This window comes from Pseudoalteromonas sp. P1-25 (assembly GCF_001401805.1).
In the GTDB taxonomy this organism is placed as follows: domain Bacteria; phylum Pseudomonadota; class Gammaproteobacteria; order Enterobacterales; family Alteromonadaceae; genus Pseudoalteromonas.
This window is the reverse complement of record NZ_LKDW01000009.1, coordinates 1-57671: the sequence shown is the minus strand read 5'-3', so window position 1 is coordinate 57671 and position 57671 is coordinate 1. Positions and strand designations below refer to the sequence as shown.

General features: G+C 42.0%; 53 protein-coding genes (1 of these 53 running past the window's edge). 46 read left to right on the top strand and 7 right to left on the bottom strand.

The annotated features are described in order from the left end of the window. Window positions 1-332, top strand: partial view of a Dam family site-specific DNA-(adenine-N6)-methyltransferase gene (locus AN393_RS07890; protein ID WP_055014599.1) — the final stretch only. 535 nt of this gene lie to the left of the window's left edge; 332 of the gene's 867 nt are visible here — the last part of the coding sequence; its start codon lies off the left edge, out of view; it ends in the stop codon at window positions 330-332. On the opposite strand, the gene AN393_RS20045 is transcribed toward AN393_RS07890, so the two are convergent. Then, complete coding sequence (locus AN393_RS20045) at window positions 280-465, bottom strand: DUF2970 domain-containing protein (RefSeq protein ID WP_024032525.1); 186 nt, start codon at window positions 463-465, stop codon at window positions 280-282. The genes AN393_RS07890 and AN393_RS20045 overlap by 53 nt on opposite strands. A gap of 3 nt (window positions 466-468) precedes the next feature. Further along, window positions 469-765: a hypothetical protein gene (locus AN393_RS07885; RefSeq protein WP_055014600.1), complete on the bottom strand. Its 297-nt coding sequence runs from the start codon at window positions 763-765 to the stop codon at window positions 469-471. Window positions 766-978: 213 nt separating this feature from the next. Between AN393_RS07885 and rpe the strand changes: the two genes are divergently transcribed. From rpe to trpS, 3 genes are read left to right on the top strand one after another with little or no spacing between them, the layout of a single operon-like run. Beyond that, window positions 979-1662, top strand: a complete 684-nt coding sequence (rpe, locus tag AN393_RS07880; protein ID WP_055017773.1) for a ribulose-phosphate 3-epimerase — start codon at window positions 979-981, stop codon at window positions 1660-1662. After that, on the top strand, window positions 1662-2327 hold the full coding sequence (locus AN393_RS07875; protein WP_055014602.1) for a phosphoglycolate phosphatase: 666 nt from the start codon (window positions 1662-1664) through the stop codon (window positions 2325-2327). Before rpe ends, AN393_RS07875 begins: the two co-directional genes overlap by 1 nt. 36 nt (window positions 2328-2363) lie before the next feature. After that, entirely contained in the window at window positions 2364-3368 is a 1005-nt protein-coding gene (trpS, locus tag AN393_RS07870) for a tryptophan--tRNA ligase (protein WP_029771853.1), read from the top strand. A gap of 85 nt (window positions 3369-3453) precedes the next feature. On the opposite strand, the gene uvrA is transcribed toward trpS, so the two are convergent. Then, entirely contained in the window at window positions 3454-6273 is a 2820-nt protein-coding gene (uvrA, locus tag AN393_RS07865) for an excinuclease ABC subunit UvrA (RefSeq protein WP_055017801.1), read from the bottom strand. 163 nt (window positions 6274-6436) lie between these two features. Between uvrA and AN393_RS07860 the strand changes: the two genes are divergently transcribed. The 6 genes from AN393_RS07860 (at window position 6437) to AN393_RS07835 (ending at window position 12945) form a co-directional block, all read left to right on the top strand. Further along, entirely contained in the window at window positions 6437-7804 is a 1368-nt protein-coding gene (locus AN393_RS07860; protein ID WP_055014603.1) for an MFS transporter, read from the top strand. A gap of 20 nt (window positions 7805-7824) precedes the next feature. Continuing rightward, complete coding sequence (ssb, locus tag AN393_RS07855; protein ID WP_055014604.1) at window positions 7825-8523, top strand: single-stranded DNA-binding protein; 699 nt, start codon at window positions 7825-7827, stop codon at window positions 8521-8523. Window positions 8524-8952: 429 nt separating this feature from the next. Continuing rightward, entirely contained in the window at window positions 8953-9675 is a 723-nt protein-coding gene (gene arsH, locus AN393_RS07850; RefSeq protein ID WP_055014605.1) for an arsenical resistance protein ArsH, read from the top strand. A gap of 9 nt (window positions 9676-9684) precedes the next feature. Further along, window positions 9685-10701: an ACR3 family arsenite efflux transporter gene (gene arsB, locus AN393_RS07845; RefSeq protein WP_055017772.1), complete on the top strand. Its 1017-nt coding sequence runs from the start codon at window positions 9685-9687 to the stop codon at window positions 10699-10701. 9 nt (window positions 10702-10710) lie between these two features. Beyond that, window positions 10711-11133: an arsenate reductase (glutaredoxin) gene (gene arsC, locus AN393_RS07840; protein ID WP_055017771.1), complete on the top strand. Its 423-nt coding sequence runs from the start codon at window positions 10711-10713 to the stop codon at window positions 11131-11133. Window positions 11134-11271: 138 nt separating this feature from the next. Then, a complete protein-coding gene (locus AN393_RS07835; RefSeq protein WP_055017800.1) occupies window positions 11272-12945 on the top strand; it encodes an EAL domain-containing protein in 1674 nt (557 codons plus the stop codon). A 9-nt stretch (window positions 12946-12954) separates the two neighbouring features. Here AN393_RS07835 and AN393_RS07830 read toward each other — a convergent pair whose 3' ends face one another. Next, entirely contained in the window at window positions 12955-13863 is a 909-nt protein-coding gene (locus AN393_RS07830) for a 1-aminocyclopropane-1-carboxylate deaminase/D-cysteine desulfhydrase (RefSeq protein ID WP_055017770.1), read from the bottom strand. A gap of 77 nt (window positions 13864-13940) precedes the next feature. Here AN393_RS07830 and AN393_RS07825 point away from each other — a divergent pair, with 77 nt between their 5' ends. From AN393_RS07825 to tldD, 25 genes are all read left to right on the top strand, one after another. Continuing rightward, complete coding sequence (locus AN393_RS07825; protein WP_055014609.1) at window positions 13941-14873, top strand: hypothetical protein; 933 nt, start codon at window positions 13941-13943, stop codon at window positions 14871-14873. Then, a complete protein-coding gene (locus AN393_RS07820) occupies window positions 14870-15469 on the top strand; it encodes a PilN domain-containing protein (RefSeq protein WP_055014610.1) in 600 nt (199 codons plus the stop codon). The genes AN393_RS07825 and AN393_RS07820 overlap by 4 nt, the downstream gene beginning before the upstream one ends. After that, complete coding sequence (locus tag AN393_RS07815; protein ID WP_055014611.1) at window positions 15466-16146, top strand: hypothetical protein; 681 nt, start codon at window positions 15466-15468, stop codon at window positions 16144-16146. The genes AN393_RS07820 and AN393_RS07815 overlap by 4 nt, the downstream gene beginning before the upstream one ends. Further along, complete coding sequence (locus AN393_RS07810; protein WP_055014612.1) at window positions 16124-16450, top strand: hypothetical protein; 327 nt, start codon at window positions 16124-16126, stop codon at window positions 16448-16450. The genes AN393_RS07815 and AN393_RS07810 overlap by 23 nt, the downstream gene beginning before the upstream one ends. After that, the gene (mshL, locus tag AN393_RS07805; RefSeq protein WP_055014613.1) at window positions 16434-18092 is read left to right on the top strand and encodes a pilus (MSHA type) biogenesis protein MshL; all 1659 of its coding nucleotides are present in this window, start codon (window positions 16434-16436) and stop codon (window positions 18090-18092) included. The genes AN393_RS07810 and mshL overlap by 17 nt, the downstream gene beginning before the upstream one ends. A 2-nt stretch (window positions 18093-18094) precedes the next feature. Continuing rightward, window positions 18095-18997: an ExeA family protein gene (locus AN393_RS07800; protein WP_055017769.1), complete on the top strand. Its 903-nt coding sequence runs from the start codon at window positions 18095-18097 to the stop codon at window positions 18995-18997. After that, a complete protein-coding gene (locus AN393_RS07795) occupies window positions 18994-20184 on the top strand; it encodes a M48 family metallopeptidase (protein ID WP_055017768.1) in 1191 nt (396 codons plus the stop codon). Before AN393_RS07800 ends, AN393_RS07795 begins: the two co-directional genes overlap by 4 nt. Next, a complete protein-coding gene (locus AN393_RS07790) occupies window positions 20181-21908 on the top strand; it encodes a GspE/PulE family protein (RefSeq protein WP_055014616.1) in 1728 nt (575 codons plus the stop codon). The genes AN393_RS07795 and AN393_RS07790 overlap by 4 nt, the downstream gene beginning before the upstream one ends. Continuing rightward, window positions 21895-23112: a type II secretion system F family protein gene (locus tag AN393_RS07785; RefSeq protein WP_055014617.1), complete on the top strand. Its 1218-nt coding sequence runs from the start codon at window positions 21895-21897 to the stop codon at window positions 23110-23112. Before AN393_RS07790 ends, AN393_RS07785 begins: the two co-directional genes overlap by 14 nt. Before the next feature lie 5 nt (window positions 23113-23117). Next, entirely contained in the window at window positions 23118-23702 is a 585-nt protein-coding gene (locus AN393_RS07780; RefSeq protein ID WP_055017767.1) for a prepilin-type N-terminal cleavage/methylation domain-containing protein, read from the top strand. Window positions 23703-23721: 19 nt separating this feature from the next. Continuing rightward, on the top strand, window positions 23722-24249 hold the full coding sequence (locus AN393_RS07775) for a prepilin-type N-terminal cleavage/methylation domain-containing protein (RefSeq protein WP_055017766.1): 528 nt from the start codon (window positions 23722-23724) through the stop codon (window positions 24247-24249). A 9-nt stretch (window positions 24250-24258) separates the two neighbouring features. Then, window positions 24259-24750: a Tfp pilus assembly protein FimT/FimU gene (locus tag AN393_RS07770; protein ID WP_055017765.1), complete on the top strand. Its 492-nt coding sequence runs from the start codon at window positions 24259-24261 to the stop codon at window positions 24748-24750. Continuing rightward, the gene (locus AN393_RS07765; protein ID WP_055014621.1) at window positions 24737-25279 is read left to right on the top strand and encodes a type II secretion system protein; all 543 of its coding nucleotides are present in this window, start codon (window positions 24737-24739) and stop codon (window positions 25277-25279) included. Before AN393_RS07770 ends, AN393_RS07765 begins: the two co-directional genes overlap by 14 nt. After that, entirely contained in the window at window positions 25279-26118 is an 840-nt protein-coding gene (locus tag AN393_RS07760) for a type II secretion system protein (RefSeq protein WP_055014622.1), read from the top strand. Before AN393_RS07765 ends, AN393_RS07760 begins: the two co-directional genes overlap by 1 nt. After that, window positions 26108-26593: a hypothetical protein gene (locus AN393_RS07755; protein ID WP_055017764.1), complete on the top strand. Its 486-nt coding sequence runs from the start codon at window positions 26108-26110 to the stop codon at window positions 26591-26593. The genes AN393_RS07760 and AN393_RS07755 overlap by 11 nt, the downstream gene beginning before the upstream one ends. 56 nt (window positions 26594-26649) lie before the next feature. Further along, complete coding sequence (locus AN393_RS07750; protein ID WP_235576191.1) at window positions 26650-30333, top strand: H-type lectin domain-containing protein; 3684 nt, start codon at window positions 26650-26652, stop codon at window positions 30331-30333. Window positions 30334-30509: 176 nt separating this feature from the next. Beyond that, window positions 30510-32549, top strand: a complete 2040-nt coding sequence (locus tag AN393_RS07745; protein ID WP_055017762.1) for a formylglycine-generating enzyme family protein — start codon at window positions 30510-30512, stop codon at window positions 32547-32549. Window positions 32550-32685: 136 nt separating this feature from the next. Continuing rightward, window positions 32686-33729, top strand: a complete 1044-nt coding sequence (locus AN393_RS07740) for a rod shape-determining protein (RefSeq protein ID WP_002958401.1) — start codon at window positions 32686-32688, stop codon at window positions 33727-33729. After that, window positions 33729-34571: a rod shape-determining protein MreC gene (gene mreC / locus AN393_RS07735; RefSeq protein ID WP_024032490.1), complete on the top strand. Its 843-nt coding sequence runs from the start codon at window positions 33729-33731 to the stop codon at window positions 34569-34571. Before AN393_RS07740 ends, mreC begins: the two co-directional genes overlap by 1 nt. Continuing rightward, complete coding sequence (gene mreD, locus AN393_RS07730; protein ID WP_004585757.1) at window positions 34564-35043, top strand: rod shape-determining protein MreD; 480 nt, start codon at window positions 34564-34566, stop codon at window positions 35041-35043. The genes mreC and mreD overlap by 8 nt, the downstream gene beginning before the upstream one ends. After that, window positions 35043-35612 carry a nucleoside triphosphate pyrophosphatase gene (locus AN393_RS07725; RefSeq protein WP_055014626.1) on the top strand — a complete coding sequence of 190 codons (570 nt, stop codon included), beginning with the start codon at window positions 35043-35045 and terminating at the stop codon, window positions 35610-35612. The genes mreD and AN393_RS07725 overlap by 1 nt, the downstream gene beginning before the upstream one ends. A 1-nt stretch (window position 35613) precedes the next feature. Beyond that, window positions 35614-37086: a ribonuclease G gene (gene rng / locus AN393_RS07720; protein ID WP_055014627.1), complete on the top strand. Its 1473-nt coding sequence runs from the start codon at window positions 35614-35616 to the stop codon at window positions 37084-37086. Beyond that, on the top strand, window positions 37086-40943 hold the full coding sequence (locus AN393_RS07715; protein ID WP_055017761.1) for a YhdP family protein: 3858 nt from the start codon (window positions 37086-37088) through the stop codon (window positions 40941-40943). The genes rng and AN393_RS07715 overlap by 1 nt, the downstream gene beginning before the upstream one ends. Then, window positions 40940-41767 (top strand): carbon-nitrogen hydrolase family protein, encoded by an 828-nt coding sequence (locus tag AN393_RS07710; RefSeq protein WP_055017760.1) that lies wholly within the window; start codon window positions 40940-40942, stop codon window positions 41765-41767. The genes AN393_RS07715 and AN393_RS07710 overlap by 4 nt, the downstream gene beginning before the upstream one ends. Next, on the top strand, window positions 41764-43203 hold the full coding sequence (gene tldD, locus AN393_RS07705) for a metalloprotease TldD (protein WP_055014630.1): 1440 nt from the start codon (window positions 41764-41766) through the stop codon (window positions 43201-43203). Before AN393_RS07710 ends, tldD begins: the two co-directional genes overlap by 4 nt. 50 nt (window positions 43204-43253) lie before the next feature. Here tldD and AN393_RS07700 read toward each other — a convergent pair whose 3' ends face one another. The 3 genes from AN393_RS07700 to gorA all read right to left on the bottom strand — a co-directional run bounded on the left by AN393_RS07700 (window position 43254) and on the right by gorA (window position 46606). Further along, window positions 43254-44090, bottom strand: a complete 837-nt coding sequence (locus tag AN393_RS07700) for a mechanosensitive ion channel family protein (protein WP_055017759.1) — start codon at window positions 44088-44090, stop codon at window positions 43254-43256. A 257-nt stretch (window positions 44091-44347) separates the two neighbouring features. Then, window positions 44348-44977 carry a hypothetical protein gene (locus tag AN393_RS07695; RefSeq protein ID WP_055017799.1) on the bottom strand — a complete coding sequence of 210 codons (630 nt, stop codon included), beginning with the start codon at window positions 44975-44977 and terminating at the stop codon, window positions 44348-44350. 267 nt (window positions 44978-45244) lie between these two features. Beyond that, entirely contained in the window at window positions 45245-46606 is a 1362-nt protein-coding gene (gene gorA / locus AN393_RS07690; RefSeq protein WP_055017758.1) for a glutathione-disulfide reductase, read from the bottom strand. Between the two features lie 225 nt (window positions 46607-46831). On the opposite strand from gorA, the gene prlC reads away from it, so the two are divergent. The 11 genes from prlC to fdx all read left to right on the top strand — a co-directional run bounded on the left by prlC (window position 46832) and on the right by fdx (window position 57405). Next, window positions 46832-48883, top strand: coding sequence for an oligopeptidase A (gene prlC, locus AN393_RS07685; RefSeq protein WP_055017757.1), 2052 nt, complete (start codon window positions 46832-46834; stop codon window positions 48881-48883). A 131-nt stretch (window positions 48884-49014) separates the two neighbouring features. Then, window positions 49015-50196, top strand: coding sequence for a PleD family two-component system response regulator (locus AN393_RS07680; RefSeq protein WP_055014634.1), 1182 nt, complete (start codon window positions 49015-49017; stop codon window positions 50194-50196). 50 nt (window positions 50197-50246) lie between these two features. Beyond that, window positions 50247-51002, top strand: coding sequence for a class I SAM-dependent methyltransferase (locus AN393_RS07675; RefSeq protein WP_055014635.1), 756 nt, complete (start codon window positions 50247-50249; stop codon window positions 51000-51002). Between the two features lie 100 nt (window positions 51003-51102). Next, the gene (gene trmJ / locus AN393_RS07670; RefSeq protein WP_055016630.1) at window positions 51103-51831 is read left to right on the top strand and encodes a tRNA (cytosine(32)/uridine(32)-2'-O)-methyltransferase TrmJ; all 729 of its coding nucleotides are present in this window, start codon (window positions 51103-51105) and stop codon (window positions 51829-51831) included. Window positions 51832-52050: 219 nt separating this feature from the next. Continuing rightward, on the top strand, window positions 52051-52542 hold the full coding sequence (iscR, locus tag AN393_RS07665) for a Fe-S cluster assembly transcriptional regulator IscR (protein WP_055016629.1): 492 nt from the start codon (window positions 52051-52053) through the stop codon (window positions 52540-52542). Between the two features lie 24 nt (window positions 52543-52566). Further along, window positions 52567-53784, top strand: a complete 1218-nt coding sequence (locus AN393_RS07660) for an IscS subfamily cysteine desulfurase (RefSeq protein ID WP_055016628.1) — start codon at window positions 52567-52569, stop codon at window positions 53782-53784. Between the two features lie 42 nt (window positions 53785-53826). Continuing rightward, window positions 53827-54210 carry a Fe-S cluster assembly scaffold IscU gene (gene iscU / locus AN393_RS07655; protein WP_055016627.1) on the top strand — a complete coding sequence of 128 codons (384 nt, stop codon included), beginning with the start codon at window positions 53827-53829 and terminating at the stop codon, window positions 54208-54210. A 9-nt stretch (window positions 54211-54219) separates the two neighbouring features. Continuing rightward, window positions 54220-54543, top strand: coding sequence for an iron-sulfur cluster assembly protein IscA (gene iscA, locus AN393_RS07650; RefSeq protein ID WP_004585773.1), 324 nt, complete (start codon window positions 54220-54222; stop codon window positions 54541-54543). An 81-nt stretch (window positions 54544-54624) separates the two neighbouring features. Then, the gene (gene hscB / locus AN393_RS07645; protein WP_055016626.1) at window positions 54625-55152 is read left to right on the top strand and encodes a co-chaperone HscB; all 528 of its coding nucleotides are present in this window, start codon (window positions 54625-54627) and stop codon (window positions 55150-55152) included. Window positions 55153-55193: 41 nt separating this feature from the next. Further along, window positions 55194-57056 (top strand): Fe-S protein assembly chaperone HscA, encoded by a 1863-nt coding sequence (hscA, locus tag AN393_RS07640; protein ID WP_055017756.1) that lies wholly within the window; start codon window positions 55194-55196, stop codon window positions 57054-57056. A gap of 10 nt (window positions 57057-57066) precedes the next feature. Next, on the top strand, window positions 57067-57405 hold the full coding sequence (fdx, locus tag AN393_RS07635; RefSeq protein ID WP_055017755.1) for an ISC system 2Fe-2S type ferredoxin: 339 nt from the start codon (window positions 57067-57069) through the stop codon (window positions 57403-57405). Window positions 57406-57671: the final 266 nt, after the last annotated feature.

The following is a 57671-nucleotide window of genomic DNA, read 5'->3' as shown; positions in this document are numbered from 1 at the left end:
ATAACGCGGTTATTTATTGCGATCCGCCTTATGTGCCGCTAAGTAAAACAGCGTCGTTTACCTCTTATGCTAAAGGCGGGTTTAATTTAGACGATCAAGCAAACTTAGCAAACTTAGCCGAGCAAGCTGCGTTTGAAAACAATACCCCAGTGCTTATATCTAACCACGATACCGTGTGGACGCGAAAAATTTATAGCCAAGCTACGCTTGGTAAAATTCAGGTAAAACGTACTATCAGCCCTAAAGGTGGCTCACGCAATAAAGTTGACGAGTTAATGGCTATGTATTTAGCACCCAAGCAACCACTGCATAAATTGTCACTACAAAAATAACGAAAAACAGCACAGCTAAAGCAATAATAAAAAGAGGGGAGTGTTGTTGGAAGTCGGCTTGGCGTTTGTGCTCTGATTGCACACCAAAAAATGCTGCTAGCACACTTTGCAACGCGCTAATAAAGTGCAGCATTATTTAAAATAGAGGTTTTATTGAAGGCGTATTTTTAGCGTCTTCTGAGCTAGTTAATAGCTCTAGTAAATCTAAATAATGAAACTGCGCACTGCGACTATCGCCTGTGAGCCACGAAAACCACGACGAATCTTCTTCTACTTTCGTACACGTTAGGGCGCTTGGAGTGTTATTACTACTCGCCTGATGGTGACAGTTACTAACTAAGCTTAAATCTTGCTCAGAACTTGGCGCAAAACTAAATGCCCCAATAAATAACAATGCCGACGCAATTAAGATCCCTGTTTTAAAAGCACGCATAATATTAGCCTAAAAGTAAGTTACTCCTTTAATAATAACAAAAGCTGTATAAATAACAAACTAATATTTCCTTGTGATAGTTAAAGCTTTATATAAATAAATTCTTATGTATTTAAATTGCTATTTTAGTTATACCCAATTTGCCGTGTATTACTTGGGAAACTCCAGTATTTACGGTACATTAAGGCATATTTTATTGATTGACGGATTACTATGCTAAACCCTGAACAAAAATACTTAATAGCGCCTTCTATATTGTCAGCTGACTTTGCAAAATTAGGTGAAGATGTAGATAAGGTACTCGCTGCAGGTGCTGATGTAGTACATTTTGATGTCATGGATAATCACTACGTGCCTAATCTCACAATAGGCCCTATGGTGTGCAAAGCGCTTAGAAATTACGGGGTAACGGCCCCTATCGATGTACACCTAATGGTAAAGCCTGTAGATAGTATAATCCCTCAGTTCGCAGAGGCCGGTGCATCAATAATTACCTTTCACCCTGAGGCGAGTGAGCACATAGACCGCACCATACAACTTATTAAAGATCATGGTTGTAAGGCCGGTTTAGTATTTAATCCTGCCACTAGCCTGAGCTATCTCGATCACGTTATTGATAAGTTAGACACTATTTTACTAATGTCGGTAAATCCAGGTTTTGGCGGCCAAAGCTTTATCCCCCACACCCTTGAAAAACTAGCCCAAGCTAAGCAGCGCATCGTTGAGTCGGGTCGTGATATTCGCTTAGAAGTTGATGGCGGTATTAAGGTTGATAATATAGCCGCAGCAGCGCAAGCAGGTGCCGACATGTTTGTAGCAGGGTCTGCTATTTTTAATGAGCCTGATTATAAAGTGGTTATTGATCAAATGCGTGAGCAGTTAGGAAACGTAAAGTAATGAAATATGATGTAGCTTTGTTCGACCTTGACGGCACACTTGTTGATAGCGTTTACGATTTATACCTAGCAATAAATTTAACACTGAGTGATTTAGCATTCCCTATTGTTAGCCAAAGCTTGGTTGAAAGCTGGATAGGCAATGGTATTGAAACCCTAGTTAAGCGTGCACTCAGTGGTGATATGCAAATTAGCGAACATTTAGATGAAGCGCTTAGTGCAAAAGCCATTGCTTTATTCTATCAACATTATGAGCAGCTAGTGGGCGAATATAGCGTGTTATATCAACATGTAGAAACAGGGCTTAATGCGCTCAGTGGTATGCCTAAAGCCCTCGTTACCAACAAAGCGCGCATATTTACCGAAATACTACTTGATAAGCTTTCCCTTACGCGCCACTTTGAAGTAATCGTGTGTGGAGACGATATGGCTAAAAAGCCGTCGCCAGCGCCTTTGCTGTATGCATGTAAAAAGCTGAATGTTGAGCCGAGTAAGGCTATTATGATTGGCGATTCAAAAAGCGATATATTGGCAGCACATGCCGCTAAAATTGATGTCATAGCGGTGGATTATGGTTATAACCAAGGCGAAAACCTAAGCGACTTTAATCCACAGTACCTATGCGAGAACTTCTTAGATATAATACCAACACTAACACAGCGTTAAAATTTTTAATTAACTAAACAACACTAAAGGAAAATCATGAGTAAACCAGTAGTTTTAAGTGGCATTCAGCCAACCGGTGGTATGACAATAGGCAACTATGTTGGCGCTATTAACCAGTGGCTAAAGCTACAGGAAGACCACGAAAGTTTCTTTATGCTTGTTGATTTACATGCGATTACTGTTCGTCAAGAGCCTGAACTTCTTCGCTCTCGAGTATTAGATGGTATAGCCTTGTACGCGGCGTGTGGCATAGACCCTGAAAAATCAGCCTTATTTGTACAGTCACAAGTGCCAGAGCATGCGCAGTTAGCATGGGTGCTAAATTGTTATGCGCAAATGGGTGAGCTTAACCGCATGACTCAGTTTAAAGATAAGTCATCTAAACATGCTAATAATGTAAACGTCGGCTTATTTTCGTACCCAGTATTGCAAGCAGCGGATATTTTATTATACCAAGCAGACCAAGTACCGGTAGGGGACGATCAAAAGCAGCACTTAGAGTTAACGCGCGATATAGCTACACGCTTTAATAATTTATACGGTGATGTATTTAAATTACCTGAGCCTTATATCCCAGAATTTGGCGCACGCGTAATGAGCCTTCAAGATCCGCTTAAAAAAATGTCTAAGTCTGATGAAAACCCTAACGGCTACATCATGCTATTAGATGAGCCTAAAAAGATTGAGAAAAAGCTTAAAAAAGCAGTAACCGATTCAGACGAGCAAGCACGTATTTACTTTGACCGCACTGAAAAACCAGGCGTTTCTAATTTACTTACTTTATTAAGCGTAGCCACTAAGCGCTCAATTGAAGACTTAGTGCCAGAGTACGAAGATAAAATGTATGGCCACTTGAAAAAAGACACAGCCGATGCAGTTGTTAGCATGATTGAGCCAATCCAAGCACGTTTTAAAGAGATCAGAGAAGATCAAAATCTACTTGATAGCATCATGAAATCAGGGGCAGAAAAAGCCAGTGTACGTGCAGAAAAAACACTTAAATCGGTATACGATGCGCTCGGATTTATTCCTCGTACATAAATTGCTTTACTAGTATAAGTAAATAAAAATGCCGCTAAATTTAGCGGCATTTTTTCCTTTTAATGAATACTTTTTATTATCTACCTTAAAGTAATGGCTTTAGGTAATGCCCAGTATGCGAGCGCTCACATTTAGCGACCTCTTCAGGTGTGCCTGCAATGAGTATTTCACCGCCGCCAGCACCGCCTTCAGGGCCTAAATCAACCACCCAGTCTGCGGTTTTAACCACATCTAAGTTATGCTCAATAACTACTATGGTATTACCGTGATCACGCAGACGATGTAATACAACAAGTAGTTGTTCAATATCGGCAAAGTGAAGGCCGGTTGTTGGCTCATCAAGTATGTAAAGAGTTTTACCTGTATCGCGTTTAGATAGCTCACGAGCCAGTTTTACACGCTGAGCTTCACCACCAGAGAGCGTGGTAGCAGCTTGCCCCAAACGAATATACGATAAACCAACATCCATAAGGGTTTTAAGCTTGCGGGCTATTGCGGGTATTTTATCAAAATAGTCGTGCGCGTCTTCAACCGTCATTTCGAGTACTTGGTGAATGTTTTTACCTTTGTATTGTACTTCTAAGGTTTCGCGGTTATAGCGCGCACCCTTACATACATCACACGGTACATATACATCAGGTAAAAAGTGCATTTCTACTTTAATTACGCCATCGCCTTGGCAAGCTTCACAGCGCCCGCCTTTTACGTTAAAGCTAAAACGACCTACTTTATAGCCACGTGAACGGGCTTCTTGTGTCCCTGCAAATAACTCACGAATACCGGTAAAAATACCTGTGTAGGTTGCAGGGTTTGAGCGCGGTGTACGGCCAATCGGGCTTTGGTCAATATCAATCACTTTATCAAAATGATCAAGGCCACTAATTGACTTGTAAGGTGCGGCTTCCGCTGTGGTGGCACCGTTAAGTTCAGTATGCGCAAGCTTAAAAAGTGTATCGTTAATGAGCGTTGATTTACCTGAGCCCGATACCCCTGTAATACAGGTTAATAAGCCAAATGGAATTTTTAAGTCTACATTTTTAAGGTTATTACCTGTGGCGCCAAACAGCTCAAGCCATTTGTCGCCTGTTGGGTTACGTTCTTGTGGTACTTCTATTTTACGCACGCCAGATAAAAACTGGCCCGTTACCGAGTCTTTGGTCGCTAAAATATCGTCTCGTGTACCTTGTGCAATAATATGCCCGCCGTGTACACCCGCGCCTGGGCCAATATCAATAATATGATCGGCTGCGCGAATGGCATCTTCATCATGCTCAACCACAATCACGGTGTTACCTAAGTCGCGTAAATGCACCAAGGTTTGTAATAAACGGTCGTTATCGCGCTGGTGTAAACCAATTGATGGCTCATCCAGTACGTACATTACACCTACAAGGCCCGCGCCAATTTGGCTGGCTAAACGAATACGCTGCGCTTCACCACCAGAGAGGGTATCAGCACTGCGTTCAAGCGATAAGTAGTTAAGGCCTACATTAATTAAAAACGATAAACGGTCGCGAATTTCTTTCAGGATTTTTTCAGCTATTTGGGCTTTCTGACCGGTGAGTGATAACCCTTCAAAAAAGTCCATTGCCTCGCCAATACTCATATTAGTAATAGCAGGCAGGTTTGTTTGACCTATAAATACGTGGCGTGCTTCTTGGCGTAAACGTGAGCCATGACAGCTAGGGCACGCTTGGCTAGTTTGATATTTAGCGAGCTCTTCACGTACCGAGTTTGACTCCGTCTCGCGATAGCGACGGTTCATATTATTTAACACGCCTTCAAACTCGTGGTTACGAGTTATTAAATCGCCTCTGTCGTTACGGTAGTTAAAGGCTATTTTTGTTTTACCTGAGCCTTCTAAAATAATTTTTTGTGATTCTTTAGCAAGTTTTTCAAATGGCACATCTAAATCAAAATTATAGTGCTCGGCAACCGCTTGTAGCATTTGAAAATAATAAAAACTGCGTTTATCCCAGCCTTTAATAGCACCACCGGCCAAGCTTAGCTCGGGGTTATGCACCACACGGTTAGGATCAAAATATTGGCGTACGCCTAAACCATCACAGCTTTGGCATGCCCCCGCAGGGTTATTAAACGAAAATAAACGTGGCTCTAACTCGGTCATTGCATAGCCACAGGTAGGGCAGGCAAAATTTGCCGAGAACAGCATTTCTTCTATTGTGCTGTCGTCCATGTAGGCTACATTTGCTACACCGCCAGACATTTCTAGTGCGGTTTCAAATGATTCGGCTAAACGCTGCTGCTGGCCATCTTTTACTTTAAAGCGGTCAACAACCACTTCAATAGTGTGTTTTTTATGAAGCTCAAGCGTTGGTGGATCGGATAAGTCGCATACTTCGCCATCTATACGAGCACGAATATACCCTTGGCTTGAGAGCTGCTCTAGTAATTTAACATGCTCGCCTTTACGGTCTTTAACTACCGGGGCTAAAAGCATTAGCTTAGTGCCCTCTGGCAGTGCTAAAACGGTATCAACCATTTGGCTAATTGTTTGAGCTGCAAGGGGTAAGTCGTGAGTTGGGCAGCGTGGCTCTCCCACACGGGCAAACATTAAACGCAAGTAATCGTATATTTCGGTAATGGTACCCACTGTTGAGCGAGGGTTGTGCGATGTAGATTTTTGCTCAATAGAAATGGCGGGAGAGAGGCCTTCAATATGATCAACGTCAGGCTTTTCCATTAACGATAAAAATTGCCTTGCGTAGGCAGAAAGTGACTCTACATAACGACGCTGTCCTTCTGCATATAAAGTATCAAATGCCAGTGATGATTTTCCCGAACCAGATAGGCCTGTGATAACAATTAATTTATCACGTGGGATGGTTAGGCTGATGTCTTTTAAATTGTGCGTACGGGCGCCTCGGACTTCAATGTTTTCCATGCTATCTCGTTTATTACCAAAATTATTTGTCCAGTATCGCATAATACGAAACATTATTAATCAATGATCAACGAAAAAATCCTTACTTATAGGCGATTAATTATTGCCAAGCTTGTGGTAGAATCCCAGCCTAAATTTTTCATATCGTAAGATTACGCAGATAATGACCGCATCTTCACTTAATTCACGAGAAAAACGCGCCGCAGTATCGCTGGCGAGTGTGTTTGCATTTAGAATGCTCGGCTTGTTTATGCTGATGCCTGTATTGGCTATTTATGGCCAATCGCTTGATGGGTTTTCGCCTATGTGGATAGGATTTGCAATTGGCGCTTATGGTTTAACCCAAGCAGTACTGCAAATACCCATGGGGCGTTTGTCAGATAAAATAGGCCGTAAAAAAGTCATTGTTGGTGGCTTAGTTGTGTTTGCGTTGGGCTCTGTTATTGCAGCCCTTGCTGAATCTATTCAAATGGTTACATTGGGTCGAGCACTACAAGGTATGGGCGCTATAGCCAGTGCATTACTTGCTTTTGCCAGCGATCTAAGCCGCGACGAACAACGCCCTAAAGTAATGGCTGTAATTGGCATGAGCATAGGCATGAGCTTTGCCTTTGCTATGTTACTTGGGCCCATAGTTGCAGCGTCGTGGGGCGTAGCAGGGGTATTTTGGTTAACAGCAATCCTTGCCGTGTTTGGTATTGGTATTATTTTATTTTTAGTGCCTAATGCCGTTAATAAAGCGCCTAAAGGCGATACCTTGGCAAGCTTTAGCGACATAAAAAAATTAATTAAGCATCCGCAATTATCGCGCTTAAATGCTGGTGTGTTACTGCTACATTTAACACTCACCACTATTTTTGTGGTACTACCAAGCCAGCTAATAGAAGACGGCTTAGTTGCCAACCACCACTGGTATTTATATATTCCGGTGTTGCTGCTAGCGTTTATTTTAATGGTGCCAATGATGATTATTGCCATTAAAAAAGAAAAAGAAAAACAGGCTTTTATTGGCTCAATTGCGCTGCTTTCGGTCAGTATGTTTGCCATGTCTATTTGGGTAAATAGTGTGGTTGGCATTGCCATTTGTATGCTGCTTTATTTTGTCGCATTTAATTTCTTGGAAGCGACTATGCCTGCGCTTGTATCGCGTATAGCCCCTGCAAGCCAAAAAGGTTCGGCGATGGGCGGGTATTCCTCTAGCCAGTTTTTAGGGGCTTTTTTAGGTGGTATTTTAGGGGGTTACGTAGCACAAACAACAAGTACACAAGCTGTGTTTGCGGCAGCGGCACTTGTTGGGTTAATATGGCTTATTATTGCGTGGAAAATGCAAGTCCCACCGAAAAGTAAAGTTATTAGTTTAATGACCAATTTAAGTTCTGAAGAGCAAGCTCAAGAACTTGCTTCTCAGCTAGTTGCTTTACCTGGCGTAATAGAAGCAACAGTAGTACGCGACGAAAGCCGCAGCTATTTAAAGATTAATGATAAAGAATTCGACCTAGACCAAGCACGTAAAGTAGCTGGTTTAATCTAACGTTTATAGGAGATGGTTCCATGGCACGCGGTGTGAACAAAGTAATTTTGGTTGGTAATTTAGGACAAGATCCTGAAGTTCGTTACATGCCTAATGGCAATGGTGTAGCAAATATTACCTTAGCAACGTCAGATAGCTATAAAGATAAAAACACTGGCCAAATGGTTGATAAAACTGAGTGGCACCGTGTCGTGTTTTTTGGCAAATTAGCTGAAATTGTTGGCGAATACTGCCGTAAAGGCTCACAAATTTACGTAGAAGGTAAACTACAGACACGTAAATGGACTGATCAGCAAGGCCAAGAAAAATACACAACTGAAATTGTCGTTGATGGCTTTACAGGTCAAATGCAAATGCTAGGCGCTCGTGGTGGTGATCAGCAAGGTGGTGGCTATCAAGGTAATCAAGGCGGCCAACAAGGTGGCGGTTACCAGAATAATCAGCAAGGCGGTGGTTATGGCCAAAATAACCAAGGTCAGCAAGGCGGTGGCTATGGGCAACAACAGCAGGCGGCTCCAGCACAGCGTCCGGCTGCAGCGGCTGCACCACAGCAAAATAACCAATACCAGCAATCAAACAACAGCGGCTTCGCTCCACAGCAAAATAGTGCACCACAGCAGCAAGGTGGTTTTGCACCTAAGCCGCAAAATGCCCCACAAGGCGGCGCATCAAATCCTATGGAACCAACAATAGATTTTGATGATGACATTCCGTTTTGACCTAAGACAAAAATGTTGAAATGTAATCTTAAAAGCCGCTACTAAGCGGCTTTTTTAGTTTTTACTTACAGACAACCACTGCCCAGAGAGCATTTTTTACGATCGAAAGTTAAATGCCAATCTCATACCTGTCCGCAATAATGCTTCATCATTTTGAGGGGCTAAAAGTGTCGCTATCAGTGTTTAAAAATTCTCATTTATAACTGCATGGAAGCAGAAGGTAGAGCAATGCAGGAGCAATTGCCGAGAGAAACTAAATAGCGAATTTTTTGCCAAGCTATCAACACGTTTTTCCATCCCCCAAATAGCTCACTTAATTAAGCGGATGGGTATAAATAGAGTTGACTCTGATGTTTTCATATGTGAAATTTCATATATCTGTTTTTTCATATGTGTTTAGTTCGCTACAGAGCTATAAGGTTAAAGGTTATGAGTAAATCAATTGAGCACGAGCTACCTAATTTAGCACTCTCACAAAGCATTCCTCCTAGCGTTAAGGATTTCACACGAACGTTTTCATCTCATAAGCCTAAAATTTTATTGTTATACGGATCGCTGCGAGCCCGCTCATATAGCAAGTTGGTTATAGAAGAGAGTGCGCGCTTGCTAACCCACTTTGGTGCTGAGGTTAAAATATTTAACCCTGAGGGGTTACCCATAACAGATAGTGAAGATGAGACGCACCCTAAAGTGCAAGAGTTGCGTGATTTAATGCTTTGGTCTGAAGGGCAAGTATGGTGCTCGCCAGAACGTCATGGTGCTATGACAAGCGTATTTAAAAATCAGATTGATTGGATCCCATTAAGCTTAGGAGGAGTGAGGCCTACGCAAGGTAAAACGTTGGCTGTAATGCAGGTTTGTGGTGGTTCGCAGTCATTTAATGTGGTTAATCAGTTACGCGTACTAGGGCGTTGGATGCGCATGGTAACAATACCTAATCAGTCATCTGTGCCTAAAGCGTTTTTAGAATTTGAAGAGAGTGGCCGAATGAAGCCTTCCGCTTTTTACAATCGAATTGTGGATGTAATGGAAGAGCTCGTAAAATTTACTTTATTAATGCGTGACCAAAAAGAACACTTTGTTGATAGGTATTCTGAACGAGTAGAAACAGCAGAGCAGCTCAGCAAACGCGTAAATCAAAAAGACATTTAGGAGGTTACTGTGGGGTTATTTGAGCGTTTTTTATCGGTGTGGGTAGCGCTGGCAATTGCGGTAGGCATTATAGCTGGTTACGCGATACCCGATATATTTAGTGTTGTTGCAAGCTTAGAATATGCACATGTAAATATTGTTATCGCTGTACTTATTTGGTTTATGATTTACCCGATGATGGTGCAAATTGACTTCTCCTCCATTAAAGACGTAGGTAAAAAGCCTAAAGGCTTAGTGCTGACAGTTGTTATCAACTGGCTCATAAAGCCCTTTACCATGGCCTTACTAGGGTGGTTATTTTTTAAAGGTATTTTTGCAGACTTTGTTGACCCACAAACAGCGACAGAATACATAGCCGGTATGATTTTATTAGGTGTAGCACCATGTACTGCAATGGTATTTGTGTGGAGCCAATTAACAAAAGGTGATGCTAATTACACGTTAGTGCAGGTATCTATTAACGATATTATTATGATTTTTGCCTTTGCGCCCATTGCAGGCTTATTACTAGGGGTAACAGACATAACGGTACCGTGGGACACGTTAATACTTTCAGTGGTTTTGTATGTACTTATTCCATTAATAGCAGGCGCTATTACCCGCAAAAAGTTGGATAAAGGTGAAGATCACACACGGTTAAATCACTTTTTAAAGGTAATGAAACCATATTCCATCATTGGTTTACTGGCAACGGTGGCGCTTTTGTTTGGTTTTCAGTCTCAAACTTTAATAGATAAACCAGAAGCCATTGTATTGATTGCTATTCCGTTGCTTATTCAAACGTATGGTATTTTTGCAATAGCTTATATAGCTGCAAAAAAAATGGGCCTAGCTCATAGTATTGCAGCGCCTGCTTGCATGATTGCAACCTCTAACTTTTTTGAGCTGGCTGTTGCCGTGGCTATTTCATTATTTGGTTTACACTCTGGCGCTGCGCTTGCCACCGTTGTAGGGGTGCTTGTTGAAGTACCTGTTATGCTTAGCTTAGTTTATTTTGCTAATAAAACGCGTTATTGGTTTAACTAGGAGAGCGGTATGGTTGTTATTCATCATAACCCCGATTGTGGTACATCGCGCAATGTATTGCAGGTTATTAAGGCCGCTGGCTATAACCCCATTGTTATTGAATACCTTAAAGAAGGCTGGACAAAATCTCAATTGTTAGCGTTATTTGCCGCAGCAAATTTAACACCAAAAACAGCGTTGAGAGTGAGTAAATCGCCTGCTAAAAAACTTGGTTTGTTGAATGAAAACATAACAGATGAAGCTATTTTAGAGGCCATGCTTACGCACCCAGTACTCGTTAACAGACCTATAGTGTGCACCGAAAAAGGGGTTAAACTGTGTCGCCCTAGTGAGCACGTTTTAACGCTGTTAGCGCAATGGCCTAAAGGCGAGCTATACAAGGAAGACGGCGAAATGATATTAAACGCGCGGGGCGAGCAACCCGAAAAGTAATAAACTATTTGCCAAAACCCCGTTTGCACGGGGTTTTTTGTTTAGAAAAATTATAAACATTTAAACTTGCTTAGTCTGCTTGTGCTAATGACTATTTTGAACAACACTTTAAATAGTCGCGTTGCCACAGAGAGCACTATGCATAAAGCCTTTATAAAACTTGGTAAGCAAAAAAAAATAATGTACTTAACGAGTTTTTTGCTGGTAGTCATTATTTTTAATGTGCTTTTAAATAATACGCTCCATAAAAAAATCCACAAAAATGGCCAGCAGTTAACACAGCAAATTTATGAGCTGAAAATTAACGCTAATGCTGATAAAGAAATAGTGCAGGCTTTAGTGCAGAGTAAGGGCTTTATGCTAACTGCACACTCTAATGCAGAGCATTTTAAATACTTAGTCAATATACAACACGATGTATTTAGCTATAAAACACTTAGCATAAGTTTATATCACTGGCCCGCTTGGGTTGAACAAGCGTACTTATTTTTATTATTAAATCTTATTATGTTGGGCGCTGCCAGCTGGTGGGTTAGATGGTGGAAAGTAATCATCAATAAGCCAACTGCCAACATACCACTACCGCGCACTCAGACTAAAGCAGCTAAAAAACCTTCAACTCAAATAGCTACGCTAAATTGCGAAGTAAAATCTATGTATGGGGCTACTACAGCAAGGCATAGTTTATTCGCAATTGTGAAGTGTGATTGTGTATTTGATGAAAATACCGATATACAAGCAAGTTTTAAGGTAATGATAGCAAAGTATTTTAAAGAGCTCCCCTCAGTATCTGTAAACTTATTTGATGCAAATAATGTCGCTATCACCTTAAATAATATTCCGGTAGAAAAGCTAGATACATACAGTGAAAATCTTCATGAATGCGTTTATCAAATTTGTAGGCGCTATCGAAGTACTGTAAAACGTAAAAACATAAAAGTTGGTTTGTGTGATTATCGGTATGCAGCCGAGCAACCTGTTATTTTTAAGTTAGCTAAGTCTGCCTTGCTTTTTTCAGAAAAAAACGTGATCCAACATTGGCATAGGCTTACTTTGCAGCACGATCAAGAGAAGTTAATATCTTGTGGCCAAGTTATTGAAAATATTAAAAAGAAAAAGTTTATTTTATTTTTTCAACCATTATTTATGATCACCAGTGGCGATATTGTACAACATGAGGTGTTAATCAGAATTAGGCAGCAGCCACATGGTTTATTAGCAGCACGTTACTTTATTAACCAAGGCTTTGATAATCTTCAGGCATTTGAGCTAGATAAAGCGGTACTCCTGCAGGTTAAAAAGCTGATTTTGACAGAGCCTAACGAGCTTGCAGTGAGTATTAATTTACATATAAGTAATTGGTTTAACGAAAAGTTTTGGGATTGGTTTGTAACCAATATGCAGGCGTTCACAAAAGAGCGTAAGCTACAATTTGAAATTAGTGAAGCTGACTTTATTAAATACCAAACAAAATTGACCTACGCTTTTGAAAAACTCACGGCCCTAAAAAGTGTAGTGGTGATTGATAATGTACAGAGTGTTGAACATATTGACCAAATAGCTTCTCAACCAATAGCCAGTGCTATAAAGCTAGGCTACGCGCTTGTACATAATGTAGATGAAAAGGCTCAACAACAAAAACAGGTTAAAAATATTGTAGCGCAAAGCAAGTTGCTCAATATGCCTGTGTATGCGGTGGGTGTAGAAACCCAAAAAGAGCTACTTATGTTGGCTAAACTAGGTGTAGTTGCGGCACAAGGCTTTTACTTTTCTGAGCCTCTGCAAGAGTACACACATGCCACGTTTTATTAGGAATAATTACTAAATCAAGCCACGATACTTTAAACCATTGAGCCCCTGTAAACCGCCTGTATGAATAGCCATTATATGACTACCAGCAGCAAAGTAGTCTTGTTCGATCAGCTGCCATAATGCATACATCATTTTACCACTGTATATAGGTTCAAGGGGTAAGTTATGGCGCTGCTGCATGCGTTGGCAAAACTGCCACAATTCATTGGTAAACTTACCATAACCGCCACCATGAAACTCTGTAAGTAGTTGCCAATTTGATTGCTGGGCGGCTTTTTTACTAAGTGTTGTAATTTCTTTGTTAAGGTATTCGGCTTGCTTTAATACCGCAATTCCTAGCAGCTGTGTGTCCTCAAAGCTGCCTTCAATTAAACCTGCAAGTGTCCCGCCACTGCCTGTGGGACAGATTAAGTAATCATGCTTAGGTAAGCTTTTAGCAAGCTCAGCACACCCTGGCAAGGCATGTGTATTACTTCCACCCTCTGGAATTATGTATGCATAGGGGAATTGTGCTTGCAGCTGAGCTAAGTAATCTGGGTCATGGCGCTGCTTATATTCAATACGCGTAACCACATGTAAGTCCATTGCACATTGTTTAGCAAATCGCACTGTGGGGTTTTGGGTGTCTAAATGGGGTCCTCTAATGATGGCGTGGGTTTTTATATTAAATAATTTACCCGCCCCAGCGCAGGCATGAATATGGTTAGAAAACGCGCCTCCAAAAGTGAGTAACTGTGTTTTATTGGTGGCTTGCATGTGCTGTAAATTATATTTTAGTTTACGCCATTTGTTACCACTAATAAGTGGGTGGAGCAGGTCATCTCTTTTAATGCTTAAGCGTATGTTTCTTTTTTTTAGACAATTGCTATCTATTTGTTGTATTGGGCTTTCTTTTTCAATATTAAATAAATTAAGCATTATTTCTCGTGTTTATACTTGCAAACCAACAATCTTGTACGACACTTAGTTAATCTCTTATTAACAATAGTAGCTGTATGAAAAAAAAGCTGTTTTCGTTGTTATCTTGGTTAAATCGCAGTTTAGACTCTAGCACATCAATTGGTATTGCTACTTATGCAGATACTGTAAAAGCAGTGTGTTTAAAAAAAAATCAAGGGCAGTGGTACGTTCATAACTCATATAGCGTGAATGTTGAAGACCTCACAGATTATACAGCTGCTATTGCAACTTGCACAAATGAAGTTTGTGCAGAGGTGTGCCCAGTAAATTTAGTGGTGCCTCACTATTTTTATCAAATAGTGCAAATGGATAAACCCATGTTGAGTGACGAAGAAATCATTCAATCCTTACCTTGGACAACAAAAGATTTAGTTGATATTCCGCCAGAGAACATTGTTGCCGATTTTATCGATTACCCAATCGTTCAGCCTATGCAAAGCAGTAAAATGAATGTGTTTATTACCAATAAACTTCAGTTACTGCCTTTTATCGATAGCTTTTCAAAAATAAAGCCTGTCCTCAGGGCAATGACCTCGGAAGAGATGATTTTAGTAACCTTGTTTGGTGAAGATAAAAGTGCACACATGCTTATAGTGCAACACGCAGGGCACGAGCCACGTATTTTAATTATTCGCGATGGTCAGCTTTTATTAGCTAGACGATTGAACGGGTTTTTAGGTATTTCGGATAAAGAGCGTACACACGGGCTAGTAGAAGCCCTTGGTCTTGAGATTCAAAGATCAATGGACTTTTTTGAAAGCCAATTAAAGCAGCCTCCTATTAGAAGTATTCAGCTGCACTGCGATGACCTGTCGTCTTTGACTTTAAGGGCTGGCCTTGCAGAATTTTTACAAGTAAAAGTTGTTGATTTCAAACCTAATATCGATCTAGCCCAAGATCTTGAGCCAAGCTTCTATTACGCATTGGGGGCCGCGTATCAATTAACCAGTCCGGATTCAGTGCTATGAAAACACGGATTAACTTTTACCAAAAAGCGATTAGGGTTAGGCGCGACCCCGTTCCTTTTAAAGGCATGCTAGTACTTTGGCTAGCTACCTTATGTGTAGTTGCATTAACTTGGCTTTTTTATTTATACGAAGAGCATAAAAGTCTGCAATTAGTAACACAAAGCGAGGCCTATTTAACACACACACAACAGCAATTAAGTGTGGTAAAGCAGCGCTTAGCTGATAAACAAAATAAATCGCATTTGATTGATGAACTAAAAGTACTGCAACAAGAGATATTGCATAAACAACAGGTGTTTGATTATTTAGAAAACACATCTATGCATACCAAAACAGATTACGCAGATGTGATGCATGATTTGGCCGCGTACCACGAGCCGCAAATTTGGCTCGATCAGATAAAGTTTGAAGGTCAAAAAGTAATGCTCAAAGGGCGTACTCAGCAAGCCAAATTTTTACCTATTTGGCTTGCTAATCTCAAGCATTCGAGCTTTTTCAAAGGGAAGGAGTTTTCAGTGCTGGAACTGTCGAGCAGAGATGGCGTGAGCGAGTTTAATGTGGCTACAGAACTTAGTTCAAGTGAGGTAACGCAATGAGTGAGCAAAGTGAAAAAAAAGGCTGGCCATTATTTGTTAAATACCAAACAAGATTCGCAACGTTGCAGCAGCGCGAAAAGTATTCAGTGCTATTTGTTGGCTTATTTCTGATTGTTTACTTGGGATTATGGTTTGTAGTGTTCCCACAGCAAGATGCAGTAAACAATTTACGCATTAAGCAAAATGAATTGTGGCAAAAAATAAACCAAAATGAAGCACAGCTTTCTATGCTTACACAGGCATTAGAGCATGACTACACAAAAGTACTAAGAAATCAGGTTGGGCAAACACAGCGCGAGTTAGAAGAGATAAATAATAAGCTAAGTATGTTTAGCCAAGGTTTTATTTCGGCTAACAAAGTACCCGCTGTATTAAGGGATCTATTCGTAAACACACCGGATGTGCGTGTTGTTAGCTTTAGGGTAAACCCAGCAAAAGCAATTGATGTAGAAAAACTGGGTGAACACGATACGCAAACGCTGTTTTTTGAGCACCAAATGGTGGTTACATTGCAGGGACGTTATTTTAGTTTACAAGGATACTTAGAAGGCCTTAAAGCAAGCCAACAAAAGCTGCTTATACAGCAATTTAATTATCAAGTGAAAACATACCCTAATGCAGAGTTAACATTACAAATAGCCACGGTGAGCGCCAATGAAAAATTTATTGCTTTATAGTTTGTGTGTGATTTGCATATGTTTTTTCCCTGTTATTAGTTCAGCTGAAATACTGCGCGACCCTACACAACCTAGCAAAACACCAATAATAAATGGCGCAGCAGTAAGTAATACAGCGCTGTTGTTACAGTCAATTATTAAAACCGAAAAGCAATACAAAGCGATTATTTCTAAGCAGGTATATAAGCCAGGAGATGTAGTAGGTGAGTTTCGGGTGCTAACAATAAACGCTAATTCAGTGCTGTTAGCAAATGATGATAAGCAAATAAAATTAGAATTATACGACTATGAAATTAAAAAATAATACAACAAAGCCATGGCTTGCGCTTATTTTAATACCGCCTTTTTTAACGGCGTGCCATAGTTTTAAGCCCGGAAAAGAGATTCAGCCACATATTGCTCAAGAGCTTGCGCCTGTCAGTAACAAAGCAAAAAGTGTGGCACCGGTAGAGGTAAGTAGTGCGCTAACACAAAGCCTACTTTCATCACTTAATAGTGAGCAAAGCCTAACCAATGAGTTAGCTGTAAAACGTTTTGATGTAGCCGCAAAAGAGGTAGAAATAAGCTCATTTTTTAATGGCTTAACGGCTGATACGCCATACAGCGTTGCAGTACACCCACAGGTAAGCGGTGTTATTTCTTTAAATTTAAAAAACGTAACCTTTGAAGAAGTGATAGCGGTTATTAAACGCATGTACCCATTAGATATTGTTCAAGAAGGGCGTATTGTACAGGTGCTACCTGCAATTATGCGCACAGAAACTATACCGGTTAATTATTTAATGATGCAGCGCCATGGGCAATCAACGGTAAGTGTTGTTGCAGGTGGGGTAAGCCAGTTCTCACAAAACAACTCAAGTTCAAACTCAAACTCATACAGCAGCAATAATTCGAGCCAAAATAATCAGTTTGGCAGCGATAATCAGAATACTGAGTTAAATGGCTCTCGCATCCAAACAATTAATCAAAACGACTTTTGGAAGGAGCTTGAACTTGCTCTTAAATCGCTTATTGGCTCAAACGATGGACGTTATGTAGTTGCCAGCCCGCAGGCAAGCTTAGTTACGGTTAATGCCTTGCCAAGTGAAATAAACCAGTTAAAAGATTTTTTACGCCAAAGCCAAGAAAACCTTCAGCGACAAGTTATTCTTGAAGCTAAAATTGTCGAAATAACTCTAAAAGATGAGTACCAACAAGGAGTTAACTGGGAGCGAATTTCTAGAGGGTTAGAAGGTGGGGTGTCCTTTGCAACAACAGCAGGCAGCATAGGTAATTCTATTTCAGCTACTTTAGGAGGGGTCTCCTCGTTAACGATTGAAAAAGGCGACTTTAGCGGGGTAATTAGCTTGCTTGAAACCCAGGGTGACCTACAAATGCTTTCTAACCCCCGTGTAACGGCTACAAACAATCAAAAAGCCGTGATTAAAGTAGGACAAGATGAGTACTTTGTTACTAATGTTTCGAGCACAACGGTAACGGGTACCTCAACGACTACGTCACCAGAAATAGACCTAACGCCGTTTTTTTCGGGCATTGCGCTCGATGTCACACCGCAAATTGATAAATATGGCTCAGTTATTTTACATGTTCATCCTTCGGTAACCGAAACAGAAGAGCAGCTAAAGGTGATTACATTAGATGATCAGCGTTTTGAGTTGCCGCTTGCACAAAGCAATATTCGTGAATCTGATACGGTGATCCGCGCTCAAAGTGGTGAAATAGTCGTAATAGGTGGGTTAATGCAAACCACGACGGAAGATGAAGAGTCGAAAACACCGATTTTGGGCGATGTGCCAATATTAGGTAACTTGTTTAAAAGTATTAGTAAGCGCCAAGAGAAAAAAGAGCTCGTTATTTTAATCAAGCCAACGGTGGTGATGCCCGACACATGGAAAAAGCAACAGGCTCATAGTCGCGCGCTATTAAATACATGGTATGAGAACTAACTATGTATTTAAGCTTTTTTAATTTAAGTGAAATGCCTTTCACCTTAACCCCAAACACTGAGTTTTTTTGTGCGCTTGAACCACACCACGAAGCCATGCAAGTGCTGACCACTGCGCTAGAAATGGGTGAAGGGTTTATAAAAGTAACAGGGGAAGTAGGGACAGGCAAAACCTTACTATGCAGAAAACTTTTAAATCAAATTGAAGAAGACTATTTCGTGGCTTATTTACCTAATTCTTATTTAAGCCCTGAAGAGTTACGCTGGGCTATTGCTGTAGAGCTTGGTATGGAGGTAGATAAAACGCTAGATCAGCAATCGTTAAGTCAGCAAATAAATCATTACTTACTTGAGCTACAAGAAGATAACGAACGGGTTGTGTTATTAATAGATGAAGCACAGTGCCTGAGTTGGGATACACTTGAAGCACTTCGATTATTTACAAACCTAGAAACCGAAACCGAAAAGCTTATTCAGGTGGTGCTATTTGGCCAGCCAGAATTAGATGAAAAGCTAGCTAATAGTAAGGTGAGGCAGTTACGCCAGCGTATTAGTTTTTCATACTCATTGCGTGCAATGACCGCCAGTGAGGTTATTTATTATATTAATCACCGTTTACAGGTGGCGGGTTTTAATCAGCCACTACTATTTACTAATCGATTAGGATTAAAAATAGCGCGTGCAAGTCGAGGCATTCCACGGTTGGTCAATATTTTATGCCACAAAGCTTTACTGCAAGCATACGGCGAAGGCCTTAATAAAGTAACACCGCGCCATGTACATCTTGCCATTGCAGACACCGAAGATTGCAAAAAGCACCATGCTAACCATTACTTGGCTTACAGCTTATTAGCTATTAGTGTGTTTGCTATTGCAGTTATGTGGTTATGGAGGCAATGGCTATGAGTGTGATTAATAACATGCTCAAAAACATCGACCAGCGCCAAAATGCTCAGCGTAAGCAGCAAATTGCTGGGGTCGCTATTCCCCCCGTACGCGACTACCATGATGTATTATTTAAAGTATTGAGTGTGTTACTCGCGATTGTAATTATTTTTACAGCCTACCTTTATTTGCCTTTTGCACAAGCCCCTCAAACGAGTAGCGACACAGCTGAAAAAGCCCATGCTGTTAATAATAGCAGCCAGCCGGTTGAAATTGCTCAAGCTAAAATTACCCCAGTAATTAAGCCTTTAAAACCATTAAGCGAAGAGAGAACAGCTGCTGAAGCGGCTTACACTCCTGCAGTTGCGCAAAAAAAACTGGCGCAGGAGCAAAGCAATAACGCGTTGCTTAAGCAGGCAAAAGACGAAGTAATACAGCAACACGCTGTAGAGAAAGACACGCTACTAAGCAAAAAAAACAGCCCCACAGAGACAAGCGTAAAAGTAGCCGCTAGTACAGAGATAAATGCCCCACTTGAAGCAAAAAGCAGTGCACCAGTAAAAAGTATTACACAGGCTGAGCAGCCACCCGTTGAAAATAAATTAGTAAAAACTGCCAGTGTTAAGCAAAGCAAAGCCCAGCGCATAGCACAGCAATTAAAGCGTGCTAAACAAGCGTTGGAATTTGCTTTATATGATGATGCGATTAACGATTTAACCGCTATTTTACAAACACAACCTGAGCATGTAGAAGCGCGAAACTTACTCGCGGCAACCTACTTTCAGCAACAAGATGTACTTATGGCTCAGCAGTTATTAGTTGCTGGCATAAAAATAAACCCTGAGGTTGTGCAGTGGCGCGTAATGCTCAGTAAAATTTTAATTATGCAACAAGAGTACGAAGGCGTGCTTAAACTGCTTATAACCGAACTTGAGCCGCAAGCAAACTTGGAGTTTTGGGTATTAAAAGGCACTGCAGCACAAAATACGCAGCAACATCAAATAGCGCTTGCGAGTTTTACACAACTTACACAGCTTCAGCCTCAGCAGGCTAAATGGTGGCTGGCGTTAGCAACTTCAAAAGATGCGTTGGGAGAGTTTGCTGATGCAAAGCACCTTTATAAAGTTGCACTCGATTTAGGCGGTTTAAATGCCGCAATGACGCAACATGCACTACAGCGTTTAGTTGCATTGAAGGAGGCGTTATGAGACCCAGTTTAAAAATGCGTTTAGGGGATTTACTCGTTCATGAGCAAATGATCACCGAAGCGCAGCTAAGTGAAGCACTTAATGTGCAAGCCGCGTCAGGGCGTAAGTTAGGGGCTACATTAATTGCGCTTGAATTTATAAGTGAGCCGCAATTATTACGCTTTTTAGCTCAACAATTACAAATACCATTTTTAGATATTTCGCAGCGGAAAATATCTTCAGATGTATCTAAGCTACTTTCTGAGGTTTATGCTAGGCGTTACCGAGCATTAGTCATAGAGGACAATGGTGACTCAGTTTTAGTCGGGATGAGTGACCCCGCAGATTTGAGAGCGTTGGATCAGCTAGCGCCAATGCTAGCCCCTAAGCGAGTTGAGTTGGCTGTAGTGCAAGAAAGCCAACTTATGGCTGCGTTTGATAATGTGTACCGCCGAACAGAAGATATTACTAACTTTGCTGAAAAGCTACACGAAGAATACGAAGACGTAGAAGAGTTTGATCTTAATTCCTTAGCAGATGAAACCTCTGATGCCACCGTGGTAAAACTACTGCAATCTATATTTGAAGATGCAGTGCAAGTACGCGCCTCAGATATCCACATAGAGCCCGATGAAAGGCTATTACGCATTCGTCAACGCGTTGATGGTGTATTACAAGAGCACATACTAAATCAAGTAAAAATAGCCTCAGCCTTAGTGCTTAGGCTCAAGCTTATGTCGGGGTTAGATATATCGGAAAAGCGTTTACCGCAAGATGGCCGTTTTAATATAAAAGTACACGCGCACAGCATTGATGTGCGTTTATCGACAATGCCTGTGCAATATGGTGAGTCAGTTGTGATGCGGTTGCTCGACCAATCTGCAGGGCTTTTATCGTTAGATGAAACAGGCATGCCGGTGCATATTTTAAAACGCTTGCGCAGCATTATAAAACGCCCGCATGGCATGGTGTTAGTCACTGGGCCTACAGGCTCAGGTAAAACCACCACTTTGTACGGCGCTTTAAGTGAACTTAACCAACAAGAAAGTAAAATTATTACCGTAGAAGATCCGGTTGAATACCGCATTGGGCGGGTAAATCAGGTGCAAATAAACAACAAAATTGGTTTAAGTTTTGCCAGTGTACTAAGAACCACGCTACGCCAAGACCCCGATATTATTATGGTTGGCGAAATGCGTGACCAAGAAACCGTAGATATAGGGCTAAGAGCTGCATTAACGGGTCACTTAGTGCTTTCTACACTTCATACCAACGATGCCATATCAAGTGCAATGCGCTTAATTGATATGGGGGCGCCAGCTTATTTAGTCGCCAGTTCACTACGGGCTATTATTGCTCAGCGCTTAGTTAGGCGCATCTGCAATGAGTGTAAAACACCATACCATCCAGATAAACAAGAACAAAGTTGGCTTACCTACTTAGGTGAAGATGCTAACAGCACACAGTTTTGGCGAGGTGAAGGCTGCACTGCCTGTAGCCATAGTGGCTATAAAGGCCGGGTGGGGATTTTTGAACTGCTAGAAATGAACGACGCTATGATGGATGCTCTGCGTATTAACGACACGCAACGTTTTGCCGAAGCGGCTAAATGTAGCGCTAATTTTGCACCGCTATCTTATATGGCTTTAACGTATGCAAAGCAAGGAATTACCTCGTTAGATGAGGTGTTTAAAGTGGCTGAATATGTGCCTGAAGTAGTAGGTGGTGACGATGCAGCTATATAGTTACAAAGCCAAAGACACCAAAGGCGTGCTGGTTAAGGGGCGTGTTGAGGCAAATAACGAGGCTGGTGTAGCCGATAGCTTACTAAAGCGTCAATACATACCCATATCAATTTCATTGGTTGAAACAAAAAACAATATTAAGTTATTCGATAATTTGTTTAGTGAAAAAATAACCCTTGATGACATGATCATGTTTTCACGGCAAATGTATTCATTACTTAAAGCGGGTATTCCTATCATTAGAGCAATGATAGGCTTGGCTGATACCACGCAAAATAAAGAGTTTAAAAGTGTATTACTTGAAGTCACCCGGCAACTTGAGCAAGGCCGCGAATTATCGAGTGCTTTGGCCATACACAATAAGGTGTTTAGCCGCTTAACTATTTCTATGGTTAAGGTTGGTGAAGGGTCAGGGCGATTAGAAGATGCGTTTTATCAACTGGCTATTTACTTTGAAAAAGAACAAGAGACGCGTAAACGAATAAAAGCCGCTATGCGTTACCCCACGTTTGTTATTTTGGCGCTTTTAGTCGCGATGATCATTTTAAATATTTTTGTGATCCCAACCTTTGCCAGCATGTTCGAAAAATTTGATGCAGAGCTGCCTTTAATGACCCAAGTTCTCATCGGTACCAGTAACTTTTTTGTCAATTATTGGTGGCTGCTGGCGCTGATGTTAATTGGTGGAGTCTTTGCTTGGCGTCGCTATATAAATACCTCGGCTGGACGTTTTAAGTGGGATCACCACAAACTAAAAATTCCTTTTGTCGGCGATATTTTAAAGCGCACCTTGCTTGGACGTTATAGCCAAAGTTTAGCTATGGTGCTTCGCTCCGGCGTCCCTATGACGACAGGGCTGTCGTTAACGGCCCATGCAGTTGATAACAGCTACATGGAGAAAGCCATTATCACTATGCGCCAAGATATCGAAAAAGGCGACAGTTTGCTGCGTGCTTCGCGAAGTAGTGAGCTATTTTCACAACTGGTACTGCAAATGGTGGCTGTGGGTGAAGAAACGGGCCGAGTAGATGAATTACTGCAAGAGGCGGCCGACTTTTATGAGCGAGAAGTTGATTACGATTTACGCAGTTTAACCGCGAAAATAGAACCTATTTTGACCGTGTTTGTTGCCATTATGGTGCTTATTTTAGCGCTGGGCATATTTATGCCGATGTGGAACATGATGTCGGCTATTAAAGGGTAGCCATTGTGAATAACTGGCGCGCTCATGAAACAGGTTTCTCATTGTTTGAGTTGATTTTAGTAGTTGTTTTACTGGCAGTTATTATGGCTTTTGCTATACCTCAATACATAGGGGTTAAAAATCAGGCTCATAACGCGAGTGTCGATGTAGTCGCTGGTGGGTTTGCTTCAGCGGTAACGATGATAAGAAGTCACTGGGAATTATCGGGGCGCCCGAAAGGCGTTAATAATACAACACATATTAACTACGGAGGTGTCATTGTTGGTGTCGATGGAAATAGGGGCACACCAACGGGTGATAAAACGACTAATACTGATACGCGGGCCAGCGCAATGACTGCACTGAAATGCCAAAAAGTATTAAAGGTAATTTTACTAGATGCGCCTACAAGCACATTAAGTACCGAGGTTTCTGCAATAACCGAGGTGAGTTATTTAGTGCGTTATAACGCTAAAAACAACCAGTGTATTTATTATTTAACACATAATTTAAACACTAACAACTTACCTACCGATGGCGCTGTGATAGCAAAAAACGTAGGGTTTTCGTACTTTCCAACTACAGGCAAAGTGCAAATTTTTAAAAACTAAGTAATAAAGAGGCTTACTTATGAAAATGCAGTCATTAAAACAACCAATGAATAAGCAAGCAGGTTTCACGCTTGTTGAACTAATAATTGTAATCGTGATTTTAGGTATTTTAGCGGTGACCGCTGCCCCTCGTTTTTTAAACCTGCAAGGTGATGCTAATGCTTCTACACTCGAAGGTTTACAAGGCTCAATTCGAAGCGGCATGAACATCGTTAATGGTAAATCCATTATCGCAAGCGATCATAAAAAAGCGACAGCCACGGTGACCGTTGATACTGGTGATGCAGTAGCGACTGTTTATGGCTACCCTGCGGCAACAGAAGCAGCCTTTGAGGCTTTTTTAGATGTTACATTTTCATCTGACGACTCAGCTGATTTTAACCTTGTAGAGGTTGCCGCTGATGAAAAAGCAATTATTTTCCCTAATAGCTACGTGCAAACTGATGATTGCCGTATTGAATATACACAAGCTGCAGATGCAAACAGCGGCACGCCGCCAGTATCTGTAACGCCTCCTACTGTTACGCTTATCACGAGTGGGTGTTAATTTATATAAATGAATAGCAGTAGTAATCAACGATTGCGTGGCTTCACCCTTGTTGAACTAATTATTACCTTAGTTATTTTGGGCATACTGTCGGTAACGGCAGTGCCCAAGTTTCTGGGCAGTTCAACAGAGCAAGCATACTCATACAGAGATAGGGTATTAAATGCCCTGCGCACCGTACAATTACGTGCAATGCAAAATACTGCAACAAGCAGCTGCCACAAACTGTATATTTCACCTACCTTGGTTGCGGGGCCAGAGCCAGAAACCTGTGCGGGCGGCCCAAGTACCAAAAATAGCGAGCATTTAGTTGTCGAAATAAACACTGGGCGTAGTGACGTACGTTTTAATGCTTTAGATAGCAATGGCAATACGTTTTCGCAAATAAACTTTGATCCACTTGGAAGGGCTGATCAAAATTGCGCAGTGTTTTGTAAAATTGATCTCGGCCTTGCAGCTGTATGCATTAGCGGTGAAGGGCTTATTTATGCCTGCCCCTAAAAAGCAAATAGGCTTTACCTTAATAGAACTGATTATAGCCATTGTCATGTTTGCTATTGCGCTAAGCATTATTACAGCGCTTATAGCACCGCAAGCAAAGCAAAGCGCTGAGCCTATTGTCGCGCTGAGAGCGTCAGAGCTTGGGCAAGCATTAATGAACGAAATATTAGCTAAATCATTTGATGAACATAGCGAACGTTCGCCACCATTTAGGCGCTGCTCTGAGACCAGCTTAGGTGCACAGCCTTGTAGTACTAGCTCTGAACTGGGTGCAGACAGTGGAGAAACACGGACAAATTTTAACGATGTTGATGATTATATTGCGCTCACCGGGCAGCCTATTAGTGATAGTTTAGGGAATACATTAGCGCAATACAGCGATTTTTCACTGGCTGTGAAGGTGCAATACGACAGCGACCTAAACGAGGCAACCAATAACGATGGCGTTGCCTTTAAACGAATTACCATTGAAGTAACCTCACCCTTGGGGCAAGTGTACGGCTTTAGTGCATACAAAGGTAATTATTAATGAATAGAGCAGAGCAAAAACAGGGTTTTACCTTAGTTGAGCTATTACTTGTCATAGTAATTATTGGCATTTTAGCCGTGGCGTCATTTTCGTTTATCAGCGCTGGATTTAATATTTATAGCCAAGGTGTAAAGCGCCAAGAAGCGGTGGCGCAAAGTCGCTTTATTTTAACCCGATTAAGTAAAGAGCTTCGCCACGCAACCCCTAATTCGTTGCGCTTAAATTGCGACAACGCCAGCAATGGAGCGTGTAGCACGCAGCAATGTTTAGAATTTACACCATTTTTATCTGCCACTCACTATACCGGTTATTTACCCACTAGCGCTCCTTTTGAGATTACCGCCGTGAATTTTGCACTTAATAATTTAACTGAGCCACAAATAAACGATTGGGCAAGTGTCTACCCATTAAATAGCAGCGATATATACGATGAAAGTCAAAACAAGCGTTTAAAAGTCATCGGCTATAGCGCTGTTACAGGTGAGCTCGATACATGGCAATTTAGCAAAGCATTTGCTCAAGAGTCACCGAGTAAGCGCCTTTATTTATTGGATCAGCCCGTTAGCTTTTGTGTAGAGGGCAATTCACTGTATCGCTATAGCAATTACGGCTTTACTACAAGCCAATTAAACGCTGCCAGCTTACAGGTTAGCTCCGGCGTTAAACGCGATTTAATGAGTAATTATATTTCAAATGACTTAACGAGCAGCGCCTTTTTTATATTGAGTGAGGTTACACTGCAGCGCAGCGCGGTTGTTAATGTGTTTGCGCAAATGGGGTTTAACGACACCGAACAAATAAGTATTAGCCATGAGGTGCATGTGCCTAATGTTCCCTAAGATAAAAAACATCACTTTAGCTAAAAAACAGCAAGGCAATTTGCTCATAATTACATTGGTGATCATCGTCACTATGCTGGCACTGGGGCTGGCACTTTCAAAAGTGTTATCGGGGGCGTCGCAACAAAATACCATTGAGTATTACGGCGCGCGTGCTTATATGGCAGCGCAAAGCGGGTTAGAAACTGGTTTAAGTGAAATTTTTGCACTAAATAGCACAGCACAAACATGCAGTGCTGTAACCACTAATAGGAATTTTAGCACCCTCTATTTAGCCAAGTGTGAGGTTGAATTGAGTTGTAGTGAATATATCGACTTGCCCGATAGTAGCACCCGCTCTGGCACGGTTAATATTTACTATTTACAAAGCTCAGCAACGTGCGCCGCCAATGACTGTGCTGCCGGTGCAGCGTGTCAAAAAGAATATTGGCAAACCCAACGTACTCTAAGTGTGGAGGCTAAAACATTACCATGAGCAAATATACCCTCTGTATTTTATGTTTAATAAGTTTGCTACTAAGCCGATACGCTATGGCTGTACCGCCAAAAATTGAAGGGCGATTTATAGAGTTACAAGACACTTACACTTCACCCATTTGGACAAAAATAAACTTTCAGCAGCAATATATAACACCGCCTGCGGTATTTATGTTGTCAACTAATCAAGGCGGTAACCCCGCTATAGTGAGAATACGCAATGTAACAACCACAGGGTTTGAGGCACTTCCCCTCGAGCCATCAGGAGAAGATGGCGAGCATATAACCATGGGCGCGCATTATTTAGCGGTAGAATACGGAGTGCATGAATTTCCTGATGGTACCATTATGGAAGTAGGGAGCACCGACCTACGCCTTGAGCTGCAATATGGTGCTAAGTCGGGATTTGCCCCCATCACACCGAAAGGTTATAAAGCCCTGACTTTTGATAAACCATTTACTGTTAGACCCAACTTTTTTCACTCGTTACAAACACTTAATAGTTTAGATAGTAACCCGCCATCTCAAGCGCTTGTGCCCTTTTTAACGGTTGCCGTACAAAGCGGTTCTTTATCTACAGGTGGAGTAAATATAGCGTTAGAGGCCTCCGAAACCGCATTAGGTGTTATTCAAAGTGAAACTGTGGCCTACATGGCCGTAGAGCCTGGCAGCAATCGCACCTTTACTGATGACAACGGGGTCGAAGTGTTGTGGGAAACTTTCTTTACAGGGTTCGAAGTTGATGGCTGGAGTGATGGATGTAATTACTTTAATTTTAACAATAACTTTAGCGAAGCGCCGCTGGTAGTGGCAAGTAAGAACTCCCGGCTTGAGGACGATGGTGGATGGTTGCGTAGCTGTAATTTAAGAGCGGATAGGTTAGGGTTGGTTGTCGATGAGGACCGTGATGGCGATAGAGAGCGTAACCACGTAAAGGAAGAAGCCTCTATATTGGCCATGACCAGTACGTTTGTATTTAATGGTGACATTTTAGATTGCGATACTTTATTTCCTGGCGCTATTTCTACCTACAATGATGGACAAGTGCAGCTTGTTCAAGGCGTGGAAATAACCGATAGCAATGCCCAATTTATTACTACCACTAATTTAATATCAACGGCGCTAACTAACCCACCTCTATGTAATGGCCAAGGCTGTGTGGCAACTGGGTATAACTCCCTAGAGCCAAATCAAGCTGCGCAAGTCCCCACGGTCACAAACGATGGAAGCTCTACCGGTGATGTGCCTATAATGCTAGCTGGCGATTATTTTTATGACGAACTAACACTTAACTTATTAGAAGATGATTACAAGGTAACAGCGCCCACCCGTATCTTTTTAAAAGATACGACATCGCTAATTTCTAGCGCATTTTTAAACATAGGTAAAACAAATATAGCGGTTGAAGAAGGGGCGTATTTAGCCATATACGTAGATGGTGATGTTGCCATTGCCGCCGATGCAAATATTGCTGCATATATCGTCGCAACGGGGGAGGTAAGAATTGCCCAAAATGTTACTTACCAAGGCTCAATAACTGCTGCAACACAAGTAATAACCGAGGGCAGCTCTACGTTTGATGCGCTAGAGGTCCCTGAGAGTATTCCTGGATTTTGCGGTATTTTTACGCCGGTTTTGCTTGATCACTACCGCATATCAATGAGTGATAACCAAGGTTTAACCTGCCAAGCAAAAGAAATGACGTTAACCGCCTGTGCAAACGATGCATGTGATTTACTCTATGATGAACCTTCTGCCCTTGACCTTTCTCCCGATAACAATGGTCAACAAAGCTGGGTAAGCGGTGAAAATATTACCTTTACAGGCTCTGCCACAGTGGCCCTCGCAAAGCGCACCACCGGTACCGTAACGCTTGGTTATAATACCGCCGACCCATCAGCACCGCTGCGTTGTTATATTAATGGCAATAACGTAGGACTGGGCGGGTGCAAAGTGGTTTTTTCTGATGCGGGGTTTATTTTTAATAACGACACAGCCAATACAGCGAGTATCCCCACTCAATTATCTGGTAAATCCTCTAGCCAAGGTTTTAATGCCGCCGAGTTATCTATTCAAGCGGTTAAAACAAATACTACCACAGGCGTATGCGAAGCCGCGTTCCCTGCAGGTGGTCAAGTTGATTTAGATTTAGCGTATACCTGCAGCGCCGGCGCTATATGTTCAGACCCAGTACAACTGAGTAATAATGCCAATACGTATAGTGTGCAGCAAGCATATCAAACCTTTTCGCTCACCTTCGATCAAGACTCAAAAGCGCCTATTGCTATTAACTACCCTGATGCCGCTAAATTAAGTTTAAATGCACGGGCAACAATTGTATTAGACCCAATAACTAATCTATCAAAAAGATTAACCGGTAGTTCTAACGAATATGTAGTTAAGCCCTTTGGATTAGCAATGCAAGTTGCAAGTGACGGCTATGCTCAAACAGCAAGCGATAGTTTATTTAGATTAACAGGTGAGTCATTTGATTTAAAAATGAATGCAGTACAGTGGCGAGCAGGGCAAGACAATAACAACGATGGCATACCAGATAACTACAGCGCTATTCATAGCAACCCCATTGCCAAACACTTCATTAGTGAGTCCCCTACAGTAACACATAGCTTAGTATTACCGAGCTCTGGTAATGAGGGGCAAATTGAAGCGCTAAATACTAATGCGTTTGCTGATACGGGAAGCTTGAGTGAATCCATATCGCAGTACGCTTATGACCAAGTAGGTATTATAAACGTGTTTGCGGGTTTACAAGATGGCGATTATTTTGGGGTGGGCGATGTAAAAGGGCAGTTAAACAACGTAGGCCGGTTTGCGCCGTCACACTATCAGGTATTAGGTGCTCAAGCTGCTGCGCAGTGTACACAACTAGGTAGTAATCTAACGTATTTAGAACAGCCATTTGAACTTGGCTTTACTCTGCAAGCACTTAATCATAACAACCAGCTAATGGCGAATTACAAGCAAGGTTTTGAAAAAGCTCAAGTACAAATAAATGCCGAAAACAATCAGACCGGAAATTATGTACCCGCATCAACGTTAACCAGCAGGTTAGCCAATATAACGAGTAATAGTTGGAACACCTTAACTGATGGACAGTGGCAAATGAGTGACAGCACAGCCATGTTAACGCGATTAGGCATAAATAACCCCGACGGTCCATTTACTATGGTTAATTTAATGGCCACTGTCACTAATACAGAAGGCGCAACATTAATCGATGCAAATGATGAACCGAACACGCAAACCAGCTGCAGTGGTAACGAGTGCAATAGTGTACGTTTAAATGATGTACCAATAGATTTTAGATTTGGACGTTTAGTGTTAGGAAACAATGTTGGTTCAGATTTAGATCCCTTACGCGTACCTATGCAGGCTCAGTATTTTAATGGAACCGAGTTTGTATTAAATACCGAAGATAACTGCAGCGTATTTGAGCACCCGCAGTTATCGCAAATATCGCCATCAACGCCAATATTAAGCTATGAATATAGCGCAGGAGGAGCAGGTGCATTAGAGGCTGGCAGCTACCCTACAAACAATGCAATTTATGCTACACCAAATGGTAGTGGTACATTTACATTAGAATACGAAACCGAAAACTGGTTAAAGTGGGATTGGCTTGGCGATAACTCACAGCAAAATCCCCATGCTATTTTGCAATTTGGCCGCTTTAGAGGAAATGATCGGGTTATTTACTGGCGTGAAACAAGAGAATAGTTGTAAACTAAGATAATAATTGAACAAAGCTTGTGTTTTGTGCTTCAAGTACATAGCATAAGGCATTGGGTGTATTGATTTTTGATGGTTGAAAATTGCTCAGCTTTCAAAAGTGAGTACACTCTAATAAACAATAATAACGACCAAATAATTGCCGCTTTTTGGGACTGGAATATATGCGAATTGCTCCTTTATCTCTGTTAATTTCCGCTAGTTTGTTAGCTAGTAGTGCATTTGCACAAGACACAGCAACAGTAACCGGAATTGAATCAGAGATTAGTATTAAACAAACAGAATACGATAACTCGACACAAATACTCGAAAAACACTTAAAAGAAGAAAGTCAGTTACAAAACCAACTTGAACTACTTCGCTCTCGCTCTACAGAGCTAGACAAAGAGAAAAACCAAGCACTTGATGCGATGAACGAAATGTATCGCCGCATGATTGATGACCCTACGCTTGATATTAGCGCCGCCCAATCGCGCTATCAAAAAGCCGTGGTTGATCATAAGCAAAACAAAGACGACATCTCAATGCAGTTGGCGGCAATTGCATCTCACCGTAAAGATATCGAGCAAATTCGTGTTGCAAAACATACACTTTTAAATACGCTAGAGAGCTTAAAAGAGCAATTAACCACAGCCCGAGTTGAACGTTTACGTAATGAGTTTACCCGTGAAGGGACACTTGAAGTAAACCACACAATTAACTGTAAGCGTACCGAAACGCTCGCAGCCTGTGAGCAACGCGGCCAGCAAATGGGTTTACAAAAAGCGACTAAGCGTTTTGTTGATCAAATATTTGCTAATTTAACAGAAGAGCGCATTGTTGAACCAAAACGCAACATGGCAGGCGCGCAAGTACAAATTTTAAGTAGTCATGTGGTTAATAGTGCATTTAGCGGACAAGGTAATTATAACGTTAACTTAAGCGTAACAATGCGTGGCGAAGTAAACAGCAGCCGCTTATGTAACTTACTAAGTGTAGATAATCGTTATTGTTCTGAATATGGCTCACCACTGGCAACAACGTATCAACCAGGTTATGGCGCAACTTACTCTGATAGTCAGTTAACATTCAGCAACACCGCGGATAATACCGACACTGTGTCTGTATCGCGATTGAATAAACAGCCTGTGCGCGATTATTCAGTTAACGCTGCACCTACAAAAAAAAACTATCCATCAATTTTAAATAAAGAACAAAATCAGCAAGTTGAGCTGACTTTACGTTCAAATGTTTACGATGATGAAGTGTTTATTGACGGGGTGAGTTTTGGTTCTACGCGTTTAGTTACACGTTTGCCGCGTGGTGTGCACAACATAGAAATACGTAAACTAGGTTATAAGCCTTACAAAGTAAGAGTTGATCTAACTAAAGCACAGACTATTCATGCTAACTTAGTAAAAAAGTCTGAGTCGATTGCTGCACCGGCTTACACTCGCGAGCAACCAAAACCTGTAACACGTACAGCAAGCACTAACCGTGCTACGAATGTACAAAACGATGTTGTAGTTGTGCCCGCGGGTAAATTTAAAATGGGCGATATTAACGGCAATGGTTTAGCAAATGAGCGCCCTGTTATTGAAAAAGTAATAGCCAGTTCATTTGCTATGCAAACCAAAGAGGTAACCGTAGGTGCCTATGAAGCGTTTGTTGCCAGCACCGGTTATAAAACACAAGCAGAGCAAAGCAAAGGCTGTGCGTATTATTTAAATGGCGAACCCGTATGGGAAGCTAATTTAAACTGGCGTAACCCAGGTTTTGAGCAAAGTAGTGATTTTCCTGCTGTGTGTTTAACATTTAATGACGCGAAAGCGTATGCAGAATGGCTTTCTGGTGAAACCGGACAGCAATACCGTTTACCTAATGAGGTTGAATGGGAATACGCTGCTCGCGCAGGGACAGAAACAGAATACCCTTGGGGTAACGAAATAGGTAAAAACTTAGCTAACTGTGGTTGGTGTGGTAGCGAATGGTCAAACAAACGTGCAGCACCGGTAGGTTCTTTTTCTCCTAACGCATTTGGATTATACGACACCGTAGGCAATGTGTGGGAATGGACTGCTAAAGAGTCAGGTGAATCTGATGTGGCAGTAAGAGGCGGTGCGTGGAACTTTGCGCCTAGCCTTGCTCGTGCTTCAACACGATTAATTTTAGCGCCAGATTTTAGATCTAACTACATTGGCTTTCGCTTAGTCCGCGAACGATAGCATTTAACCAAGGAAGCCTAGCTTCCTTTTTTCACAAATTAACAAAGGTAGTTGCGCTTTATATTGCTCATCTAATTAGGCATGTTAAAGTGAGTGCAGCTAACATAAGAACGTATTTCAAAGGTCATCCAGCCTCATGTTTAAAAAACTCCGTGGTATTTTTTCAAACGATCTATCGATCGACTTGGGTACAGCCAATACCCTTATTTATGTAAAAGAAGAAGGGATCGTACTTAACGAACCTTCAGTAGTCGCTATTCGTCAAGAACGCGCTGGTGGACCTAAAAGTGTCGCTTCTGTGGGTACAGAAGCCAAACAAATGCTAGGGCGTACACCGGGTAATATTAAAGCGATTCGCCCAATGAAAGATGGCGTAATAGCCGACTTTTATGTAACCGAAAAAATGTTACAGCATTTTATAAAACAAGTGCACAACAATAACTTTATGCGCCCAAGCCCGCGTGTACTTATTTGTGTACCGTGCGGTGCTACCCAAGTAGAAAAGCGCGCAATCCGCGAATCAGCAATGGGTGCTGGCGCGCGTGAAGTGTACCTAATTGAAGAGCCAATGGCCGCAGCAATCGGTGCAGGACTACCCGTATCAGAAGCAACCGGCTCTATGGTTGTTGATATTGGTGGTGGTACTACCGAAGTGGCTATTATTTCATTAAATGGGGTTGTTTACTCATCGTCTGTGCGTATTGGTGGCGATAAGTTTGATGAAGCCATTATTAATTATGTGCGCCGTAACTTTGGCAGCCTAATAGGTGAAGCAACGGCTGAAAATATCAAGCACCAAATTGGTTCTGCGTTTAAAACAGACGAGCCAATTGAAATTGAAGTACGCGGTCGTAACTTAGCCGAAGGTGTACCTCGCTCGTTTACGCTTAACTCGCACGAAATTTTAGAAGCGCTCCAAGAGCCACTAATGGGCATTGTAAGTGCCGTAATGGTTGCACTGGAGCAGTCTCCACCTGAACTTGCATCAGATATTTCAGCTCACGGTATGGTTTTGACGGGCGGTGGTGCGCTATTAAAAGATTTAGATCGTTTATTAATGGAAGAAACAGGCATTCCTGTGGTTGTTGCCGACGACCCACTTACGTGTGTAGCACGTGGCGGCGGTAAAGCACTTGAAATGATTGATGTTCATGGTGGTGACGTTTTTAGTTACGATTAATGAAATTACTGTTTGGACAAACCATCTCTTTGCAACTGCGACTTTTTGTCGCAGTGCTTTTGAGCATAGTGCTCATTGCGGGCGATAAGTTTACACAAGGCGGCACGGTTGTGCGTACAAGCCTTAATACACTTGTCAGCCCATTAATTTACGTTGCCAACCTACCTTACGAAATATTTAGCTTAGGCGCTAAAAGCCTACACACTCGCGACCAGCTACTGAGCGAAAACGAAGCACTGAAAAAAAAGCAAATGCTACAAAGCGAGCAATTGCAGCAATACCAATTTTTAGCTCGCGAAAACCAAAAGCTACGCGCGTTACTTGGCTCATCGGCTAAGCAATCTAATCGTAAAAAAATAGCCCAGGTGCTTTCTGTACATTCAAACCCTTATAGTCATCAAGTAGTTATTAACCGCGGTACCACCGACGGCCTAAGCGAAGGCCAAGCAGTAATTGATGAAATGGGGGTTGTTGGCCAGTTAACAAAAGTAGGCTCTACCACATCACGCGTATTACTCATGACCGACACAACCCATGCCACGCCGGTACGTATATTACGAAACGACGTACGCACTGTAGTTGAAGGCATAGGTAAAATTAACGTTGTAAAGCTTTCGCATGTACCTCATAGCCTTGATGTTCGCATTGGCGATGTACTTGTGACCTCAGGACTTGGCGGTACGTTTCCAGAAGGGTATCCGGTGGCGGTTGTCACCGAGATAAACCGTGATGAAGGACGCCCATTTGCCCAAGTGTTTGCCGAGCCAATTGCACAGCTAGACCGCATTCGATTGTTGGTTATTTTATGGCGCAATCAACAGGAGCAAATCAGCGATGATTAATCGTTATTCATTGTTAATTGCCCTAAGCATCTTTTTTGCTTTAATTATGGCATTAATGCCATTGCCTTTTTCGTTTGAACCCTTCAGACCCGACTGGGTGTTACTGGTATTAATGTACTGGTCGCTGGCAGTGCCACATAGATTAAATATTGGTACCGCGTGGGTTGTTGGCTTATTAATGGACTTAGCCTTAGGCTCGCCATTAGGAGTAAACTCACTCACGTATTCTATTTGCATATTTGTGACTGCAAGTAACTTTCAAAAAATACGTAACTTCTCGCTTTGGCAACAAAGCTTATTAGTGGGTTTATTTTTAACCTTGTATCACTTAATGCAATTTTGGCTAAATCACTTTTTATTAGGTGTTTACTTTAACCCACAATACCTGTGGCCAGTGGCAACCGGTATGGTTAGTTGGTTTTGGGTCTTTTTACTTCTTCGTAAATACCGTAGACATTTTAGGATCAGGTAATGACAACCGCAGTATATTTGGCATCGGCTTCCCCTCGACGTAAAGAGTTATTGAGTCAGTTAGGCATTGAGTTTGAACAATTTAGTGTAGATGCAGACGAAACCCCACTTGCAAATGAGCAGCCTCATGCATTGGTTGAGCGCTTAGCCCGCTTAAAAGCGCAAACAGGCGTAGCGCTTGGTTACACAGACCGCCCAGTGCTGGGTAGTGATACTGTAGTTGTTATTGATAACGAATCGCTGGGTAAACCACGCGACAAAAACGATTTTATTACAACGCTTAAACGTTTATCGGGTAATACACATCAAGTGCTAACGGCGGTTGCTTTTGCTACACAAACAGATGTACTGAGTTGTGTAGTAAGTACCGATGTAACGTTTAAAACCCTCAGCGATGAAGAAATAAATGCCTATTGGGAATCTGGTGAGCCACAAGATAAAGCCGGCGGTTATGGCATTCAAGGCTTAGGTGGTCGCTTTGTTACACACATTGCGGGTAGCTATTTTGCTGTTGTAGGCTTACCTTTATACGAGACCGAACAATTATTACAAGCATTCTTAAGAAGGTAACATGAGTACAGAATTACTAATAAATGTCACGCCAAGTGAAAGCCGTGTTGCCCTAATCGAAAACGGTGTATTACAAGAAATTCAACTAGAGCGCATAGGTAACCTAGGAATTGTTGGCAACATATACTTAGGAAAAATAAGCCGCGTATTGCCAGGCATGCAAGCAGCTTTTGTTGATATAGGCCTAGAAAAAGCTGCTTTTTTGCATGCATCAGACATAGTTAATAGCGCCTCTATCGTTGAGGGTGTAGATGACGAGCCAATTAAAAAGGTTCAAGACATACGTGAGCTAGTACGCCAAGGCCAATACATTATGGTGCAAGTGGTTAAAGATCCACTAGGTACAAAAGGGGCCAGGCTTACCACCGATATCACTATTCCTTCTCGCTATTTAGTGTTTATGCCAGATGCAACGCATGTAGGTGTAAGCCAACGCATCGAAACAGAAGAAGAACGTGCGCGGCTTAAAAAAATAGTGGCAGAATACGGCGACGACAACGGTAGCTTTATTGTCCGTACTGCAGCTGAAGGGGCCAGTGAAGCGGAGCTAAGACACGATGCTGAATTTTTACAAAAACTGTGGCAAAAAATTGTATCCCGTCGTCAAAAAACTAATAAAGCCAGTATATTACATGAAGACTTAACGCTTGCATTTAGAACTCTTCGTGACTACGTAGGTGAGGATATGGAGCGCATAAGAGTTGACTCTAAGCTAACCTACCAAGAACTAAAATTGTTTACTGAAGAATTTGTACCTTTGCTTTCGCAGGCACTTGAGTACTACCCTGGTGAGCGTCCTATTTTTGATTTATTTGACGTTGAAACCGAAATTCAAAAAGCATTGCACCGCAAGGTTACGCTCAAGTCGGGGGGGTATTTGATTATCGACCAAACCGAAGCGATGACCACAGTTGATGTAAATACCGGCGCATTTGTAGGGCATCGTAATTTAGAAGAAACTATTTTTAACACCAATGTAGAGGCCACATCAGCCATTGCTAGGCAGCTACGACTGCGTAACTTAGGTGGTATTATTATTATCGATTTTATCGATATGATCAGCGAAGATCACAAACGCAGAGTATTACATTCACTAGAATCGGCGTTATCAAAAGACCGTGCAAAAGCCAACATAAATGGCTTAAGCGCATTAGGACTAGTAGAAATGACCCGAAAGCGCACTCGCGAAAGCCTTGAGCATATTCTGTGTGATGTATGTCCTGCTTGCTCTGGGCGTGGCTCACAAAAAACAGTTGAAACCGTATGCTATGAAATACTGCGCGAAATAGTGCGTGTTAACCGTGCCTATGATGCCGATAAATTTATGGTGTATGCAGCGCCTGCAGTAAGTGAAGCCTTACTCAACGATGAGTACCATAACCTAGCCGAACTTGAACTATTCATTGGTAAACAGGTCAATATCCAAACAGAGAGCCTATACAGCCAAGAGCAGTTTGATGTGGTAATGATGTAATGAAAACAAAAGCGGTCTGTTTTTTTTGTTTTAGAAAGTTATGGCAAACCTGCGCCATAATTTTAGTATTACTGGCCGTAATTGTTTCTATTTTAAAGTACACCTTACCTTATGCAAACGACTACAAAGGCGACATAGAAACCTACCTGCACGATAAATTTGCCATTAGTCTTTCTATAGGCGCAATCTCTGCCAGCTGGCATGGCGCAGGCCCAGCCTTGGTATTAGAAGATCTGTCCTTTAAGGATAACGAAACAGCGCCCATATCGCTTACTATTGCCAAAACAAGCCTAGAACTTAACTTATGGGAGAGCATTAAAGCCTTTCAGGTAAAGTCTAATTATTTTGTTATTAATGGCTTTCATACCAGTGTAAATATTCAAAATTTATTTAATAACACCAACAACGATGACGTCTCGTTTGAGCAAAAAGAGTTAATTGAAGAGTTGTTTTTAGGAGATACAGGGCATTTCGCTATTGAAAATTCGAGTATTAATTTTATTTTAGAAGATGGTAGAGAGCGTAAATTATTACTCGAAAACATAGTATGGCAAAACCAAGATGAACAACACTTAGGCAGCGGCAGCCTGGCTTTGCCAGGTATTAGTGTGGGTAGCTTTGACGCACGTATCGCGCTTAGTGGCAAAACTATAGAGCAGATTGCAGGTGATATTTACGTACAAGCAAATAGCGTAGATGTATCTAACTGGTTAGCGCAATATATTAATACTGAAAAACAACAGCTTTACACCGACATAAACTTAAAGTCTTGGCTTAAGCTCGAAAATGGGTTTATCAGCGATGTAAAAATGCAGTGGTTACCGAGTTTTGTGCACTGGCAAAATAACCAGCAAGCCAAGCAAGTGAGCTTAAGCGAAGGGGGATTTCATTTATTTCCTGAGGCAAATGCTTGGCACTTAAAAAGCACGGGTCTGACATTTAGTAATAACGACACAACCTGGCCCAGTCTAGAATTTGAGGCAAACTTAGGTAAGCAAAATAAGTTGTGGCTGCAGCAGGTTGATCTTTCTTTACTGAGTAACTTGGCGTCGTTAACTAATTTTGAAGCATTACAGCCACTTTTAAACCGCAAACCAAGTGGCTTCATCGACCAAGCCTACCTAGAACTTAATCCTGATGAGCAATGGCAGTTATGGTTTTCAGCTAATAAAATTGGCTGGCAAGAAGTCTCTGGTATTCCCGCAGCGCAGGCACTTAGAGTCTCGGGGCTTATAAATCAGCAGCGTGGGCGAGTGCAGCTATTTGGCGAAAACGGCACTTTAATAACCGGCGATAGTTTCAGTAAAAACATTGATTACAACCAAATTAATATCGATCTGGATTTAGCAAAAACAGATAATTACTGGTCTGTAAGCAGTAATAATATTTGGTTTGATAATAACGAAGTTACTTTAGCTGCGGAGCTTAATCTAAGCCTTAGCGACGATCCGCGTTTAGATCTTTATGCAGAAGCCTATGCAGAGGATGCAACAGTAGCCGGTCACTACTTTCCTTTAAAGGCTATGAGCTCTCAACTTGTAAGCTACTTAAACGGCGCAATAAAAGGGGGCGAAGTAGCTAAAGCGCAAGTATTATTTGCAGGCCCGTTATCTGGCTTTCCTTTTACTGATGGCAGCGGCCAGTTTGATGTACTTGCGCAAATAGACGATGCAACCTACGCGTTTGACCCTGAGTGGCCAGCGGTGAGTAATGCTAATGTGCAACTGCATTTTGCTAACGAGCGAATGGATATTTACAGCCAGCAAGGCCAGTTAGTTAATTTAGAAGTAGGCGATAGCGTGCACGTTAGTATTGCCGATTTAATGCATGCTGATGAGCTTATTGTACAAATAGATAAACGCGCGCAAATGGAAAAACTGCATAACTTTTTTGCCGCCACGCCGATTGCAAACCCTCTGGCTAATATTTTTGAGGTGGTACAGGGTAAAGGTCAAGCTGATGCAAGCGTAACACTTTTAATTGGCTCTAAATTTAAAGGTGGAGCGAGTGTAAGCGGTAAAGTTAAACTAAAGGATTTGCCTGTTTATATTGCAGCCCCAGGTATTGCGCTTGAAAAACTAAACGGCGAGCTTAGTTTTGAAAACGATACAATTAGCATGCAAAACGCCAGTGCTTCATGGTTGGGTATGCCGCTTAGCATTAACTATAATAGTTCAAGCGAAGCTCAGCAGTACACCGCTAATATTGATATAACGGCGCTGTTAAATGCAGATACGCTAACAACCCAGGCGCAAGGCGTGCTGAAAGGGTACCTGAGTGGGCAAAGTGAAGTTGATATAGGCCTTTCCCTTAACTTTACCGAGCAAGGCTTTAATTATCGCGCTCAGGTTAGCTCAGAGCTACGCGGCTTGACGAGCACATTACCTGCGCCTTATGGCAAAACAAGTGAGCAGGTTTGGCCGTTAACGGGCGTTGTGCAAGGCGATGATATTTCAAATCTTATTACGGCTAATGCTAATCAGCAGCTCTATTTTAATGCGATTTTAGAAAACGGTCAGCCGCAATTTAGTAATATGCATATTGTACTTGGCGAGCAAGATTTAGGGCTAAATCAAAAAGATTTAAGCGTTAATATCAATCTTGAACAAACGCAACTCGAAGCATGGTTTGAATTAATAGACCAAATAATTAAAGCTGCTCAAACGGAGCCTGGCCAGCAGTCTAAGGGTATTATGCCGCCATTAAATGAAGTGGTTGCGCATATTGACAAAGTTAATGCTAGCGACATTATTTTTAACGATTTTGAAATGCGCTTAGCACCCCAGCAAAACGACTTATATTTAAAGCTTAATGCCAAAGAGCTGCGTGCTGGCGTGTTTATTCCCAGCTCTCAACCAAGCCAGCCGATACGTATAAATAGCGATTACTTAAGACTTAACTTTGCACCTAAAGCAGAAGACAATCTTGAGATCACCGATGTACTGCCAGAGCAAAACCTAGCGTGGCTTAACACAGTCCCTGCTATTGAATTTGAATGTGCAGATTGTAAAGTGGCCAATTACCAGCTTGATAAAGTGAGCGCTTCGTTGGTCGGGGAAGGCGACAAGCTTACTATTTCTGAGCTTGTGGTTGATAAGGGCGATCATATTTTACGTACCAAAGGGCAATGGCAAGGTGGCTTTACGCAATTTAATGGTGAGCTTAAAAGTGACGATATAGGCGCGCTATTTGATGAATTTGATATCACCACCGCCATAAAAGATTCTAAAGCCGATATTAACTATAATCTTGCTTGGCAAGGTGCCCCGTATGACTTTGATATACCAAGTTTAGGCGGTGAAGTTAAATGGGATTTAGGCGAAGGTCACATTGCTGAAATAAGCGATGGGGGCGCGCGCGTATTTTCGTTACTTAGCCTTGACTCGCTAGTGCGTAAATTAAAACTCGATTTTAGAGACGTATTCTCAAAAGGCTTTTTTTATAACAGCTTACAAGGCTCTATGCAGCTAGATAAAGGCATAGCCTACACTAAAAATACCAAAATGGATGGCGTGCCTGCCGATTTAACGATTAACGGCTATGCTAATTTAAACACCCTTGAAATAGATTACGATTTAGCAGTGGCACCGCAAGTAACATCCAGCATTCCAGTTATTGTGGCTTGGATGGTTAATCCTGTTACGGGGCTTGCTGCACTCGCGCTAGATAAAGTGATTCACTCAGCAAGGGTGATATCTGAAATTAACTTTAAAGTAACCGGTAAAATGAACGATCCAGTAGTGCAAGAGCTTGATCGTAAAAGTAAAGAAGTGACCTTACCGCAAGCTGCACAAAATCAGCCCCAAGCAGCCAGTACGCTCAAGCTTAAAGATGCCGCGGTAACAGCAACACAATGAGTACACTAAACGCCAATATTGTTGCTTTGCAAATGTGCTCAGGCACTAACCCTGATGAAAACTTAGCAACCCTCGCTGATGCCTTAAATAAACTACCCGCAACGAGACCAATGCTTGTGTGTTTACCCGAGGCGTTTTTAGTATTTAGTAAAAGTGGCTATGATACGCTAGCGGTTGCTAAACGCATTACACACTACAAGCAGCAACTTAGTGCATTGTGTAAAAAGCATAATATTTGGTTAAATGCGGGCACTATCCCCGAGCCACATAAAAATGATAAATACTTTGCGGCTTCGCACTTATTTAATAGCCAAGGTGAATGCGTAGCCACGTATAATAAAATGCATTTATTTGATGTTGATGTGGCCGATAAAACCGCTAGCTACCGAGAGTCAGACTTTACCCAGGCAGGCGACGATGTGGTAGTGGTTGCTACACCGTTTGGTAAAATTGGCTTAACAGTGTGTTATGATTTGCGCTTTAGTGGATTATTTAGCGCAGTTGTACGCCAAGGGGCAGAAATAATTTTAGTGCCCAGTGCATTTACAGTCCCTACCGGGCAAGCACATTGGCAACCCTTATTAAGGGCACGTGCAATAGAAACGCAATGTTACGTTATTGCAGCGGCGCAGTATGGAACGCATCAAAATGGCCGCCAAACATACGGCCACAGTATTATTATTTCACCGTGGGGCGAGCAAATAGCAACGCTTAAAAGTGGGGTAGGGTTTATAAGCGGTTACGCCGACCTAAACCAATTAAATAAAATTAGAAGAGATATGCCCGTGCAATCTCATCAACGATTTAGAGAGCATTTATTATGAATTCGGTTGAACAGCATTTATTACACGACAGCCAGCTAAATCGAGAAGAACTCGAAAAAACGCTCGGGTATATTCATCAGCACAAAGTGGATTACGCCGATTTATACTTTCAATCAAGCCATCATGAGTCATGGGTGCTTGAAGATGGCTTAGTAAAAGAAGGCTCTTACAATGTAGAGCGTGGCGTAGGTGTACGTGCCGTTAGTGGTGAAAAAACAGGTTTTTCTTACTCTGATGCCATTAACCTTGAAGCGTTAAACAAAGCCGCAACGGCGGCTCGTAGCATTGCCGATGCAGGCGAAGATAAAACCATTAAAGTATTTAGTGATGTGAAAGCAAAAGAGCAATTTGCCCCGCATCAGCCAATATCAAGCATGAGTGACAGCGATAAAGTCAGTTTATTGCGTGAGCTTGAAAACTACATTCGCGAACTCGCCCCTGATGCGCAGCAAGTAATTAGTTCAATGTCGGCGGTATATGAAGAGGTATTAATTGCTGCCAGCGATGGCACGTTTGCTACTGATATACGCCCGCTTATTCGTTTAAACTGCTCCGTTTTGCTTGAAAAAAACGGTCGCCGTGAACGTGGTGGCGCAGGGGGCGGTGCACGTTTAGATTATGGTTACTTTAAAGAGCTAGTTGAAGGCAAGCCACGTTGGATGGGCTTTGCAGAAGAAGCCGTACGCCAGGCTAAAGTAAACCTAGAGGCAATTGATGCACCGGCTGGCACAATGGAAGTTGTACTTGGTAATGGTTGGCCAGGTGTGTTGCTACACGAAGCGGTAGGGCATGGTCTTGAAGGCGACTTTAACCGTAAAGGCGCGTCGGCATTTAGCGGTAAAGTGGGGCAAAAAGTAGCGTCTGAGCTGTGTACTGTAGTTGATGATGGCACCATGGCCGATCGCCGTGGTTCACTTAACGTTGATGATGAAGGCACACCTGCAGCTTATAACGTACTTATCGAAAACGGTATATTAAAAGGCTACATGCAAGATAAGCTCAATGCGCGTTTAATGGGCGTAAACCCAACCGGTAATGCACGTCGTGAGTCGTATGCGCATTTACCTATGCCACGTATGACTAACACCTACATGCTAGGGGGCGAGCATAGCCAAGCCGATATTATCAGCTCAGTTAAAAAAGGGGTATTTGCACCAAACTTTGGCGGCGGCCAAGTAGATATTACGTCAGGTAAGTTTGTATTTAGCGCATCAGAGGCGTATTTAATTGAAAACGGTAAAATTACCCAGCCAATTAAAGGCGCAACGCTAATTGGTAATGGCCCAGAGGTTATGCAGCATATTTCTATGGTAGGCAACGATTTAGCCCTTGATAAAGGCGTAGGTGTCTGTGGTAAAGATGGCCAAAGCGTTCCTGTAGGGGTAGGTCAACCAAGCCTTAAAATAGACCAACTTACAGTAGGTGGCACCGCATAAAACAATAAAGCGCGAAGCAATTCGCGCTTTATAGGTTAGCAATGCGAGGTTTACGTCTCGCTTTGATCTTCTTTATTTTTCTTCGCTTCTTCGTACCACAAATCCATAAAGCTCTCAGTTAACTTATGCTCAATCTCAAGGGCCTTATTAGTTGGGCAAAATAGCGTAAAGTTTGCTTTAAACTCCCCAAGCTCTGTAGTGCTAAAATGTATTACAGGTTCAGGTCCTGAAATTTTAGCATCTAACTTACGCTCTATCATTGAGTTGTAACGGCTTGCTACTTCTTCAAACTCTTCACAGTATTGCTTCGCTTTTTCGGTGAGTGGTGCGTGAATAGGGTAAGGGTTAAAACTTTCTCTTCTTACTATTGCAAAGTGATGGGTGGCAAAACGTTTTACAAAGTTTAAATTTATTATAGAGCTGGTAATAAGCTTGTTGTTGGGGATGTATATAGTTTTACGTGAAAATTGATAAGTGTGAATATCAATTTCATGTAAGGTGGTTTTTATCCAATCAGTCTCGGCCACTTCGCCAAAGTAATCACCTACTTGTATCCAGTCACCCACTCTAAATGGGCGCGTCGTAACAAGGTAAAAAAAGCCGATAACGCACTGTATAAACTCGCGAGTTGCAAGCACTATAGCCACCGCAAACGCAGCAATAGACAGCGCAAAATTTTGTATTTCGGTCGACCATACAAATAGCAGCGACAACACCATAACAAAATTAATAAAGTGCTTAATATTATGAGTGATGTAACGAATATCTTTTTCTTTTTTTTCAGCGCGGTTTCTTGCCAGTTTATCAACCAGTACTTTAAGTACGAAGGCAATGGCAAGCACGAATAGCGACACTAAAAAAGGGTGCATGAGTATGTCTTTAATCATAACGTCCAAATAGGAGAAGGGATATGCACGCTAAGTATATTGAGTAATCAATCCAATTAGCAAATTTAACCTACATAAAATAACGTATACCAATTGTGTTAGGTTATGAGTCATTTATAGCAGCAGGCAAATAGCGTGATAACAGGCATAAATTTTAATATGTAGTTACTCTACTTAAGATACTTATAATGCCGTTAGCGCTTTATTTAGCACGCCTAAATGACTAAATATTTAACTTAGTTGCTAATACTTAGCAGCTAGGCTGTTTGCTGTGTAATAGAGACCTGCGCGTGTTTAGCGTGTTTTAGGCAAAACAATACAAGCTCAATAGCAGCGATAAAAATAAGTGTATATCCTAGGGTTTCTATGCCTTCCTCAATAATGTTTTTAACCACCCGAACGTAGTGTTCTCCCATCACTGAGTGCCAAAACTCGCCCTTACCCATCATTCTCGAAAATGCGAGTAAGGTCACTAAGCCAGATAGGCAAATACCATAGCTCGGTGTTTGCGCATAAGCTTTTAAGGAGCGGTAGATAAAGCCTCGCTGGGTTTTTAAATAGAATATTACGCCCCCTAACAGCGTGTACACGATAGTTTGCCACGCGCCATCAAACACATACATATCTAGGTAAGTATCAAATTCTCTGACAAACATAGCAGCTGATAATGCAGCCAGTAACAAAGCGGCTATTTTAAGCTCAGAGTGAATGCGTGAGGCGTAGAAGAAAAGCAGGCAACTCAACAAGGTTAAAATATCTTGCATGTGTTCGGTTAGGGTTTCTTCACTGTAAAGTGCGTTTTGCTGTAAATCAAAGCCTTCAAGTTGAATTAAAAAAGCCACACCTGCTAAGCATAGTAAGTAAATAAACGATCGCAATAAGAACATATAAAAACCTAATTTGAGAACAATGCGCGGCAGTTTAATTGCAAAAATGGACAAAAGCCAAAGCATTCTCGAAACTTTTACGTTATTTATCTGTCTAAATTTTTTACTGTTAAATTAATGGGTTGGATGTTTGTTTTGTGTATTTATGATGTGTTATTTGTAACGCTATGAGTTGATTAATTGATCAATATACGTATAAGCATGCAAGTATAAAAAAGCCCTTACGCAAACAGAGTAAGGGCATTTAATGTTATAGGCCGGATATGCCTAGCGCATTGTTACAAACTCTTCAGAGCCTGTCGGATGCAGCGCAACCACGGCATCAAAATCAGCTTTAGTTGCGCCCATTTTCATTGCTACTGCAAAGCCTTGAATCATCTCATCAACAGCAAAGCCAATGCCGTGTAAGCCAACAACTTTTTCTTCAGGGCCTACACATACCAGCTTCATTGCACACGGTTGGCGATGTTGCGTAACAGCTGTGTACATAGCGGCAAAGCCCGACTTGTACACTTTCACGTTTTCTTCGCCGTGGCGAGCAATGGCTTCTTGCTCGGTTTCACCAATAGTGCCAATAGGTGGATGGCTAAATACCACGGTAGGTACAAGGCTGTAATCCATTTTTAAATCATCAGGGAGATCTTTATTAAATAAGCGCTCTGATAGGGTACGGCCGGCTTTAACAGCGACAGGTGTAAGTTCAATACCGTGTTCAATAATATCGCCTACAGCATAAATACCAGGTACATTGGTGTTTTGATATTCATCTACTTTTACATAACCAGAGCTATTTAGCTCAACCCCTGCTGCTGCAATGTTAATAACATCAGTGCTTGGCTCACGGCCAATAGCCCAAATTACTTGGTCAACGTTTTGGCTGTAACCATTTTCAAAATGTATGGTTAAGCTACCATCACTTTCTTTAACCACTTCTTTAGGCGAGCACTCAGTATGTAGTGTCGGGCCTTCTTTTTTCATGATCTCTACAAGGGTATCAACCAGTAGCGTATCAAAATTACGAAGTGGCGCATGTTTACGTACAAATAAATGGGTTTCAGTGCCCAGACCATGCAATACACCGGCAAGCTCTACAGCAATGTAGCCTGCGCCAATAACTGCAACTCGTTTAGGTTGCTCTGTTAATTCAAAAAAGCCATTTGAGTCTATGCCGTATTCTGCACCGGGTATATTAGGTGTGTGAGGACGGCCACCTACTGCAATCAAAATATGATCAGCCGTGTAATGCTCGCCGTTTACTTCTACGGTTTTGCTATCAACAAATTTAGCAAACCCGTTAATTACGGTTACGCCATTGTTAGCTAAACCGTTGTCGTACCCTTTATGAATGCGACCAATGTAGGCTTCGCGGCTTTCAACGAGTTTGCCCCAGTTAAAGTCTTTTACTTCTACGTTAAAACCGTAATCAGGTGCATATAAATTAATTGCTTCAGCAACTTGTGCGCCATGCCACATTACTTTTTTAGGCACACAACCTACATTAACACAGGTGCCGCCCATATGTTTTGCTTCGATAAGTGCTACTTTAGCGCCACGCATTGCCGCACGGTTAGCAGAGGCAATACCACCACTACCACCACCAATCGCAATGTAATCAAAATGCTGAGCCATGTTTTATCCTCAAAAAAATATTTAACTATAATGTGCCGATGATAGCATATGCTAAGTGCAAGTCACCCAGCGCGGCGCGCTAAAAAGCTGATAAATACAACAAACGAAATTGTTTATTATGCGGATCAGTTTCATTCTAAGCTATATTAGACCCATTAATGGAGGCTTGTATTTCATCGTTTTGCCCCAACTTCAAATTCATAGTCATTTAAATTGAGAAAATTCATGAGCGAAGCACAAACAAATCCACTCATTGGCCTAGAAGGCTTACCCCCGTTTTCAAAAATAAAGCCAGCGTACGTAGTACCGGCACTAAAGCACGGTATAGAGCAATGTCGTAAAGCTATAGATGAGGTGCTAGCGAAAGGCTCGTTTACATGGAACGATTTAGTATTACCCCTTGAAGAAGCGGACGATAAACTCTCGCGTATGTTCTCACCGGTATCGCACCTAAATTCAGTCATGAATAACGATGAATTACGTGAAGCCTACGAGCAATGTTTACCACTTATATCTGAGTACTCAACGTTTGTAGGGCAGCATCAAGGTCTGTACGATGCGTATAACACACTTTATAACAGCGATGAATTTAAAACACTGAGCACTGCACAGCAAAAAACCATTACCAACGCCCTACGTGATTTTAAACTCTCAGGCATTGCCCTATCAGCAGATGACAAAAAGCGTTACGGCGAAATTAGCACGCGTTTATCTGAACTGGCCTCTAAATTTGGTAATAATGTAATGGATGCTACGCTTGCATGGCATAAGCATATTACCGATGAAAGCCAATTGGCAGGCTTGCCAGAGTCGGCCTTGGCGCTTGCCAGCGAAACAGCTAAAAGCAAAGGTTTAGATGGCTGGGTATTTACGCTTGATTTTCCGTCTTACTTACCGGTAATGACCTATGCAGATGATCGTGAACTACGAAAAGAAACCTACACGGCGTTTTGTACGCGCGCTTCGGATCAAGGCCCTAATGCAGGTGAGTTTGATAACTCAGACATTATGAAAGAAGAGCTTGCGCTGCGCCATGAACTAGCGCAGCTGTTAGGGTTTAATAACTATGCTGAAAAATCATTAGCAACTAAAATGGCAGAATCGCCTGCGCAAGTTTTCTCTTTTTTAGAAGATTTAGCAGCTAAGTCTAAACCTCAAGCAGAGCAAGAAGTAGCAGAGTTAAAAGCCTATGCTGAGAAAAGGCATGGTATAGCTGAACTAGAAGCATGGGATTTTGGTTACTACAGCGAAAAGCTTAAGCAAGAAAAATACGCCATTTCAGATGAAGTATTACGCCCTTACTTCCCTGCGGACAAAGTGCTGAGTGGTTTATTTGAAACCGTTAATCGCCTTTTTGGTATTCAGGTAAAAGAAGTCAGCGATTTTGACACTTACCATAGCGATGTGCGCTTTTTTGAAATTTTTGATAGCAGCAATACATTGCGCGGTCGTTTTTACCTTGATTTATATGCACGCGAACGCAAACGCGGCGGCGCTTGGATGGACGACTGCATGGGCCGCAAAGTGCGAGCCAGTGGTGAGCTACAAACGCCAGTGGCGTATTTAGTGTGTAACTTTAACAAAGCAGTCGGTGATAAACCGGCGCTATTTACACATGATGAAGTAACCACATTATTCCACGAATTTGGCCACGGTATTCATCACATGCTTACCCAAGTTGATGCCGCGCCTGTTGCGGGTATCAACGGCGTTGCATGGGATGCCGTTGAGCTACCAAGCCAATTTTTAGAAAACTGGTGTTACGACGAACAAGCACTGAGCTTTATTTCAGGCCACTTTGAAACCGGTGAGCCATTACCAAAAGAATTACTTGATAAACTACTGGCTGCTAAAAACTATAATTCGGGTATGCAAATGCTGCGTCAAATTGAGTTTTCATTGTTCGATTTTAAAATTCACCACGACTACCAAGCAAATCAGGCGTGCCAAATTCAAGCGATTTTAAACGACGTTCGCAGCCGTACATCGGTTGTTAATCCGCCTGAATTCAACCGTTTTCAACATGGCTTTAGTCATATTTTTGCAGGCGGCTACAGTGCTGGTTATTACTCGTACAAGTGGGCTGAAGTACTCTCTGCAGATGCATTTTCTAAATTTGAAGAAGACGGTATTTTTAATGCCGAGACAGGCAAAGCCTTCTTAGAAAATATTTTAGAAAAAGGCGGCAGTGAAGAGCCTATGGCGTTATTTAAAAAGTTCCGCGGGCGCGAGCCAAACGTTGATGCGTTACTGCGTCACAGTGGTATAGCTGCATAAACAATTAGTTAACCTTATAAAGCGCCTATATGGCGCTTTTTTTATATTTTTTAATATATTGGACAATTGTTTTTAGTAATTTTAAGCACCCGTACTATGCTTTGTATATACATAGCAAAATGGACTAGGGCATGGCCAAGTTGGTACTGACAATTGATGACGATTTGTATGTTCATCGAATTATTGAAGAGGCTTTAGCAGGCTTTTGTAAGCTTATTCACGCTAAAGATGGTGAACAAGGATTTAAGCTAGCCAAAAAGCACACGCCCGACATCGTTTTACTCGATATAGAAATGCCCGGTAAATCAGGCTATGAAATTTGCCAAGCATTAAAAGCAGATGAGTCAACACACGATATACCTATTATGTTTTTGTCCTCTAAGGTGGAGCTTAACGATAGAGTAAAAGGCTACAGTGTAGGCGCGTCTGACTACATCATCAAACCCTTTAATACAGAAGAACTTATGGCGCGTATTAAAGTGCTTTATGAGTACCGACAGCAATGCGTAAAACTTAAACATGATGTCGCTAAAGCACAAAACACAGCGGCAATGGCCTTAGCTGAATCGGGAGACATGGGCCGTATAGTAAGGTTTGTAGGGCAAAGCTATCACTGTCATAACTTTCAGTCATTAAGCGAGCACTTACTTGCTTTTTTTACCCCGTTTAATTTAGATGTGGTCATTGTATTTTGGTATCAAGGGGGAAGCTATTTTTATAGTTTAGAAAGTGGTGTATGCCCACTCGAGCAAGAGCTTTTAGAGCAGCATCGCAATGCTAATCGATTTGTTGATATTGGTAGTAGCACCATTATTAACTACCCCAAAATATCTTTATTAATTAAAAATATGCCGGCTGATAATCGTGCTTTATACGGCCGCTATAAAGACTTATTCCCGCACATACTCGAGGTGACAAACGAAAAGGTCGTTGCTATGGAAAGAAACGAAAATAGCTTTGAGCAAGCCACTCAAATTAGCACTGCTTTGCAAGATATCGTAAAGCAACTTACCAGCCAAAATGTTGTACAAAATGACTACACCAGGCAGTTTATAGAGCAGCTGCATGAACTAAACTGCGCTATTAAACAAACACAAGCACAGGCAAACCCTGCAGATTTAACCTTATACATGTCTCAATTAGACGAAACGATGCAGCTGTTAGTAACCGCAAATAGTGATCTAGCGTTTATAAAATACCAGCTTAAACAAGTGACCGAGAGCCGCAACGAATTATTGTGTAACCTGCGTAGTAAAGTAGAAGAGGCCAGCTCACATAGTCTTGCGCATCAAAGCGATATAGAGCTATTTTAGTGCGTTAACGCTTGTTATACTGCAGCCGAAATTTTTCGTCGGAGAGTGTAGTGGTTATTCAGTGTGCTTTTAAAGAGTGTCGCCCGTATTTAAATGAGCTAGAAACGCGCTTTAACTTAACCCAATGGGCGCAAAGTTGTAGCGGTTTTAGCCTATATTTTGACGAAACAGGCCTAAACCTACTAAAAACTGATGAACCTAAGCTCGGCGCTATAAACGTAGACTTTGTAACGGGGGCTGTGGCGCACAGGCGAAAATTTGGTGGCGGAAAAGGGCAATCTATAGCTAAAGCGGTGGGCCTAAATAAAGGCGCAACGCCTGTTGTACTTGATGCCACCGCAGGCCTTGGACGAGATGGCTTTGTGCTGGCCTCTCTTGGTTGCAAAGTAATACTGCACGAGCGTCACCCTGTGGTAGCTGCTTTATTGTTTGATGGCTTAAAACGTGCCTACGACGACGCTGAAATTGGCCCTTGGATGCAGCAAAATATGAGCTTAGTGTTTGGCTCAAGCCATACATTGTTAGAGCAATGCGAGAGCATGCCCGATGTAGTGTATTTAGATCCTATGTTTCCACACCGTGAAAAATCAGCGCTAGTTAAAAAAGAAATGCGCGTATTTCAAGAGCTTGTTGGCGCAGACACCGACGCAGATGATCTACTTGATTTTGCCTATCCACTTGCTAGTAAGCGTGTTGTTGTAAAGCGCCCCGATTACGCCCCATTTTTAAATGACAAAACACCCAGCATGCAAATTAAAACAAAAAAGAACCGTTTTGATGTGTATGTAAAAGCGGCCATGGTTTAACGGCATTTAGCGTGTTGATCGGGCTTTAAGGATCTAGGATCTTATTGCTGTTTTATGTTAGAATTCGCACAATTTTTTGGCATAGAAAAGTAGCACAGCAATGATCTTAGATGATATTCGCATCGTTTTAGTTAACACCTCACACTCTGGCAACATTGGTTCGGCGGCCCGCGCCATGAAAACCATGGGCTTATCAAAGCTTTATTTAGTAGACCCTGCTTGTGAAGTAGATAGCCATGCAAGCGCGCTTGCAGCCGGTGCTACCGATGTATTAGGCAATGCGGTTATTGTTGATACCGTGGCTGATGCCATTGCCGATTGTGCATTAACAATTGGCACAAGCGCACGCTCGCGCACGTTGTCTTGGCCTATGGTCGAGCCGCGTGAGTGCGGTGAAAAGCTAGTTGCTGAGGCGGCGAATGGCCCAGTAGCACTTGTATTTGGTCGTGAAAATAGCGGATTGACCAACGAAGAGCTACAACTGTGTAACTACCATGTATGCATTCCTGCAAATCCTGAATATAGCTCGCTTAATTTAGCTATGGCCGTGCAAACACTAAGTTACGAAACGCGTATGGCGTTTTTAAATCAGCAGCCAAAGGCAGAGCAAGCAGACGATGAGACTGCTTATCCTAGTTCAAAACAAACAGAGTTATTTTACGAGCATTTAGAACAGACGCTTGATAACACTGGTTTTATTATTAAGCAGCACCCAGGTTTAGTGATGACTAAGCTACGTCGTTTGTTTAACCGAGCTCGCCCAGAAGAGGCTGAGCTAAACATACTGCGCGGTATTCTTACCTCAATTAATAAATCTATTCCTAAGTAAGGTATAGCATTTGGTTATAAAAACCTGCGGGTAAATAATGAGCTAATACTTGACTAAAACACTCAGGTAATTACAATACACCTAATACTTGACCAAAAAGGTCAAGTATTAAAAATTTGTTAATAGAACAAGGTTCTTAATCAAATTTTTATCAAGTGATAATACTTGACTATTTTACTCTGGTAATTAAAATTTGCACTCTTTTGTGCGGGGGGCGTTATGAAGTTAACATCAAAAGGCAGATATGCCGTAACAGCTATGCTGGATGTTGCACTACATGCGAGTGTAGGCCCTGTAGCCCTTGCTGATATTTCACAAAGACAAGAAATTTCTTTGTCTTACCTTGAGCAATTATTTGCCCGTTTACGTAAGAATGGCCTAGTGAGCTCGGTTCGTGGTCCTGGCGGGGGGTATTTGCTAGGTCGAGAAGCCACGGTTATCTCTGTTGGCGACGTTATTAGCGCTGTAGACGAATCGGTAGATGCAACACGCTGCCAAGGTGCCGATACCGGGTGTCAAAGTGGTATGCGGTGTTTAACTCACAGCTTATGGTCTGATTTAAGCGCACGCATCGAAGAGTTTTTAAATAATATTACCTTAGCTGAATTGGTGGAAAAGTCAGATGTAAAAGAAATTGCATCTCGCCAAGATAACAGCATCAATAATGCAATTAAGCAGTTGGAAAACATTCAAGTAAGCTGTCAACTATAAAGTTGACCTGCAGCGGAGAGAGAAATGAAGTTACCGATTTATTTAGATTACGCAGCGACCACGCCTGTTGATGAGCGTGTTGCAAAAGAAATGATGCAATGCCTGACAATGGACGGTAATTTTGGTAATCCTGCGTCACGTTCGCACCGTTTTGGTTGGCAAGCTGAAGAAGTAGTTGACCAAGCGCGTACTGACATTGCCGATTTAATTAATGCCGACCCACGTGAAATTGTTTTCACCTCGGGCGCTACAGAATCAAATAACCTTGCAATTAAAGGTGCAGCGCAGTTTTACAAAAAGAAAGGTAAGCACGTTATTACCGCTAAAACTGAGCACAAAGCAGTAATCGACACGTGTCGTGAGCTCGAGCGTCAAGGCTTTGAAGTAACCTACATGGACGTTGAAGAGAACGGCCTACTAGATCTTAAAAAGCTTGAAGAAACAATGCGTGAAGACACTGTACTTGTAAGCATCATGCACGTAAATAACGAGCTAGGTGTAATTCAAGACATTAACACCATTGGTGAAATGTGTCGTGAACGTAAGATAATGTTCCACGTAGACGCAGCACAAAGCGCAGGTAAAGTATTAATCGATGTGCAGCAACTTAAAGTTGACTTTATGTCGTTCTCTGCTCACAAAGTATACGGTCCTAAAGGTATTGGTGCACTTTATGTGCGTCGTAAACCACGTGCTCGCTTAGAAGCGCAAATGCACGGTGGCGGTCACGAACGTGGTATGCGTTCAGGTACACTTGCAACGCATCAGCTAGTAGGTATGGGTGCAGCATTTAGAATTGCTAAGCAAGATTTTGAAAAAGATCACGCACATATCAGCGCATTACGTAAGCGCCTAATTGATGGCATTATGGCTGATATGGACGAAGTATACTTTAACGGCGCACAAGACCAATCTGTTCCAGGTATTGTGAATATCAGCTTTAACTTTGTTGAAGGTGAGTCGCTACTTATGGCAGTAAAAGATATAGCGGTATCGTCTGGTTCTGCGTGTACATCAGCAAGTTTAGAGCCTTCATATGTATTGCGCGCACTTGGTCGCAACGACGAACTAGCACACAGTTCAATTCGCTTCAGTATTGGTCGTTTCACTACCGAAGAAGAAATTGATTACACCGTTGAATTAATTAAAAACTCTATCGGTCGCCTACGCGAGATGTCTCCTTTGTGGGAAATGCATCAAGAAGGTATTGATTTAGATTCAGTTGAATGGGCTCACCACTAATACGTGTGAGCATCTACCGTAGCAGGTAATGAGGATAGAATTATGGCTTATAGTGATAAAGTAATCGACCACGTAGAAAACCCACGTAACGTGGGCGTTCTTGACAAAAACGATCCGTCAGTGGCAACGGGTATGGTTGGCGCACCAGCATGTGGTGACGTAATGAAATTGCAAATTAAAGTATCGTCTGAAGGCGTTATTGAAGATGCTAAATTTAAAACATACGGTTGTGGTAGTGCAATTGCTTCATCGTCACTGGTAACAGAGTGGGTGAAAGGTAAAACACTAGACGAAGCAGCAACCATTAAAAACACTGATATCAGTGCAGAGCTTGAATTACCACCAGTGAAAATTCACTGTTCAATTTTAGCTGAAGATGCAATTCAAGCAGCAATTGCTGATTACAAAAGCAAACAAGCGAAGTAAGAGATACTCATGGCAGTGACATTGACAGATGCGGCAGCAAACCGCGTACAATCATTTTTAGCAAACCGCGGTAAGGGTTTAGGCCTGCGCGTTGGCATTAAAACGACGGGCTGTTCAGGTCTTGCTTATGTACTTGAGTTTGTTGATGAGCTAAACGAAGACGATGAAACCTTTAAAGCTAAAGGCGTTACATTAATTGTGGATGCTAAAAGCTTGGTTTATATCGATGGCACAGAGCTTGACTACACCAAAGAAGGTTTAAATGAAGGGTTTAAATTTAATAACCCTAACCAAGCCGATGAGTGTGGTTGTGGCGAAAGTTTTACCGTTTAAGCTCAACTACCTTTGTAGTATTTATAAGCCCTGCCAGTAATTGTAGGGCTTTATTATTTGTGAATTATATTGGTTGAAGTTATGCGTTATTTTGAGTTATTTGCGATACCTGTTGATTATAATATCGACATGGCCACAATAAATAAGCACTACCTTGAGCTGCAACGCGCAGTGCACCCTGATCGTCAGGCTAATGCGAGTAGTCGCGATAAGTTGATGGCTGTACAAAGCACGGCTGAAATTAACGATGCCCTACAAACACTTAAGCACCCAGTTAAACGGGCCGAATATATGCTAAGTGAGTTAGGTGTTGATATTCGTGCAGAGCAGCAAACACTGCAAGATCCAATGTTTTTAATGCAGCAAATGGAGCTGCGTGAAGAGCTTGAAGAGCTTGCATCGGCGAGTGACCCTGATACCGCAATTGCTAATTTTGAATCACAAATAAAACAATTAAAAGCCCAGTACAGTAATGAACTTGCCGAGCAACTTGCAAGTAACGATGAGGCGCAATATCAACAAGCTGCTGATAATATTCGCAAATTAAAGTTTGTATATAAACTGAAAGACGAGCTTGAGCGCATTGAAGACAGTTTATTTGACGATTAATTACTTGCTGTAAAGCGAGCAACACGAGTTAAAAGAGCATTATGGCATTATTGCAAATTGCTGAGCCGGGGCAGAGCGCGGCACCACATGAACATAAATTAGCTATAGGAATTGACCTAGGCACCACAAATTCATTGGTAGCAACGGTACAAAGTGGCGAAGCCCGTACATTAACAGATGAGCTTGGTGCTGCCATGCTGCCATCGGTTGTACGCTATCAAGCCGGTGGTATAACAGTCGGTACTGAAGCTGCACAAGCAGCAACACAAGACCCAGCAAACACCCTAATTTCAGTTAAACGTTTTTTAGGTAAAACCCAAGCTGAAATTGAACAAAGTTATGGCCAGCTACCTTATCAATTTTGTGAAGACAACGGTTCACTAGCTATTCAAACAGAAGCTGGAAAAATAAGCCCTGTAACAGCTTCTAGCCATATTTTATCAGCATTAAAAGCACGTGCAGAGCAAAGTTTTGGTAACCAAGACATTTTAGGTGCTGTCATAACCGTACCGGCTTACTTTGATGATGCACAACGTCAAAGCACTAAAGATGCAGCCGAGCTTGCGGGCATTAACGTATTGCGCTTATTAAACGAGCCAACCGCTGCGGCAGTTGCCTATGGTTTAGATTCAGGCCAAGAAGGCATTATCGCTGTTTATGATTTAGGTGGAGGCACCTTTGATATTTCAATACTTCGTTTGCACCAAGGTGTGTTTGAAGTAATGGCTACCGGCGGTGACTCAAGCTTAGGCGGTGATGATTTCGATGCGTTATTGGTGGACTACTTTAAGCAGCAAACCGGTATTTCTACATTATCGCCTTCTGTGCTGCGCTTATTTATAAATAAAGCAAAAGCCTGTAAAGAAGCACTGAGCCAGTACGCAAAAGTGAATGTAGTACTTGAATTTGACGAGCAAAAACACACCGTAGAAGTTACACGCGAGACTTTTGACGAGTTGGCTATGCCGCTTGTTAAAAAAACGCTTCGCTCGTGTCGCCGTGCGGTAAAAGATGCTGGCATTGAAAACGAAGAAGTGCTGCAGGTTGTAATGGTAGGTGGCTCAACACGTATGCCACTGGTTCGCAGCCAAGTGGAAAGCTTTTTTGAAAAAGAACCGCTTACATCTATCGACCCTGATCGCGTTGTGGCATTAGGTGCCGCATTACAAGCTGATGTATTAGTGGGCAACAAGCCTGATTCTGACATGCTATTACTTGATGTATTGCCACTGTCGCTTGGACTTGAAACGATGGGTGGGTTAGTTGAAAAAATAATTCCGCGTAATACCACTATTCCTGTGGCTCGAGCACAAGAATTTACTACGTTTAAAGATGGCCAAACAGCTATGTCTTTACACGTACTTCAAGGTGAACGCGAACTGGTTGACGATTGCCGCTCGCTCGCTAAATTTAGTTTAAAAGGCATACCGGCTATGGCTGCAGGTGCTGCACATATTCGTGTTACCTTTAAAGTGGATGCCGATGGCTTGCTGAGTGTATCAGCAATGGAAAAATCAACAGGTGTGCAAGCTGAAATACAAGTTAAACCTTCGTTTGGCTTATCTGATGACCAAGTGGCTAACATGCTAAAAGAGTCAATGAGCAATGCTAAAGACGATATGCAAGCACGCATGCTTAAAGAGCAGCAAGTTGAAGCTCTTCGTGTTATAGAAGCGCTAGAAGCATCACTTGCGACGGATGGTGATTTGCTTGATGATATTCAGCTTGCTAATTTAAGAGCTGAAATAAGCGAGCTTGCTAAGGTGCGCGAAACAGCGACACAACCAAGTGATATTAAAGCCGCAATTGAAAAAGTAGATAACGCTAGCAGCGATTTTGCCTCGCGCAGAATGGATGCATCAATTAAAAAAGCCCTTACAGGGCAGTCAGTAGACAACGTTTAAAGAGGTTAGAATGCCACAAATTATTTTTCTTCCCCATCCGGAATTATGTCCTGACGGTGCAGCACTAGAAGCGCCACAGGGCGAAACAGTCCTTGATGTGGCCCTTAAAAATGGCATTAGTATTCCCCATGCATGTGAAAAATCGTGTGCATGTACCACGTGCCACTTAGTAATTCGCGAAGGCTTTGACTCACTAGATGAAAGCGACGAGCTAGAAGACGACATGTTAGATAAAGCATGGGGCTTAGAGCCAGAATCACGCTTAGGATGCCAAGCAGTTATTAGAGATGAAGACTTAGTGGTTGAAATACCTAAGTACAATCTCAATATCGTTAATGAAGAGCATTAATTCTAAACGGCTTTGATTTCGTAAAAACCGCTGTAGTTGCTTGGTCTCTACAGCGGTTTTTTGTTTTAGCGCTTTCAGCTTTCAGCCGTCAGTTTTTAGCTGATCAAGATGAAGGTTCAGTTATTTGTGTTAATAAACTGAAGTAGCTTTACATTCATTTCTCGATTTTTTTAAGCTTTTGATAGCTGATAGCTGATAGCTGATAGCTGATAGCTGATAGCTGATAGCTGATAGCTGATAGCTGATAGCTGATAGCTGATAGCTGA

What these genes read in the sequence shown, in the direction of transcription:
- AN393_RS07860 (WP_055014603.1), top strand. Translation starts at nt 6,437, where the DNA reads ATGACCGCATCTTCACTTAATTCACGAGAAAAACGCGCCGCAGTATCG.
- iscR (WP_055016629.1), top strand. Translation starts at nt 52,051, where the DNA reads ATGAAGTTAACATCAAAAGGCAGATATGCCGTAACAGCTATGCTGGAT.
- AN393_RS07770 (WP_055017765.1), top strand. Translation starts at nt 24,259, where the DNA reads ATGAATAGCAGTAGTAATCAACGATTGCGTGGCTTCACCCTTGTTGAA.
- arsH (WP_055014605.1), top strand. Translation starts at nt 8,953, where the DNA reads ATGAGTAAATCAATTGAGCACGAGCTACCTAATTTAGCACTCTCACAA.
- hscA (WP_055017756.1), top strand. Translation starts at nt 55,194, where the DNA reads ATGGCATTATTGCAAATTGCTGAGCCGGGGCAGAGCGCGGCACCACAT.
- AN393_RS07660 (WP_055016628.1), top strand. Translation starts at nt 52,567, where the DNA reads ATGAAGTTACCGATTTATTTAGATTACGCAGCGACCACGCCTGTTGAT.
- AN393_RS07885 (WP_055014600.1), bottom strand. Translation starts at nt 765, where the DNA reads ATGCGTGCTTTTAAAACAGGGATCTTAATTGCGTCGGCATTGTTATTT.
- AN393_RS07765 (WP_055014621.1), top strand. Translation starts at nt 24,737, where the DNA reads ATGCCTGCCCCTAAAAAGCAAATAGGCTTTACCTTAATAGAACTGATT.
- AN393_RS07715 (WP_055017761.1), top strand. Translation starts at nt 37,086, where the DNA reads ATGAAAACAAAAGCGGTCTGTTTTTTTTGTTTTAGAAAGTTATGGCAA.
- trpS (WP_029771853.1), top strand. Translation starts at nt 2,364, where the DNA reads ATGAGTAAACCAGTAGTTTTAAGTGGCATTCAGCCAACCGGTGGTATG.
- AN393_RS07750 (WP_235576191.1), top strand. Translation starts at nt 26,650, where the DNA reads ATGGCTGTACCGCCAAAAATTGAAGGGCGATTTATAGAGTTACAAGAC.
- AN393_RS07795 (WP_055017768.1), top strand. Translation starts at nt 18,994, where the DNA reads ATGAGTGTGATTAATAACATGCTCAAAAACATCGACCAGCGCCAAAAT.
- AN393_RS07810 (WP_055014612.1), top strand. Translation starts at nt 16,124, where the DNA reads ATGAAAAATTTATTGCTTTATAGTTTGTGTGTGATTTGCATATGTTTT.
- AN393_RS07700 (WP_055017759.1), bottom strand. Translation starts at nt 44,090, where the DNA reads ATGATTAAAGACATACTCATGCACCCTTTTTTAGTGTCGCTATTCGTG.
- AN393_RS07820 (WP_055014610.1), top strand. Translation starts at nt 14,870, where the DNA reads ATGAAAACACGGATTAACTTTTACCAAAAAGCGATTAGGGTTAGGCGC.
- AN393_RS07800 (WP_055017769.1), top strand. Translation starts at nt 18,095, where the DNA reads ATGTATTTAAGCTTTTTTAATTTAAGTGAAATGCCTTTCACCTTAACC.
- iscU (WP_055016627.1), top strand. Translation starts at nt 53,827, where the DNA reads ATGGCTTATAGTGATAAAGTAATCGACCACGTAGAAAACCCACGTAAC.
- arsC (WP_055017771.1), top strand. Translation starts at nt 10,711, where the DNA reads ATGGTTGTTATTCATCATAACCCCGATTGTGGTACATCGCGCAATGTA.
- tldD (WP_055014630.1), top strand. Translation starts at nt 41,764, where the DNA reads ATGAATTCGGTTGAACAGCATTTATTACACGACAGCCAGCTAAATCGA.
- iscA (WP_004585773.1), top strand. Translation starts at nt 54,220, where the DNA reads ATGGCAGTGACATTGACAGATGCGGCAGCAAACCGCGTACAATCATTT.
- AN393_RS07790 (WP_055014616.1), top strand. Translation starts at nt 20,181, where the DNA reads ATGAGACCCAGTTTAAAAATGCGTTTAGGGGATTTACTCGTTCATGAG.
- prlC (WP_055017757.1), top strand. Translation starts at nt 46,832, where the DNA reads ATGAGCGAAGCACAAACAAATCCACTCATTGGCCTAGAAGGCTTACCC.
- AN393_RS07740 (WP_002958401.1), top strand. Translation starts at nt 32,686, where the DNA reads ATGTTTAAAAAACTCCGTGGTATTTTTTCAAACGATCTATCGATCGAC.
- AN393_RS07785 (WP_055014617.1), top strand. Translation starts at nt 21,895, where the DNA reads ATGCAGCTATATAGTTACAAAGCCAAAGACACCAAAGGCGTGCTGGTT.
- AN393_RS07815 (WP_055014611.1), top strand. Translation starts at nt 15,466, where the DNA reads ATGAGTGAGCAAAGTGAAAAAAAAGGCTGGCCATTATTTGTTAAATAC.
- gorA (WP_055017758.1), bottom strand. Translation starts at nt 46,606, where the DNA reads ATGGCTCAGCATTTTGATTACATTGCGATTGGTGGTGGTAGTGGTGGT.
- AN393_RS07695 (WP_055017799.1), bottom strand. Translation starts at nt 44,977, where the DNA reads ATGTTCTTATTGCGATCGTTTATTTACTTACTATGCTTAGCAGGTGTG.
- AN393_RS07835 (WP_055017800.1), top strand. Translation starts at nt 11,272, where the DNA reads ATGCATAAAGCCTTTATAAAACTTGGTAAGCAAAAAAAAATAATGTAC.
- mshL (WP_055014613.1), top strand. Translation starts at nt 16,434, where the DNA reads ATGAAATTAAAAAATAATACAACAAAGCCATGGCTTGCGCTTATTTTA.
- rng (WP_055014627.1), top strand. Translation starts at nt 35,614, where the DNA reads ATGAGTACAGAATTACTAATAAATGTCACGCCAAGTGAAAGCCGTGTT.
- AN393_RS20045 (WP_024032525.1), bottom strand. Translation starts at nt 465, where the DNA reads ATGCTGCACTTTATTAGCGCGTTGCAAAGTGTGCTAGCAGCATTTTTT.
- trmJ (WP_055016630.1), top strand. Translation starts at nt 51,103, where the DNA reads ATGATCTTAGATGATATTCGCATCGTTTTAGTTAACACCTCACACTCT.
- AN393_RS07680 (WP_055014634.1), top strand. Translation starts at nt 49,015, where the DNA reads ATGGCCAAGTTGGTACTGACAATTGATGACGATTTGTATGTTCATCGA.
- AN393_RS07775 (WP_055017766.1), top strand. Translation starts at nt 23,722, where the DNA reads ATGAAAATGCAGTCATTAAAACAACCAATGAATAAGCAAGCAGGTTTC.
- fdx (WP_055017755.1), top strand. Translation starts at nt 57,067, where the DNA reads ATGCCACAAATTATTTTTCTTCCCCATCCGGAATTATGTCCTGACGGT.
- hscB (WP_055016626.1), top strand. Translation starts at nt 54,625, where the DNA reads ATGCGTTATTTTGAGTTATTTGCGATACCTGTTGATTATAATATCGAC.
- AN393_RS07745 (WP_055017762.1), top strand. Translation starts at nt 30,510, where the DNA reads ATGCGAATTGCTCCTTTATCTCTGTTAATTTCCGCTAGTTTGTTAGCT.
- ssb (WP_055014604.1), top strand. Translation starts at nt 7,825, where the DNA reads ATGGCACGCGGTGTGAACAAAGTAATTTTGGTTGGTAATTTAGGACAA.
- uvrA (WP_055017801.1), bottom strand. Translation starts at nt 6,273, where the DNA reads ATGGAAAACATTGAAGTCCGAGGCGCCCGTACGCACAATTTAAAAGAC.
- AN393_RS07725 (WP_055014626.1), top strand. Translation starts at nt 35,043, where the DNA reads ATGACAACCGCAGTATATTTGGCATCGGCTTCCCCTCGACGTAAAGAG.
- rpe (WP_055017773.1), top strand. Translation starts at nt 979, where the DNA reads ATGCTAAACCCTGAACAAAAATACTTAATAGCGCCTTCTATATTGTCA.
- AN393_RS07710 (WP_055017760.1), top strand. Translation starts at nt 40,940, where the DNA reads ATGAGTACACTAAACGCCAATATTGTTGCTTTGCAAATGTGCTCAGGC.
- mreC (WP_024032490.1), top strand. Translation starts at nt 33,729, where the DNA reads ATGAAATTACTGTTTGGACAAACCATCTCTTTGCAACTGCGACTTTTT.
- AN393_RS07875 (WP_055014602.1), top strand. Translation starts at nt 1,662, where the DNA reads ATGAAATATGATGTAGCTTTGTTCGACCTTGACGGCACACTTGTTGAT.
- AN393_RS07760 (WP_055014622.1), top strand. Translation starts at nt 25,279, where the DNA reads ATGAATAGAGCAGAGCAAAAACAGGGTTTTACCTTAGTTGAGCTATTA.
- AN393_RS07755 (WP_055017764.1), top strand. Translation starts at nt 26,108, where the DNA reads ATGTTCCCTAAGATAAAAAACATCACTTTAGCTAAAAAACAGCAAGGC.
- AN393_RS07825 (WP_055014609.1), top strand. Translation starts at nt 13,941, where the DNA reads ATGAAAAAAAAGCTGTTTTCGTTGTTATCTTGGTTAAATCGCAGTTTA.
- mreD (WP_004585757.1), top strand. Translation starts at nt 34,564, where the DNA reads ATGATTAATCGTTATTCATTGTTAATTGCCCTAAGCATCTTTTTTGCT.
- AN393_RS07830 (WP_055017770.1), bottom strand. Translation starts at nt 13,863, where the DNA reads ATGCTTAATTTATTTAATATTGAAAAAGAAAGCCCAATACAACAAATA.